Raw genomic sequence first — 56789 nt, forward strand, 5'->3', positions numbered from 1 at the left:
TGAAACCATTTAATGGAGTGGCAACTAAATATCTACAGAATTATATGAACTGGTTTATGGTCTTGGAACGCATAAAAGAGAATAACCAACGGCTCAAATCCTTTGCCTACTATGCCCTTGCTGGACAAAATGCATGGCAAATTTGGAAAACAACAACTGAATCAGTCATATAGTAGAATATAGCCAAAAAATATTAATTTCCTTACGTACCTAAATAACCATAAAGAAAAAGGGTGGTTGGATCAGGATGCGCTATATAAAATAGTTACTAACCTAGTCTCTAACGCTATAAAATACACCCCAGAGAATGGCTCTATTATCTGTAATGCGCATATTAAAAAAAATAATCTTTTTATAAATATCAAAAATACAGGAGAAGGACTTTCTATAGAACAACAACAATTGGTTTTTAAACGTTTTTACCAAACTCATGACTTTCAATCTGGCTCTGGTATTGGATTAGCTTTGGTCAATGAACTTGTAAAATTACATCAAGGTACTATCTCTGTAAACAGTAAGCCTAATGAGTGGACAAGTTTTAGTCTTGTCATCTCATTAGATAAAAATGCAATACAAAACGCCACAATTATAGAACAAAACACAGACAACATTACCTCTCATACTGCGTCTAAAAGTACTGACATTCTTACAAATGATTCCAAATTTAATCTCAAAAACAAAGAGCTTCCTATTTTATTAATCATTGAAGATAATAAAGACCTAAACATACTATTACAAGATATTTTTATTAATCAATATCATATTATTAGCTCTATAGATGGAAAAGAAGGATACGAAATGGCCATCAAGCATATTCCTGATATTATCATTTCTGATATTATGATGCCTAAAAAAGATGGGATAACGCTTACAAAAGAATTAAAAAATGATGAGCGCACTAGCCATATTCCAATCATTTTATTAACCGCAAAAGCTGGAGAAGAAAATGAATTATCAGGACTACAAACTGGTGCTGATGAGTATATGGTTAAGCCTTTTAATCAAAAAATACTAGTAACAAAAGTTGACAACTTATTAAATCTCAGAAAAAAACTACAACATAGGTATAGTCAGGAAGTATTCTTAACCCCCAAAGAGATTGCCGTAACTTCTATTGATGAAAACTTCTTAAACAAGGTGCAAGAAGTATTGGATAAGAAAATAACAGAACCCTCTTTTAATGTTGAAGATTTCAGTAAATCTTTAAGCATGAGCAGAATGCAATTACACAGAAAACTAAAAGCATTAACTGGATTAACCTCTTCAGAATTTATCAGATCTCAGCGCCTTAAACTAGCGGTTCAACTACTCAAAAGCTCTGACACAAATGTATCACAAGTTGGCTATGCCGTAGGTTTTAATGATCATTCATACTTTACTAAATGTTTCAAAAAAGCATATAAGTGTACCCCTTCTGAGTATGCTACAAAAAAATAGATACTCCCCTTTCACAATTCATCCCAAAACTCTCCTACAAACACCCCTAAAAACATAGGGAAATTACCCTTTTTCTACAATGTTACATAATTCATAGCCTTTGTTACATACTCCATAACGATCTCTCTAATCATATTCTAGTTTTACCATCGAATCAAAAAAAACAATGTCTGATTTATCCATTGAATTTATGGGCATGAGTAAAAACAAAAAATACACAGGCCACCTCAATGATCTCAACTCAACCAATATATATCTAAATATAAATAACCTAAAACCTGGTTTCTATACATTAAGAATCACATATAAAAACAAGATAATTAAAGAAGTGAAATTCAAAAAATAAGAAAAATTTATTAAAAAATTAGAGACACTACCATTTACCTTATTGATAATCCTCTCATTAACCTATAAAACAAAAAACAATGAGAACAATACCAATTTTAGCAATAATCATCACTTTTTTGACTTTACAGTCGATAAACGCACAAAATAAAGAAGCAAAAAAAACGGATAAAAAAACTGTAAAGAAAGACAACCTTTTGGATATGCAAACCAATGTGCTATCCAGCATTTTTGGAGAGAATATGGATGGAAAATCAAATGGGAAACCAATTAATTTTTTAGAACTATTAGAAAAAATGGATATCTCTTCTGAGCAAAAATTAGAATACAAAAACAGCTATTACCTACAAGCAAAAAAACTTACACAAAAACAAAAAGATTCTTTAGGTAAGACCATCGAAAAAAAAATACTGGAAGCTCAACCAGATCAATGAAAAACTAATAAAAGGGAGTGAAAATAAAAACGATGAAAACAACAAAAACACTTTGCATTCTTATAGTATTATTAAGCACCACAATAAGTAATGCACAGCTACTAAAGAGATTAGAAAAAAAAGCAGAAGAAGCCGCAAAACGTACTATTGAAAAGCGTATAGAGCAGGAAACAGAAAAAAATACTGATAAAGGCCTTGATGAAGTTTTTGAAAAGAAAAGAAAAAAGAATAAGAAGAAAAACAAACAGAAAAAGAGCAAGAAGAAAAACCAAACCATTATAGGAAGTTCAACACACTATGAAATCAATCGTGCTTCAGATTTTGAAGCAGGTAATATAATTATTTTTCAAGACCGTTTTACAAACGATACTCAAGGTGATTTCCCCGCTAAATGGGATACAAATGGTTCTGGCGAAATCGTACTCATTAACAGTAAAAAATGGTTACGTCTAGGAGGTAACTCCAAGTATGTTCCTACAACAACAGAAACATTACCTGAGAATTATACAATCGAGTTTGATCTTCTTACTCAAGGATTAGACAACAAAACCAGTTCTCAATCCTGGATTAAACTTTTACTAGAAGATCATACTGGTTTTAATCAATCAAAAAATTGGTGTATGGTAGAACTTTCTCCTTGTCAGTTTATCGGATCTCAAGGAGTTGTAGAAAAAGTAGTAAACGGACAACGCCAAATTCGCAATGCCATAGGAAAAGACTATCGTGCTCAAATAGATGGAAAATCCCACATCTCTATTGCAATCAACAAAACACGAATGCGTGTTTGGATGAATGAAAATAAAATAATAGATATTCCTAGATTAATACCAGAAGGAGCTAATGTATTTAAAATTCACACCAAAGGACTAAGAGATACTAACGGCAAAGACGAAGTATATATTACTGATTTCAAGATCACTAAAAGCGGTAAAGATAATCGAAGTAAACTGATTACCGAAGGACGATTATCTACCAACGCTATTCTTTTTAAAACTGGATCTTCAACCATCACTGGAGGAACAGAAACCATCATAAAGGAGGTTGCTACAGCCCTACAAGACGAATCAAATATGAAAATAAAGATTATAGGTCATACTGATACTGATGGAAATGCAGAAAGCAATAAAAAACTTTCTGAACAACGAGCAAAGGCGATTAAAATGATACTTGTAGAGCAATATGACATACGATTTAGCAGAATACAAATTGAAGGAAAAGGAGAAGCAAATCCCATTGCAGATAACATCTCTGTATCAGGAAAAGCAAAAAATAGAAGAGTAGAGTTTATTAAAATATAAAAAATTGATCCTAATCAAGAAATCATACCAACAATATTTGATTACTCTAATCTAACTTAGGTGTACCTATAAAACTACCGTACTACTTATCAAAATAAGTAACTGTTAACAAAATAACCTATGAAACATATCTTTTTTTTAATCGCAATACTAACACTATCATCGGTATTTGCTCAAAACAACAATTGCAGTAAATTTTATGCTAGTCAGGAAGGAAAAACATTGACGATACATCAATATGATAAACGAGAACACCTTGAAATCATTAGTCAATATAAGGTCACTAAAGTTGAGAATACTGGTGAGCAAAGCATCATTACTATCACAATGGATTTGACAGATGGCAGAAATAACAAACATATTATCTCTTCATCATTTAAAGCGCGTTGTTCTAATAATACTACTCGATTGGATCCAGAATCTTTTATAGCACCAGGAATACTTGATCAATATAGTGATATGCAATATAGCATTACTGGTGATGATATCTCTATCCCCAACACTCTCGAAATTAATCAAGAGCTACCAGATGCATCTGTACACATGTCTGTAAATGCTGGAATCATGAATATAAACATGACTACCACTATGCTAAACAGAAAAGTAATTGCCAAAGAACAAATTACTACTTCTGCAGGAACCTTTGATTGTTATGTAATTACATACACTAACCAATTAACGATGGGAATGACCAAAACACAACATTCTAAACAATGGATCGCAGAAGGTGTAGGAATGGTAAAAGAAGAAACACGCAAAGCAAATGGGAGACTGGTTACCAAAAGTGAACTAGTGGCCATCAATTAAAAAACTCCTCTTTTTCTATGAGTGTAAAACTTTAAACAATTAAAACTTTAAATAATTAAAATTTCACATTATGAAAACAAAAAAATTAAAACTACAGTACTTTTTTTTAGCAATTATTACATTACTAACATTTTCTTGCTCAGATGGAGAGGATGGCGCTGTTGGTCCAACTGGTCCACAAGGAGAACAAGGAGTTAATGGGCAAGATGGAACTAATGGGCAAAACGGAGTTGATGGACAGGATGGTAATGCTAATGTAGTTTCTGTTTTATTTGAAGATCAGACCATATCCAATGGAGATACTGTTTTTGATATTCCTGAACTGACACAAGAAATATTTGACACAGGTCTCGTTTATGCATATGTAACTGTCACTGGAAATGAATATTGGGAAACTTTACCGCTTAGTCTTGGTCAGGAAATAATATTAGAAATTGATAAAATTGAAGTTGGAAAAGCCACTTTACGTGCCACTTTTACTCAATCTAATCTAAGGCTTAGATTTATATTAGTTGCGAGCAGTGATACACATAGTATTAATTTTTCAAGTTTTCAGGATCTTAAAGAATATTACAACCTAGAAAAATAGCTTTAATTTAAAGTCCTAAAGATAAGGCATATCTTATCTTTAGGACTTTATTCTATTATCTTATAAAAGTTAGATAAGTATAACAAACGACCTTCTCAGTATGAACAAAAATCAACAATTAATCACCTTGTGGCTTGTAACTTTTTATTTCCCAGAAATGAGAATAAAAACTCCAATACTTACAAAAACAACAACCTGAAGCCATTTTAATACAAGTCCAATTTTTGAGTTTTGCTTAAGACGTTCAGAAATAGCTCCTGCCAGAACTGCTATCAATCCAAAAACAGTAAATGAAACTATTATAAAAAGCAATCCTAATACATAAAACTGAGTTATACTACTAATGGTTTTACTAAATAAAAAACCTGGGAAAAATGCGAGAAAAAATATAGATACTTTAGGGTTCAATACATTCATCACAAATCCTTGTTTAAATAATTGCCCTAGACTTTTTTTGGGTATACTATCATCTGTAAGATTTACTGCTGCTTTACTTCTCAACACTTTATACGCAAGAAAGAATAAATACAACGCTCCAAACAACTTAATAGCAAAAAAAAGCATATCACTTTGCTTGATAACAGCAGATACCCCAAAGGCAACCAGAGTAGTATGTATAATACATCCAGACATAAGGCCCGCTACAACAGCCAGCCCATATTTTTTGCCATGTACCACACTCTGCATCAATACAAATATATTATCAGGCCCAGGTGAGATAGCTAATGCCGATGTTGCCAAAACAAAAGTATAGAGGATTTCGTAATTCATCTCTATTTACGAAGTAATGCTTTATTAATATTTTTTATCAACCTAGGTCCTTCATAGATAAAGCCAGTATATATCTGTATCAAACTTGCTCCTGCTTCTATTTTTTCTACAGCATCTTTTGCACTATGAATCCCTCCTACTCCTATAATAGGAAAAGCCTTATTACTCTTTTCTGACAAGTATCGTATAACTTCTGTACTCTTATTTTTTATAGGCTGACCACTCAATCCACCATTTGCAATAGCTTTTATCCTTTCTTCAGAGGTTTTCAACCCATCTCTAGTCACAGAGGTATTACTAGCAATGACACCATCTAAGCTGGTTTCTGCCACCAGCTCTATAATTTCATCCAATTGATTGGGGTTTAAGTCTGGTGCGATTTTTAATACGATAGGCTTTTGTTTTTCAAATGAATTGTTTTGTTGTTGCACCGCCCGTATTAATTCAAGTAAATATTCTTTATCATTTAGCTTTGCATGACTCCCCACATTTGGACAACTTACATTAAGCACAAAATAATCTACATACGGGTGTAATGCATCAAAACATGTTATATAATCTTTGGTATAATTTTCTGGATCTGTATCAGTATTCTTTCCTATATTTCCACCGATAATCAATTTATTTTTATTCTTTTTAAGTTGGTGTATTACTGCCTGCAATCCTTCATTATTAAACCCCATTCTATTAATAATCCCTTGATCTTCTTTTAGTCTAAACAATCTTTTTTTAGGGTTTCCTTCTTGTCCTTTTGGGGTTACTGTTCCTATTTCTATAAAACCAAACCCAAAATTAGCTAACTCATTATACAATACCGCATTTTTATCAAATCCAGCCGCTAGTCCTACTGGATTCTTAAATTTTAATCCAAAAACCTCTCGTTCCAATTCAGTATTTTTTACCTGATATATACCTCTAAAAAGTGATGGTACTAATGGGATTCTGGATAAAAATTTGATCATTCTAAAAGTGAAATGATGTACTTTTTCTGGATCAAAAGAAAATAATATCGGTCGTAATAGAGGCTTATACATTAACTATAGTTTTACTTGCGCAAAAATAAGTCATACAAGGTTCTAATAAAAGTGTATTTTTGAATTCTTCAGATACTAAAATATTATTTGTAATGATTTCAAAACAACATATTATACAACGGTTCATCAGTTATGTAACTATTGATACTGAAAGTGACCCTAACAGCAATACCACTCCCAGTACAGAAAAACAATGGGATCTAGCCAATAAACTGGTAGAAGATTTAAAAGCTATTGGCCTAGAAGATGTTACTATTGATAAAAACGCATATATCATGGCTACATTACCTTCTAATGTAGCACATGAAGTACCTACTATTGGTTTTATTTCGCATTTTGATACGAGCCCAGATTTTACTGGAGCAAATGTAAACCCACAAGTTATAGAGAATTATGATGGGAAGGATATCATGCTTAATGCTTCAGAGAACATCGTTCTTTCTCCTGATTATTTTGAAGACCTAAAACAATACAAAGGACAAACACTTATCACTACAGATGGTACTACCTTACTAGGAGCTGATGATAAGGCAGGAATTACAGAGATTATTACTGCAATGGAGTATATGATACAGCACCCAGAGATTAAGCACGGAAAAATTAGAATTGGTTTCACCCCAGATGAAGAGATCGGTCGTGGGGCACATAAATTTGATGTAGCCACTTTTGGTGCTGATTGGGCATATACCATGGATGGTAGTCAGATCGGAGAACTTGAATACGAAAATTTTAATGCAGCAGGGGCTGTAGTTACCGTAAAAGGAAAAATTGTACATCCTGGGTATGCCAAAGGAAAAATGATAAACAGCATGTATATCGCTCAAGATTTCATTAATGGGTTACCTAGATTAGAAACTCCAGAACATACAACTGGTAGAGAAGGTTTTTTTCATCTACATACTATAAAAGGTGATGTAGAAGAAACTCAACTACAGTATATCATAAGAGATCATGACAAACAACTCTTTGAAGCTAGAAAAGAAACCATGAAAAAACTGGCCGACAAAATTAACGCAGAGCATGACAACGAAGTAATACAACTAGAAATCAAAGATCAATACTACAACATGCGAGAAAAGGTTGAGCCAGTGATGCATATTGTTGATATTGCAGAAGAAGCTATGAAATCTCTAGACATCACTCCTGTAATAAAACCTATTAGAGGAGGAACAGATGGCTCTCAATTAAGCTTTATGGGATTACCTTGTCCTAATATTTTTGCAGGAGGACATAATTTTCATGGTAGATATGAGTATGTCCCTGTAGAAAGCATGATAAAGGCAGTAGAAGTAATTGTAAAAGTTGCTGAACTTACGGCAAAGAAGTAATACAATTTATCGAGTATTCAGTACTTTAAACGATTTTGTTCAGTTTTATCATTTGATCCCACTATGACGATTTTATGATAGTAGTAGATTTATGTTATAAACTATTTAATCACTTAAAACATAAATCATGCAAATTACAGAAAAGATTACTGACACAACTATAGAAGTCACCTCGAAGGCAAGCGGTACTATTACCGATTCTCTTGGTGGCTTTTTTAATTCTATTCAAGAAGGTGTTGGACAGTATGGATTAAAAATTGTTGGTGGTGTTGTTGCTTTAATTATAGGTCTTTGGATTATAAAATTAGTCATGAGAGCTATCAAAAAAACGTTTGACAAGAGCAAAGTTGATCACACATTAAAACCGTTTCTTGTTACGCTGGTTAATTTTCTACTAAAAGTTCTCTTATTTATTTCCATTGCAGGGATTGTAGGTATTCCAACCGCTACTTTTGCTGCTTTATTAGCCGCAGTAGGATTAGCAATTGGCGGTGCTTTTAATGGCTCTTTGGGTCATATGGCTGCGGGAGTGATGCTTTTGGTGTTTCGTCCATTTAAGGTTGGTGACCTTATAGAAACTGGAGGAAAGTTGGGTTTTGTAAAAGAAATTTCTGTATTTGTTACGGTTCTAGAGACATTTCAGAACAAAACAGAAATCATTCCAAATGGAACAATCACAGCTGGAACAATCACCAACCTTACTACCATTGGTAACTTGAGAGTTGATATGCCTTTTGGTATTCAATATGGTGCTGATATAGAAAATGCCAAACAAATTGTAATGGAGGTGATGATATCTGATAAAAATGTACTACAAAAACCTGCGCCTCGCGTTGCTGTAAATAACCTAGGTGCAAACGGTATAGAGTTACTTGCCTTACCTTATTCTACTTGTGATGACTATTGGAACGTATATTGGGATACAAGACAAAAAATTGTAGAGGCTCTAGGTCAAGCTAACTACGATGCTCCCTTACCACAACGAATTGTTACTATGAAGAACTCATAATCAACACATTCTATTAACAAAAAAAAGCGCGATAAAATCATTTTAATTTTATCGCGCTTCTAAAATAAGTAGGCTAGTTATTACTTCTTTTCTACTGGTTGGTTTAATTTCTGACTCATCTCCAATGAAATTGCAGATCTATCATACGTTAATTTACCAGCTCCTGTTTCAATAATAATAGCGTTATTTTTTTCACTGAAATCGAAAATTTTTCCATGAAGACCACTTTTTGTTACTACACGGTCTCCTTTTTTTAAATCTTCAGCAAATTTTTTCTCCTTTTTTGCTTTTTGCATTTGTGGTCGTATCATAAAAAAATACATTACCACAAATATTAATATAAAAGGTAGAAACTGTTGAATTTGATCCATAAATTATTTGCTTACTGGTGTTCCACTTACAGGTTTAGCTTTGGGAGTTACCGAAGCTTTAATTTTAATAATTTCTTTTCCTGTTTCTGTGTTTGCAGTTATAGTTACCTGCTTCGTTTGCTGATTTGGCTTACCACTAGAGTTAAACTTAACTAGCATTTCTCCTTTTGCTCCTGGAGCAATTGGGTCTTTTGGCCATTGTGGAACAGTACATCCACAACTTCCTTTTGCACTTACAATTACTAAAGGTGCTTTACCTGTATTTGTAAATTCGAATTTGTGCTCTACTACATCTCCTTCATTAATTGTTCCAAAATCATGCTCAGTCTTAGCAAAACTCATTACAGGAAAATCTGTGTTTTTTGCATCACGACCTTCTGCCATTTCTACATTTTCTTCTTTAACTTTTTTTGCCGCATCTTCTTTACAAGACACGAATGTCATAGCAAAAATTCCGGCCAAAATTAAGATTCCTTTTTTCATTACTTAGGTTTTTAATTATTTGAGGGTTAAAAATACTATTTTTTTACATAAGTCCACGACCAACCTTATTTAGTTTGCCGTTTTCTTGATACTCTTTAGAGATTTTATCCAAAATCCCATTGATAAAAATACTACTTTTAGGCGTACTATATTCCTTTGCTATTTCTAAATATTCGTTAATTGTTACTTTTACTGGTATTGATGGGAACTTCACAAACTCACAAATTGCCATTTTTATAATCGCTTTATCCAATTCTGCGATTCTATCCTGATCCCAATTAGGAGTCTTACCATCAATCTCTTTAGCATACTCTTCCCCGTTCAATGCTGTTTTTCTAAAAATATCTCTAGCATATTTCTTATCTTCAATATCCTTATACAGCTTAGGCAATACCATGGATTCATCATAAGATGGCTTAATTTTTCTAAGCATTTTTATAATAGAAGTATTCACCAATGGTAAATCATCAATCCATGTCAATTTTTTATCCTCTATATATTCATAGAGCTTATCATTGGGTGCTACAATCTCCTTAAAAATATCGATTACAAAATCTTTGTCTTCTTTAAAAGTACTTTGTTTAGTATGCATATAATCTTTGTAGAGATCACTTTCTTTAATCTCTTTCCATAGTATAGCTACATATTCATCGTCTAACTGCCAACAGTTAATCTTTTTATTCTCGAGTTCTGTATCAAGTTGCTCATTTTTTTCTAGCAACATTAACAGCTCGTTATTAACAAATTTGGTATTAGGGTTTTTTTCTTCTGTGGTGGCTAGGTATTTTTTTTGACTCTTGCTCAAAAAATCTGCCTCATATTTTCTAATTTCTACCAGAAGTTGAAGATTTATAAGAAATAAATCATACATCTGATCAATACTAAAAAGAAGAAATTTCTCTTCTTTATCAAGATTACCACTTTGCGTCTGCTTCATAGAATAGAGGGACTGCATTACTTTTACTCGAATATGTCTTCTGGTTAACATAGAAAAATTACAAAGAACTTAATATTAAAAAAGGGTAAAAGTGTCTTATCACTTTTACCCTGCAAAAATACTATTATTTTTAATCTACCAACTCAAAATTCCTTTTTTTATAGATAGATTTTATTAAATATTTTTAGTACTGTTTTTAGTTTTATAAGAATGCTCAGAAAACACTATTAATTTTTATCAAACAGTACCTCTTTTCATTTTATAAAGTAATTTTACTCTAAACGAATTACTTTTCTTTTTTACGAGCAGCAATTCTATCCTCTGCTATACTAATTGCAGCTTCGTTGGTAGTAATGCTCATTGCTTTTGCCTTATTCAAAATATCAAGAGTAGTATCATAAATATTTTCAGTTTTAGACATAATCTGATCCCTACCGTATCCTGCTATTTCTGCATATACATTAATAATTCCTCCAGCATTGATTAAGAAATCAGGAGCGTATACAATATCTTTCTTTTGTAATAATGAACCATGAATGTTTTCATTTGCCAATTGATTATTTGCTGCTCCTGCAATGATCTTAACTTTTAATTTATCTATAGTTGCATTATTTACTGTAGCACCAAGAGCACAAGGAGCATAAATATCTGCTGTTTCTTCATACAGATCATTTCCTTTATAGATTTCTACTCCATACTTGGCACTAATTGCAGAAAGTCTCTCTTCATTAATATCACTTATTACTACATTGGCTCCTTCTTCTGATGTCAAACGCACTAGCTCTTCTCCTACATGCCCAATCCCTTGAACCAAAATTCGTTTTCCTTCTAAAGCATCGCTACCGTATGCAAAATTGGTAGCAGCTTTCATCCCCATATACACACCGTATGCAGTAACAGGAGAAGGGTTTCCTGCTCCTCCATTGGCTTCAGAAATACCAGTTACATAAGGAGTAACTTTTCGAACAGTATCCATATCAGAAGTTTCCATACCTACATCTTCTGCTGTATAATATTTACCTCCTAAGGTATCAACAAATTTACCAAAACGTGTCATCAGTTCTGGTGTCTTTAATTTCTTTGGATCTCCTATGATGACAGCTTTCCCTCCCCCAAGGTTTAATCCTGTAATTGCAGCTTTATAAGTCATTCCTCTTGATAACCTCAATACATCATTAAGTGCATCCCACTCAGTAGCATAGTCATACATCCTTGTTCCTCCTAATGCAGGTCCTAAAATTGTGTTATGTACACCAATTATTGCCTTCAATCCTGTATCTTTGTCCTGACAAAATACAACTTGCTCATGATCATCAAAAGAGAGTTGACCAAATACTGGAGCTTCTTTTTTAAGTTGATTTGCAGTAAACACTTCGGTTATCATGTTGTGATTTTTTTAAACGTTACAATTATATTATACTCAAAATAAGGATGCTAAAATAGTGTATTTTTACTAATATAAAATCAAAAGCTGTTAAATTTTACGAATTCACTAATAAATTCGTTTATAAATATTAATCTTTTATGCGTGCATTACGCCATTTAAACAAGTATTTTTTTAAATATAAATTTCGTCTTATTGTAGGGCTTGTAATTACCATAATTGCAAGGATATTTGCTACAATGGTTCCTACATTAGTTGGTGATTCTGTAGATGTGGTAGAGCAATACATTAATCATGAAATCACAGATATTGCTGAAGTAAAAAGCGGGCTTATTTTTAACATTTCTCTTATTGCAGGCGCTTTACTTATTTCAGCTTTTTTTACTTTTTTAATGCGTCAAACATTTATTGTTGTTTCTAGATTTATTGAATTTGATTTAAAAAACGAAGTGTTTCAGCATTATGAGAAATTGTCTCTTAATTTCTATAAAAAAAATAGAACAGGAGATCTTATGAATCGTATTAGTGAGGATGTATCCAAAGTTAGAATGTACGTAGGGCCAGCACTTATGTATAGTGTAAATACAATTACTCTTTTTGTAGTTGTGATTGGATATATGATTAGTATTGCTCCTGAACTTACTTTATACACAATAGCCCCCTTACCTGTTTTATCTATATCTATATACAAGTTAAGTGTTGCTATTCATAAACGTAGTACTATTGTTCAAGAATTTTTATCAAAACTAACCACTTTTACACAAGAGTCTTTTAGTGGTATAACTGTTATCAAAGCTTATGGTATAGAGCCTCAAACTCAGAAAAATTTTACTGAACTCTCTAATAGCAGTAAAGATAAAAACCTGGATTTGGCAAAAGTACAGGCTTTATTTTTTCCGTTGATGGTATTACTAATAGGCTTCAGTAATATTTTGGTTATTTATATCGGAGGGAAACAATTTATTGAAGGAACGATACAAGATCTAGGGGTAATTGTTGAATTCATTATTTTTGTCAATATGCTCACATGGCCTGTCGCTACTGTAGGCTGGGTAAGTTCTATTGTACAGCAAGCAGAAGCTTCTCAAGTAAGGATAAATGAATTTCTGAGCCAAGTACCAGAAATCACTAATAATGTAACTCAAAAATCACAAATAAAGGGCAATATTAGTTTTGATAATGTTTCTTTTACCTACGATGATACTAATATCACCGCATTGCAAAATATCTCTTTTGATATTAAAAACGGAGAAACTATTGGTATTGTAGGAAAAACTGGGGCTGGAAAATCAACAATATTAGACTTGATTGGTAGGTTATATGATGTTTCATCTGGAGAAATAAAAATTGATGGAACCCCTATCAAAAATCTAAATCTAATCGATCTAAGAAAACATATTGGTTATGTTCCTCAAGATGCTTTCTTGTTTAGTGACAGCATCAAAAACAATATAAAATTCGGTAACGAAACAGCTACTGACAACGAAGTCTATGAAGCCACAAAAAATGCGGTAGTTCATAAAAACATAATAGGCTTCAATAAAGGTTATGATACTATTTTAGGTGAACGAGGAATTACCTTATCTGGAGGGCAAAAACAACGTGTCTCTATCGCTCGTGCCATTATCAAAGATCCCGCAATACTTCTTTTTGATGATTGTTTATCTGCTGTAGATACAGAAACAGAAGAAGAAATACTGAATAACCTTCGTAAAATTTCTAAAAACAAGACAACTTTTATTGTAAGTCATAGAGTATCTACTACAAAAAATGCAAATAAAATTATTGTTTTGGAAGATGGCAAAATAACACAGCAAGGAACTCATAATCAACTAGTAAGCACTGACGGTTATTACAAAAAACTCTATTTAAAACAACTTAGTGAAAAAGAAATTTAAGTTTTTTTTGTCCGATTAACAATTTTTTTGGATTTTTGAAACCATCATAACATATTAATTAATTAATAAATACGGATTATGAGTGATAATGAATTGATGGACAAAGAGGAAATTTTCTCAAAAGTTTTACGTGCAGGTAGAAGAACATATTTCTTTGACGTAAGAGCTACAAAAGCAGGAGATTATTATTTGACGATAACTGAAAGTAAAAAGTTTACTAATGACGATGGATCTTTTCACTATAAGAAACATAAGATTTATCTATACAAGGAAGACTTTATGGGCTTTACAGAGATATTAAACGAGATGACTCACTTCATAGTTGAAGAAAAAGGCGAAGAAGTAATAAGCGAGAGACATCAAAAAGATTTTCAGAAATCATATGAAAGAGATGCAGTTGCAGACGACAATACTGAAGAAGTTACTGCCACTACAGAAAGCTTTACAGATGTAAGCTTTGATGATATCTAAAAACGCACAAAAAACTTAAGTTAAAGTTATCCAAACCGCCTCATTAACCGAGGCGGTTTTTTTATATTCACATTATATAGAAAATAATCAAAATCAAGATTTACAAAAACAAAACGCATGAAATATATCTTTACCTGTATTATTGCCCTATTAAGTCTTTTTTCTTTCTCACAAAACGATATCTCTTTAGAGTATTACCTTCCAAAAGGAATTAATTATAATCCAGAAATTCCTACTCCACAAAGTATTCTTGGCTATGTTCCTGGGAAATGGCATGCTACCCATGATAAACTTTTGAATTACATGAGAGCCCTTGCTAAAGCCTCTCCCAGAATAACAATACAAGAACGAGGAACAACCTTTGAAGATCGTCCTATAATTCTACTTACTATAACTTCTAAAAAAAACCATAACAACCTTAACATGATACAAAACAAACATGTTAAACTTACTCAAAAAGAAGCTAGTTCAGTTGATATAGAAAATCTGCCTGCAGTTGTATATCAGGGATTTTCTATTCACGGGAATGAGCCTAGTGGCTCTAATGCATCATTAGTTGCAGCATATTATCTTGCCGCAGCTCAAGGGCAAGAAATTAATAATCTTTTGGATAATGTGGTTATACTTTTTGACCCGTCATTAAATCCAGATGGTCTACAACGTTTTGCATATTGGGCCAATACAAATAAAAGTAAAAACATTAATCCTGACCCTCAAGATCGTGAATATAGTGAGGTGTGGCCAGGAGCCAGAACAAATCACTATTGGTTTGATATGAATCGTGATTGGTTACCTGTACAATTACCAGAATCAAAAGCTAGGATTCAAACTTTTCATCAATGGTACCCAAATATCCTTACTGATCATCATGAAATGGGCTCTAATAGTACTTTCTTTTTTCAACCAGGAATTCAGTCTAGGACTCATCCTCTAACTCCTAAGTTAAATCAAAAACTAACCAAAAAAATTGCTAATTACCACGCAGAGGCATTAGACAATATTGGCTCACTGTATTATACTGAGGAAAATTTTGATGATTTTTATTACGGCAAAGGCTCTACTTTTCCTGATATAAATGGTGGAATAGGAATTTTATTTGAGCAAGGTAGCTCTCGTGGTCATGCCCAACAAACAGAAAACGGAATACTTACTTTTCCTTTTACTATAAGAAACCAATTCACAACAGCACTCTCTACTCTAGAAGCTGCAAAATCAATACGTAAAGAGCTACTAGAATACAAACGTAGCTTTTATTCTAATGCAAGAAATGAACCCGCTAAAGATGCATATATTTTTGGTAACGAAAAAGATGCTGCATCCTCTTATCATATGGCTGAGATTCTTAAAAAACATCAAGTCAAGCTCTATGATCTACAGAAAGACGTATCTATAAAAGGTAATGTTTTTAAAAAAGGATATAGTTATGTTGTTCCCAAAAACCAACGACAAAAAAGATTATTAAAGGCTATCTTCGAAAAAAGAACTACTTTTCAAGACAGTTTATTTTATGACGTTTCTGCTTGGACTTTTCCTTTAGCTTTTAATCTAGATTATATCGATAACGCACCTACCTCTTATTTAGGCAATGAGATATCAGAACTCACTCATAAAAAAGGAAACACTATTATCAAAAGTAAGTATGCATACCTTATGCAATGGCATGAATATTACACGCCAAAAGCTTTATATAGCATTTTATCAAAAGGAATACGTGCTAAAGTGGGCATGAAACCTTTCTCTGTAGAAAATAATGAATATGATTATGGAACCATTATGATTCCTGTTCAGAACCAAAGGTTAAACAATGAAGAGTTACATAGATTATTACAGGAAGTAGCATTAGAAAACCATATTGATATCACAGGGGTATCTACAGGACTTACAAAAGGGATTGACTTAGGCAGCAATAAGTTTAAGGCGTTATCACTACCAAGAATAGGTTTAATTACAGGCAAAGGGATTACCTCTTATGACGCTGGAGAGGTTTGGCATCTTATGGACCAACGCTATGACATCCCTATTACTAAACTTACTACTGATACTTTTGACAAAATCGAACTATCAAAATACACTCATATTATATTACCAAATAGTTGGGGTCAAGCTTTTGACAAACAAGAAATAGAAAAGTTAAAAACATGGGTTTATAACGGAGGTACATTGATAGGCTATAGAAATGCTGCTCAGTTTTTTGCCACAAACGAATTTATGAAAATTGAATTTGTAACTCCAGAAAACACGGCAAAGAATATTATTTTTGAGCAAAAACAAGATTTCTATGGCGCACAAGTAATTGGAGGAGCTATTTTTGAAGCAAACATTGATCGATCTCACCCTATTAATTTTGGTTATAAAAACGATAAGATTTCATTATTCAGAAATACAAAGTTATTTATAAAACCTGATAAACAAAGTTATAACAACCCTATTACATATACCAAAAAACCATTATTGAGTGGTTATATAAGTCAAAAAAATTTAGATTTATTATCTGGCACAGTCCCTTTTAGACACCATAATATGGGAAAAGGGAACACTGTTTTATTTACAGACAATACTAATTTTAGAGCTTTCTGGTATGGTACAAACAAGCTACTTATGAACGCAATTTTTTTTAGTAATACAATGTAATTAGGCAGAATAGTCAACTACTTCTGAACAGGTTCACGAGCAAGTTGAAAAAAAAACAGTTTTCAGATCTCGAAGCAAACCTCGAGAATTAAACCCCACAATGTAGATTAAAGCTTATTTTAAAACACAAAAACTATGGCACGTACTCCTTCAAACATGTTACCTCTTGGTACTACTGCACCAGATTTCACTCTTATTGATAGTATTACTAATAAAATGATTAATCTGAATAGCATTAAGGGTGAAAAAGGAACTGTTATTATGTTTATTTGTAATCATTGCCCGTTTGTAATTCATGTAAATGAAGAAATCGTTCGCATTGCAAATGATTATAGAACTCAAGGGTTTGGTTTTGTTGCGATCAGTAGTAATGATATCAAAAAATACCCTCAGGATGCTCCTAAAGAAATGTGGAAAACTGCACAAAAAAACAACTATTCTTTTCCTTATTTATTTGATGAAACTCAAAATATTGCAAAAGCTTATGATGCTGCTTGCACTCCTGATTTTTATTTGTTTGATAATGAATCAAAACTTATTTACAGAGGACAACTTGATGATTCCAGGCCTGGAAATGGAATTCCCGTAAATGGTCGCGATCTTCGTCAAGCACTAGATGCGGTACTTCGTAATTCTAAAGTTTCTGAAAAACAAAAACCAAGTATTGGATGTAATATAAAATGGAAGGAATAGACAAGTAAAATTGTAAGTTTATAGAAAAACACAAAGGATGCTTTAGATAAAAAAAGCATCCTTTTATATATTTTTATTTATAGAACTAACGCAAAAGATTACTCTACTTTGGCATACACAAACTCTTCTTTAGAAAAAAGGTCTGTTAATGTGAGTACGTCTTCATTTACATTTTCTATTTGATATCTATAGATTTTATCATCCATAGGAAAAAAACAAATAAGCACATTATCTTCTATTCTAGTTTTTAAGCGATTTGCAAATTTACCGTTGTAAAAGTTAAATCGTATCGTACCTTCAAAAATTATAAAATCTTCTGTATTTTGTATAAAAAGCCATTTTCCTTGTAGAGATTCATACATATCTCTGTTATAAAACTTATTATCCAATAAAGCTTTCATTTTATTAGCATATTTTATATACTCTTCTTCAGTTTCGATATTATCAAGAGCTTCTCCTATTTGCTTTTTCTCTATTTCTTTATCGTCTCTAAAATAATGTTTTGATTCATATTTTGTGAAAGCATTAGAATAATCCAAAATTCTTTGTCCACTATCATTTGTGGCTTCTAGATATGGTCTTTGTCTATAATTGACATAAATCAGCTGATTATTCCAGAAATAAAATGTAGTTATTATGTCAGCTGTTCTAGTTCCAACTTTTCTTACTATTTTCTTAAGTCGTTCGTGTTCATAGTACCCATTAAGCTCAGCTCCATGGTCTGCCATTTTATCGAGAAATTCTTCTGGATCCAGATAAAAGGTTTCAAATTCAATATATCCATCTATCACTTCTATTTGATCTTTAATATCAACTAGAATCTCTTCTTTTTTTTGCCCTAAAGCACTGTAGGTTATACATAAAGTTAAAAAAATAATTAGTTCATGTTTCATATCTTGGGGTATGCAATTTTTGTTCAAAGTATAAATAAAAGAGGAGTTAAACACCTATTATCAGTATTTTAACAAAATATTTTTGTTAAAATAAACAGAAAAATTGTTAAAACAATCTAAATTTTATTAAAATAAATTCATTATCCTCTAATTCAATTATAAATATGTCAATTTACACCTATGATATTCCTCATTTTTTAACAAAAAAATAATTATTATATGACAACAAACAAACGTTATTTAGTAAATATCGTAATACACAAAATCCCCTGAGTTTTTATAAAATTCAAGGGATTTTGTGTATGTATACTATAAATTCTTCTGATACGAGAAATATAATTATTTTACTCCAACCAATTCTACATCAAAAACAAGTGTTGCGTTTGGAGGAATAACACCTCCTGCACCTCTTTCTCCATATCCTAAGTGTGGTGGAATTACAAATCTAGCTTTATCTCCAACTTGTAACAACGCAATCCCCTCATCCCATCCTGAGATTACTTGTCCCATTCCTAATGGGAAATCTATAGGCTGATTACGCTTATAAGAAGAGTCAAATACTGTTCCATCAGTCAAACTTCCTTTATAATGTACAGAAACAGTTTTTCCTTTTTCTGCATTATCTCCATCTCCTTTTTGAATGATTTTATAACGTAAACCGCTTTCAGTTTTATCAAATCCTGCTGCTAATTCTTCTAATAGTTCTTCAGACTTTTTCTTTGCTGCTACTTCTCTCTCTGCCTTAGCTCCATTAAAACCTCTAAAGCTTTCTACTGCATTAAAGCTTTCTGCTTCTGTTCCTACTCTCTCAATTTCTATTGAGTCAATTGTATCTCCTTGTTCTATCGTATTTACAATTTCTTGTCCTTCTACTACTTTACCAAACACAGTATGTTTTCCATCTAACCATGCAGTTTCTATATGAGTAATAAAGAATTGACTACCATTTGTCCCTGGTCCTGCGTTAGCCATAGATAATACTCCTGGTCCATCATGCTTTAGGTCTGAATGGATTTCATCATCAAACTGATATCCTGGACCTCCAGCTCCTGTTCCCTCTGGATCTCCCCCTTGAATCATAAAATCTTCTATCACTCTATGAAATTTTAATCCATTATAAAATGGTTTCCCTTGAGGAATAGCTTCATTTTCTAGGTTACCTTCGGCAAGCCCCACAAAGTTACCTACTGTTCCTGGTGTTTTTTTATATTCTAAGTTCACAAGGATACTCCCTTTTGTTGTATTAAATTTTGCGTATAATCCTTCTTGCATAGCAATATATGTTTTTAACGTTTTAGTTTTTAAAGTTGCAAAGATAAGTAATTGTTAATGGTTTACAGAACATATATATGTGATATAATGCAATACAATCTTTTATTACACATAGATCAATATACTTCTAAAAACATTTCTTTTCAAGAGTAAGATTTGCTATAAAAACAACATTAACTTTATAATCACAATGTAGAATAGGTATCACTAATTTACATGTTCAATACTGTCTTAGGAATTTTTAAAGAATTCTTGACAAAAAACCATCTAACAACCATATTGAGAAGACATAAGCAACTATGATCATAAAGATACTACTGGAATACCCCATATATTTTTCCACAAATAGACATACTACTTTTTAAATTTCGGGAATAAAAAAAAGGGAATTGTCTTTAAACAATTCCCTTTTTCTTAAATATTTAATCTGTAAAACTTTCTAATTTGCTACTTCACTAATAAACTTAATACGATATAAGCGAAGTTCTTCATCATCATAATCTCCATCAAACTCTTCTATTGCCGTATCTATTTTATCATTTTCTGCCTCTATAAAGTATTCATGAATTTCTTCTTGTTGATCTTCATCAAGGATTTCATCAATCCAATATGCTATATTGAGTTTTGTTCCGCTATATACAATTGCTTCCATTTCTTTAATAAAAGCTGTCATATCCATTCCTTTTGCCGCAGCAATATCATCTAATCGTAATTTGCGATCTACATTTTGTATAATATATAGTTTAAGACCACTATTGGCTCCTGTACTTTTTACTACAAAATCATCAGGTCGCATAATATCGTTTTCCTCAACATATTTTGCGATAAGATCAACAAAGGCTTTTCCATACTTTTTTGCCTTTCCTTCCCCTACTCCATGAACATTTGCAAGTTCTTCGATATTAACTGGATATTTCAGTGCCATATCATCGATAGAAGGGTCTTGAAACACAACAAATGGTGGAACTCCTAGCTTTTTAGCTACTGTTTTTCTCAAATTACGAAGGATCCCTGCCAGTTTATCATCACTACCCGCTTTGGCTCCTGATTTTGCAGCAGTTATTATAGAATCATCAGTCGTTTCATCATAGATATGATCTTCTGTCATCATAAAACTTATAGGGTTTTCTATAAAGTCTTTTCCTTCTGCTGTAATTCTAATCACACCATAGGTTTCTATGTCTTTACGCAAATATCCTGCTACCAACACCTGCCTTACAAGTGCCATCCAATACTTATCATCTTTTGTATTTCCACTTCCAAAAAAGGATTGTTGGTGGGTTCTATGAGAAATAATTAACGCATTATTTTTTCCGATAAGGATATTCACCAAGTCTTTAGACTTATAAATTTCTCCTGTTCTATTCACTACTTCAAGGATCAATTTAACCTCAGCTTTGGCTTCATGCTTTTTCTTTGGATTACGCACATTGTCATCCATATCTGCACCATCACCATTTATACCATCAAATTCTTCTCCGAAATAATGTAATATAAATTTACGTCTGGACATTGAAGTTTCTGCAAAAGCAACAATCTCTTGTAACAAAGCATGTCCTATTTCTTGTTCTGCAACGGGCTTACCGCTCATGAACTTTTCTAGTTTCTCTATATCTTTATATGCATAATATGCAAGGCAATGTCCTTCTCCTCCATCACGACCTGCACGACCTGTTTCTTGATAATAGCTCTCTATACTTTTAGGCATATCATGATGAATAACAAACCGTACATCTGGTTTATCAATCCCCATTCCAAAAGCAATTGTAGCAACTACTACATCAGTATCTTCCATCAAAAACATATCTTGATGTTTAGCTCTCGTCTTGGCATCAAGACCTGCATGATAAGGTACTGCTTTTACACCATTGACTTCTAATGTTTGCGCAAGCTCTTCTACTCGTTTCCTACTCAAACAGTATACGATTCCGCTCTTTCCACTATTCTGTTTTACAAATCGAATAATATCTGCATCTACATTTTTTGTTTTTGGTCGTATCTCATAAAATAAATTAGGTCTATTAAATGATGCCTTAAAAGTCTCGGCATTACTCATTCCTAAATTCTTAAGAATATCTTCTTGCACCTTTGGTGTTGCTGTAGCAGTAAGACCTATGATATGAATATCTTCTCCTATTCGTTTTATGATATTACGAAGATTTCTATACTCTGGTCTAAAATCATGTCCCCATTCACTAATACAATGGGCTTCATCTACCGCCAGAAAAGATATTTTCTGAGATTTTAAAAAATCAACATATTCTTCTTTAGTAAGTGACTCTGGTGCTACATATAGTAATTTTGTAACTCCGTTCACGATATCCTCTTTCACTCTCTTTACTTCAGACTTGTTAAGAGACGAATTAAGTACATGGGCAATACCTTCTACCGATGAGATACTTCGAATAGCATCCACTTGATTTTTCATCAAGGCAATTAAAGGTGAAACCACAATTGCTGTTCCTTCACACATTAATGCTGGTAGTTGATAACATAGGGATTTTCCTCCACCCGTAGGCATTATTACAAATGTATTTTGTTTTTTAAGAATACTTTGTATTACCTTTTCCTGTAGTCCTCTAAATTGACTAAACCCAAAGTGCTTCTTCAATGCACTTTGCAAGTCAGTTCCGTTCAAACTCATTAAATCATTTAACTTTTATATACCAATTAAATAAAGATTAACTAACACTAATCTACTTTCCCCAAATATAGATTAATGGAAATTTCATTATAATTTTAACTTGTCAAAGATAAACAAAGCATAAATTAATATGCTTTTTTTTATGACTATTTAAAATTAATAAGGTATTGTATACCTTTGCGTAAATTAAAGATAATAAAATCTTTAATTATAACATACAAATATTTTAAATTTTGAATACCCAAGATACTATAATCTCATATGCCCGAAAAACTATCGCCGAAGAAGCTCGTGCGATTGCTCATTTGGAAGAACTCATTGATACAGAGTTTTCTAACGCTATAGAAACCATACACAACTCAAAAGGAAGAGTTATTATTACTGGAATTGGCAAGAGTGCTATTATTGCTACCAAAATTGTAGCTACTATGAACTCTACAGGTACTCCTGCAGTATTCATGCATGCAGCAGATGCTATACATGGTGATTTAGGAAATATCCTCGAAGATGATGTTGTTATTTGTATTTCTAAAAGTGGTAACACTCCAGAAATAAAAGTATTAGTTCCTTTTATTAAGAATTTCAAAAACCCTTTAATAGGTATTACTGCTAATAAAGAATCATTCTTAGGTAAAGAAGCTGATTATGTTTTGCATGCGTATGTAGAAAAAGAGGCATGCCCCAACAATCTGGCTCCTACCACCAGTACTACTGCTCAACTTGTAATAGGTGATGCATTGGCAGTTTGCTTATTACATCTGCAAGGTTTTTCTAGTCGTGATTTTGCAAAATACCATCCAGGAGGAGCTCTTGGTAAAAAATTATATCTGAGAGTAAGCGATATTACCTCTCAAAATGAAAAACCAGAAGTATCTCCTGATTCTGATATAAATAGTGTTATTGTAGAAATAACAGAAAAAAGATTAGGTGCAACTGCCGTTACAAAAGATGGAAGTATTCTTGGTATTATAACAGACGGCGATTTACGTAGAATGCTTACTACCAATACTTCTTTTGCTGGATTGACTGCAAAAGATATTATGTCTTCAAATCCTAAGCGAATTGATAATGATGCTATGGCAGTAGATGCTTTGGATAGGTTAGAAGAAAACTCAATCACCCAATTACTTGCAGAAAAAGAAGGTAAGTATACAGGGTTAATACATATTCATGATCTAATGAGAGAAGGTATTTTATAATGGCTATAAACAAACAAAAAAACCCTCAATCTATGTCTTTTCTAGATCATCTAGAAGAGTTACGTTGGCACCTGATTAGAGCAACAGTAGCTATACTTATTGCTGGTATTGCTGCTTTTATTGCTAAAGAGTTTATTTTTGATGTGGTCATTTTTGGCCCCAAAAAGCCTGATTTCCCTACCTATAAAGGTTTATGTAATTTATCTAAAGCCCTAGGACTAGATGAAAGCTTATGTTTTAAAGAACTACCTTTTAGTGTACAAAGTAGAAAAGTTGCTGGGCAGTTTTCTGTTCATATATGGACATCCATAACCGCAGGATTTATCTTTGCTTTTCCTTATGTTATATATGAATTCTGGAAATTTATAGCCCCAGCAATGTATGACAATGAAAAAAAATACTCTAAAGGATTTATTATCATTTGCTCTTTTTTATTCTTTTTAGGTGTCCTTTTTGGGTATTATATAATTACTCCGTTATCGATTAATTTTTTAGGAGGATACCAAGTAAGTAAAGAAGTGCTCAATGAATTTGATATTGATAGCTATATTGCATTAGTGAGGGCATCGGTAATTGCCTGTGGATTAATATTTGAATTACCTATTATTATGTTCTTTCTTACTAAAGTAGGGTTAGTTACTCCTGAATTTTTAAGAAAATACAGAAAATTTGCTTTGGTAATTGTACTAATCCTTTCTGCCATCATTACACCACCAGATATTGCAAGTCAGGTTATTGTAGCTATCCCAGTATTAATTTTATATGAAGTAAGTATTTTTATTTCTAAAGCTGTCATAAAAAAACAAAATAAGAAACTACAAAAACAATCCAAATGAGTGATATGGTTGACGAATTCAATGCGTACAGAGAAAAAATGAATTCTCGTATTCTTGAAGATAATAATAAAGTGATTAAAAGAATTTTTAACTTAGACACCAATGCCTTTATGGAAGGTGCTTTAAATGTAAAGACCAAAGAATTATTAGGTTTGGTTGCTTCTGCTGTTTTACGATGTGATGATTGTGTACGCTATCACCTAGAAACCTGTCATAAAGAAGGTTTAACCAAAGAAGAGGTAGCAGAAGCCTTAAGTATAGCTACTCTTGTAGGAGGTACTATTGTTATCCCACATTTACGTCGTGCTTATGAATTTTGGGACGCTCTAGAAGCAAAAGCTTCTTAAGTTTAATTACGGTTAAAAAGAATAATGTAAATTTACTCGCTCATTGTAGCAACAACCCTTATATAAAAGAAGTCATTCTAATATGAAGTTAAAAGCAGATAATCTTATAAAGTCTTATAAAGGCAGAAAAGTAGTAAAAGGCATCTCTCTAGAAGTAAATCAAGGAGAAATTGTCGGACTATTAGGCCCTAATGGTGCTGGAAAAACAACTTCTTTTTATATGATTGTTGGTTTGGTAAAACCAAATGGCGGAAAAATCACTTTAGAAAACATTGATATCACAAAATACCCAATGTACAAACGTGCACAAAATGGTATAGGATATCTTGCACAAGAAGCTTCTGTTTTTAGAAAATTAAGTATTGAAGATAATATACTAAGTGTACTACAGCTTACCAAGCTATCAAAAAAAGAACAGCTTCACAAAATGGAAGCTCTGATAGAAGAGTTTGGGCTTGGACACATTCGTAAAAACCGTGGAGATCTATTAAGTGGAGGAGAACGACGACGTACCGAGATTGCCCGTGCACTAGCTACAGATCCTAATTTCATCCTTTTGGATGAACCTTTTGCAGGTGTAGACCCTGTAGCTGTAGAAGATATACAACGAATTGTTGCTCAATTAAAAAACAAAAACATTGGTATTTTGATTACCGATCATAATGTACAAGAAACACTGGCTATTACAGATAGAACGTATCTGATGTTTGAAGGAAGTATCCTTAAAGCTGGGATTCCTGAGGAACTAGCTGAAGATGAAATGGTACGTAAGGTCTATCTTGGGCAAAATTTTGAATTACGAAAAAAGAAGTTGAACTTTTAGGTATTAATTAAAAATAACATCTTTTATACCAAAGCGAGTTTATCTCGCTTTTTACATAACAACCCTTATCTCTGAAAGGTATTTTATCTATAATTTAGGAACACATTTTTCTATATCGAATATAATTTCTTTTATAGAAAATCCTTTCTTTTTTACCTCTACCTGAACCAATAATCCTTTTGAATTAATTGGATTTGATTGATCAAAAATAAAATTCCCTATTCCATAGTAAATAAAGCTTCCTTTATAAACTTCTATAGACTGTATGGTATGAGTATGATGTCCTATTATAATATCTGCTCCTGCATCAACTAATTCATAAGCATGTTGCTTTTGTAAGGTTTGTGGAACAACTGTATGTTCTGCCCCCCAATGTAATTGAATAATTACAATAGCGTTAGGGTCTTTTCTTTTTAGTTTTTTAATTTTTTCAGAAATAGCAACAAAAGAGTCTTCGCAAACACAAGGTTTATTCTCTAAAAAAGGCCAGTTTTCTGAAGGTACTTGAAGTGAGGATAGCACATATACTGGTCTAGGAGAAATGGTTATCAATTGAGCTTTACATGCTTCTTTAAAATTCTCTCCAAACCCTAAGGGTATTAGTCCGCTTTCTTGAATATTTTTTTTAGTATCAACCAATCCATTTCTTCCTTGATCCATACTGTGATTATTAGCCATGTTAAGATGTGTTATCTTATGATCTTTCAATCCTCGTAACCATTCTGGCTCTGCTCTAAAAATATATTTTTTATTAACTGGCTCCTTTATTTTTGTCGCTGGACATTCTAGATTAGCTATCACGATATCACTATGATCAAAAATAGAATCTATAGTTGAATGAAATAGATTATCGATACCTAAATGCTCTATACGTTCTCTAACCCCTCTATCCAAAAGTAAATCTCCAACAAAAACAATTTTTTTTGTTACTATTTCTTTTTTCGAAGAACTACACGAAGCAATAAGCAGACTAATTAAAAACAGTATATAAAATAATCTACAATGCATTTGAATTCTGTTTTTAATTAGTCTTCTATCAACACCCCGAACTATAAAATATTTTCTCATTAGATTTAGGAGCATTAATTGGTAGTATGATTTCTTTGATCCAACTTGGTACTTCTGGCGCCTGGCCATCCTCTAGCATTTTCTGCCACTCTTCATCTGTCAAACGGTTCCCTAGAGGGACATGAAACTCATGATATCCAAATACTGCACCTTTGGTTATATACAAATATCCTTCGATCTCAACAATAACATATATATCATTTACATTTCCTGTAGCTACATGTAAAACACCTTTATCTGGATTATTTTCCCCATTTGAAGTGTATACATCTGCAATAACCGCAACTGACTTATCAGGTCCTGTAACATTCTCCCAACTATCCGTACTTTTCCCTTCTAGAGTTACTAAATCTAATGTTAACCACTCAAATGTACTCCCTATCACTTCAATCTGCCTATATTCTTTTTCAGACAACACTTTCCCTTCCAGTTCTTTCTTACTGGCAGTTAGTAAGAACTCAGCATTTTCTATCATACCATTTGTTACTCTGGTAATTTTAGAATTCATTAAATTATGTTTCACCAAAACTTCTTTGGTTAGATTTGTCAATGCTATAACAGAGTTCCAATATTTAATATTAGGCTCTACATAACCGATAGTATAAGGACTTGGCGGGCCACCATCCCCACACTCGGCTGCCATGGGTTGTTCTGCATATAATATTGCATCATGTTTCAACTCTGCCCAAGATGCCAAAGAAGCATTTAAATCTTTTTTGGCCCATTGAGGGGTTTGCATAAAATAAGGATATTTCACATCTGGCTTTTGCAATTCCAAAAGGCTCTGAACCCATTTATTGTATACCGTTGCACTCCAATCTACCTCTTTCATTTTATTCTGCAAGCCAGCAAGGATTTGAGGATACTTATCCCATTTCTCTCCTTCATTCAATTCATTAATCAATATTTCATTGGCAGAAGAGCTCCCGAATGCAGCCATTACATCAAGTCCTTTGGGGTATGCTCGCTTTGTCACTTTACTCTCCACATCCACCAACGCTTGTAACACTTCATTATCAGACAAATACCTCTGTGGAATACAGTTAATTTTCTCACACCCTTGCCCTGAATTGATACGGTTTTGATCACTAGCTATTTTCTCTACATCCTTTCTAAAACCTTGTAATGCATCTTGATCTACAAGAAGGTCATTAAGGTTCAAATTATTTTTTTGAATTACCTCGATAAGATTCAAAAACGAAACATTATCTGGCAATCCAATAATAAAATTAATAGGCTCCATCAAAGCCATATATTTTATTAACGTTTTTTCTTCAAAATTTGGACTATTTGCTATTGTCGAAGCGCTCATTATAGCTCTTCGTAATTGCACATCATTATCCAAACAGAAAGATGCTGTTTGTAACCACATCATAGCTTTAAAATATCGCTTTAAACCATCTGTTCTTGTATAATGCCCTCTAGGCTTAAACAAGCTATAAAAGAAGCCTATATCTAAAAACTCCGAGAAACCATCTATTCCAGCTGTTATACTTTGTAATTCTTTATCATACAAAAGTGCATATTGTTCCGGTACCTCAACTTTTTTTTCACTCAAAATACTATAAGCTATCGCATAATATGTATAATTATATTGTGCTATCTCTTTTACTGATGTTTCTGTGGCTGTTTCCTGAATAGTTATCATATCAGTCATCATTGCTTCACATATTTGCGAGAGCAAAGAGATAAAATGATCCTCTTCTACTGTTCTTAAAACATATCCAAAATACATATGAAACAACTGCATATACATATCAGTAGTTACAAAATTCGGAAACTGCTGATAATCATTTTTTTCATATACATGAAATAACTGAATATTATCATTAGGAATAATAGCAAATCCATATTGTCCTAACATTGTTTTTAACTTCTGAGGAGTCTCTTCCATCTGAAAAAGATTAACAACATTACTCATGTTTGGTGATTTTCGATTTTCTATTTGTCGAAAATTCTGTTTCTTTAACTCAACTTCTCTCGCTTTTATTTTTTCTATAAACCTTTGTTCTTCATCTGTATAAGAAATAGGATCAACAACTCTTTCTCCTTCTTCTGCCCAATATCTTTCTTCCATTTTATCATCGTACCAACTGGTAGTGCTAAATATCCCTCTAAGATCTGCTTTCATAAAACAGTATCCTTGTCGTGCCGCAAAGACATTGCGAAGAATACGGAGATCAGAAAGACTAAGTCCTGAAATATTCATATTCAAATCAATAGCACTATTAAGTCTCTCTAAATCAAGCTCTCTAATCAAACCTACAGAATCCTCTGTCTCCTCATCTTCTTTTGCAATATTTGTAGTTTGACCTTCAACCTTTTTTCTTTTTGGTTTCTCATTCCCTCCACAACTCAATAAAACAGACAAAATCGTGAACATGATTATTTTTTTCATATGTTTTTTCTAAATATGTTTATTATTTTTCTAACAAAGTAAAAGCTGACATACTATCAATTTCCCGTTTTAAATACCTTGTAAACTCCAACCCAAATTTGCGCCATTTATATTCTGCCACCAGATATTTCCTGCTTTTCTCTCTTTCTACACTCCATATTCTAGGTTTTTTTTCTACTTTCTTAAATCTAAAATTAACTAAAGGTTGACCTAACCTAGACCCTAACCAAAGAGGACGGACTAGTCCTTTGTAATTTTTAAAAATAAAAAGCCTTTTAGCTTTTTTAGAATCGAAACGAGTAGTTTTCACTACTCCCACCATTGCATCTTCTATCCCATCATCATCTACATCTCCTGTCTGAAAATGGTATACTGGGTAAGACAACTCCCAAAAATCAGAAGTAATGTTTTGATTAACAGTTAAATTATACAACGAATCATGTTGTTTAAACAAAGAAAAAGAAGGCTTTGTTTCTTTGTTTAAAATATTTTGTCTTGAACAAGAGAAACAACTGATTACTAATAAAACATACCATAATATAATTGCGATATTTTTATATAAAATCATACTATTAAATTACTTTTTATTGGCAGAAAACACTGACATCAAAATATATAACAATATTACACAAGGTATTGCCATAAATTTTAAGGCGACAATCAATACAACAGTCAATAGTAAAAATATATATCGTATTTTATTTTTTGCGAATCCCCATGTTTTAAATTTTAAAGCAAATAATGGAATTTCTGCATTCAACAGGTAACAACTCAATAGAGTTAACCCTATTAAAAACCATTCATTGAGAATAATTGCTTGTATCCATAACTCTGGTTGAAACTTGAGTATAAGTGGTAAACTCATAATCAAAAGAGTATTTGCAGGTGTAGGCAAGCCAATGAATGATGTTGTTTGTCGTGTATCTATATTGAATTTAGCCAAACGATACGCAGAAGCCAAGGTAACCAACAAGCCTAATAAAGACAGATAAGACATATCAAAACTTGCCAAAACTTGTTCAGAGTTCCAAGAAGGAGGTGTTGCATAAAAAGGTTTTCCAAAAACCCGAGATAATAATTGGTACATTACAATACCTGGGGCAACACCGCTGGTTACCATATCTGCTAAAGAATCGAGTTGTAACCCCAACTCACTTTTCACATCTAGTACTCTAGCCACAAAACCATCAAAAAAATCAAACCCTATTCCAATCATTACAAACAATGCTGCAAGCTCTAAATGCCCTTGAACAGCAAAAATAACTGCAATACATCCACTAAAAAGGTTTAGTAATGTTATACCATTTGGAATTTGCTTTTTGATCCACATATATATTTGATTTTACGTAAAAATAATAAACTATTTGAGTCTATTGGTATAGTTTTCAAACTTAACAAAAAAGAAGTATTCAATTTTATTAATTGTAATCAAATAAGTTTAATTTCGTCCTTAGAACCAAGGAAGCTTTTTTATGAGAAATATTATACTATCTATCATTTCAGGACTTTTGCTCGCAATCGGCTGGCCAACATATGGCTTCCCTTTATTTTTATTCTTTGGTTTTATTCCTTTATTGATTGCAGAGTATAACATTCGCTCTGACAAATACAGTAAAACAAAAGTTTTCGGACTTGCTTTTCTCTCACTTTTTATATGGAATATTATTACTACATGGTGGATATATAATTCCACACCATTTGGAATGTGGTTTGCAGAAATTGTGAATAGTCTAGCAATGGCTCTTGTATTTTTGATCTATCATATCGTAGCCAAAAGGACTACTTTTACTATTAGTAGTATATTTTTGGTATGTATCTGGATGAGCTTTGAGTATCTACACTTACAATGGGAGTTTTCTTGGCCTTGGCTCAACTTAGGTAATGGCTTTGCTAATTTCACCTCATGGATACAATGGTACGAATATACAGGAACTTTTGGGGGTACGCTTTGGGTATGGGTTGTCAATATCAGTTTATATAAGAGTATTTTATTATTTATAGAGCACAGAGATAAAACCATCTTATATAGGGCGGCTATTCGTAATGGTTTATTTATCCTGCTCCCTATTTTTTTATCATTTATCATACTAAACACTTATCAAGAAAAGGGAAAAACGATAGAAGTGATTTTATTACAACCTAATATAAATCCTTATACAGAAAAGTATAACACCAATGATATTCGTATTGGTAACTTATTAGATTCTCTTACTAGAACAGTAATTACATCTGATACTGATTTTATTATCGCTCCAGAAACTGTATTTGCAGATAATAACAGACTGCACCTTTTTTCTAATTCTATTGCAAAAAAGACTGCTATCAAAATACTTAATCAATACCCAAATGCAAATTTTTTATCTGGTATCTCATTAATTGATGTTTTTAATGATCCTGCAAAAATTCATGGACAAACTAATACATACAAAGATGGAATATATTATGATGACTACAATTCTGCTTTTTTTGTAAGACCTGATAAGACTGATGAATTATACCACAAAAGTAAACTAGTTGTAGGAGTAGAAAATTTCCCGTATCAAAGTGTCTTAAAACCTATTCTTGGTGATGCTATGATTGATTTAGGGGGGACGGTAGCAAAAAAAACTACACAACAAGATCGAGAAGTTTTTTTCACAAAAGATAGTATTGGTGTAGCTCCTATGATTTGTTATGAAAGCATATATGGTGAATTTGCTACAGGTTATATAAGAAACAAGGCCAATTTTCTGGCTATCATAACCAATGACGCGTGGTGGGGCAATACGCAAGGACATCAACAACATGTATCCTATGCCAAGCTTAGAGCAATTGAAACAAGAAGAAGTGTTGCTAGAAGTGCCAATACAGGGATTTCTGCCATTATCAACCAAACTGGAAATATCATTACACAACTAGAGTATGAACAACAAGGGGCATTAAAAGGCACTCTTACTATTAATGATGAAATTACCTTTTATGTAAAGGCAGGAAACTATCTAGCTAGAGTTTCTATATTTATTGCTGTTTTTATATTTCTTTTTTCTGTCACCAGAAGAAAACAAACCCTTAACATTTCTAAAACAGAAGATTCAAATTAATTTGTCGTGGTTCTATAGGTTCTTTGCCTATTAGTAATTACCGAACAACTAATACGCAATCTAGTTACTCCTGATATTTGTAAAGGAGTATCTCCTGGCATACCACCATACTCTACAATATATCCTTGTGATGCATAAGCCCCCCCTAATGCTCCTCCTTGAATAGGCAAATCATTCCATGAGTTAGGGGTTCCTATTCCAGGTGCAGTAATATGAGCATAATCCTCTCCGCCACAACAGTTATTTGGCTCTCCCCCATTCCAAAATTCAAACTCCCCTGGCACCACAGTTCCTGTTTCATCTCCTACCCAAAACAACATCCCTGCTTCTGGTCCTGTAGTCCACCTCCATTGCCCTTCTGCTGCTTCATCATTTGCACCTATCCAACCATTTTCTGTAATCTGTGATCCTGCAAAAGCTGCTTCTCCTGCACTAGTCAGTGTGGTCAAATATCCTTGTAATCCAAAATAGGTTCTAGCTGCTGCTGCATCTCTAGCATCATCCCATCGAATACCTGCACTAGGTACAAATTCATAAAAATGACCTGTTTCTGGTAAGAAAAGTGCATTTCCTATAACCACAGAAAATTCTTTTAATTCTGGAGGGTTAGCTCCACTAGCAGAATATACAACAGCAAGAATAGCAGCTTCAAATTCTGCAAATGTAGCTGGGCCTGTAAGAAACAGTCTTCCTTCTGTAGCATTCCACGAATCTGTGATACTAGGATGAGATCCTGTTAAGGTTAATAAATCTTGACCATTGACATATCCTGTAGATATTTGTACTGATATTTCATCTACCGTAGTATCATCAGGATCCGTTATAGTTACAGATTGCACTATTTGTTTAGAATTTGATGCATTAGGACAAAAAGGCTGATCCCCACTAACCACAATTGAAGGAGGTTGATCTGGAGTAAATGCTGATGTTATTTGTACATTATCTACAAAAAACCTATCCGAACCATGATTCCAATCGGGCCCAATATTCTCAAAACGTATAGTAGTATTAGCTGACATATGAGCTGAAATATCTACGCTATAAAAACCAGATTGACTCCCGCCAAATGTTTCTAATGTTGTAAAAGTAATTCCATTACTAGATACTCTAATAGCTATTTCCTCTCCCGCTTCAAGACTAGAAGTTTGCCAATTAAACGATAAAGTAGCAGTGGCTGCTGCGGATAAATCTGCTCTTCGTTCTATATATTCGTCCCAAATATATCTAAGCCTAAGGCGATTTCCTGTTATTCTAATATAACCATTTCCAGCATTATTAGTATCGTTGACTTCATTCCAATTGGTAGCCCAATTTGATGTTCCATCATTATTAGCATATGAAACTGCCTGAAATTCATCTCTATACGTATCTTGGGCATAAGACAACATACAAAATAGAAAGATAAAGGTGCAAATAAGTAGGTTTCTCATATGTCAAATATAAAAATAAAGGGCAAAATAGACATACCGAAATATTTAAAACACTTCCTACCCAAAAATATTAGTAAATCTTTGTTTCTTTGTAGCCTAAAACAACAAGGTGAATTACGTATCGGTAGAACATATTGCCAAGGCATTTGGAGAACGCATTCTTTTTAAAGACATTTCTTTTGGAATCAATGAAGGGCAAAAAATTGGTTTCGTAGCCAAGAACGGAACTGGAAAAACTTCATTACTTAATATAGTTGCTGGAGATGAACAGCCTGACGAAGGGCAGGTGGTTTATCGCAAAAACATAAAAGTCTCTTTTTTACCTCAAGAGCCTAACTTAGACCCAAACCTTACTATTGAGCAAACTATTTTTGCTTCTGAAAATGATACGCTTAAAGTAATCAGCACGTATGAAAAAGCATTACAAAATCCTGATGATGCAGAAGCCTATCAACTTGCATTTGAACAGATGGATGCCATTAATGCTTGGGATTTTGAGACACAGTATAAACAAATCTTATTCAAGCTTAAGCTTGATGATTTGACAAAAAAGGTGCAAGATCTATCGGGTGGTCAAAAAAAACGACTAGCACTTGCTAATATTTTATTAAGCAAACCTGACCTGTTATATCTTGATGAACCTACAAACCATTTGGATTTGGAAATGATAGAATGGCTCGAAGAATATTTTGCTAAAGAAAATTTCACTTTGTTTATGGTTACTCATGATCGCTATTTTCTTGAAAATGTTTGTAATGAGATTGTAGAATTAGAGAATGGTCAACTTTATAGTTACAAAGGAAATTATGCATACTATCTAGATAATAAAGAATCTAGAGTTTCTAATGAGCAAATAGCAACTGATAAAGCAAAACAATTATATAAAAAAGAATTAGACTGGATGCGTCGTCAGCCCAAAGCACGTACTACCAAGTCTAAATCCAGAATCGATGATTTCTACGAAATCAAAGATCGAGCACATAAACGCCGTAATGATCACGAAGTACAATTAGAGATCAATATGGAACGTATGGGGAGCAAAATTTTAGAGCTTCATAATATCTCTAAGAAGTTTGATGACCTTATACTACTAGATAAATTTGATTATGTTTTCAAAAAAGGAGAACGTATTGGTATTATTGGTAAAAACGGAACGGGTAAATCTACTTTTTTAAACATGATTACAGGTGGCATTACTCCTGATCATGGAAAAATTGTTATTGGAGATACTATCAAATTTGGGTATTATACACAAAATGGTATTACCATCAAAGAAGGGCAAAAGGTTATTGATGTTATTCGAGAATTTGGTGATTATATCCCTTTAAAGAAAGGACGACAAATTTCTGCTCAACAATTATTAGAACGTTTTTTATTTGACCGTAAAAAACAGTATGATTTTGTAGAAAAATTAAGTGGTGGAGAACGCAAACGTTTATACCTATGTACTGTACTTATTCAAAACCCTAATTTTCTTATTCTAGATGAACCCACTAATGACCTTGATATTGTAACACTTAATGTTCTAGAAAATTTCTTATTAGATTTCCCTGGTTGTTTGATGGTGGTATCACATGATCGTTATTTTATGGATAAAATTGTAGATCATTTATTTGTTTTTAGAGGAAATGGGGTTATTCAAGATTTCCCTGGTAATTATACGGATTATCGTATATATGAGAACAGTAAAGAACCAACCGCAAAAATTTCTGAAACCACCGAGACCAAAAATAAAAATACATGGAAAAAAGATAATAAGGCTGCTTTATCTTATAATGAGCAAAAAGAGTATAATAAAATTGAACGTGAACTGAAAAAACTAGAATTGCTGAAAAAAGATATAGAAAACCTCTTTGTTGATGGTAGTTTGAATGAAGAAGAAATAAATTCTGAATCACAAAAACTTCAAGATATCATACAAAAGATCGAAGAAAACGAACTACGATGGTTTGAGCTTTCTGAAAAACTAGAGGAATAATACTGTTCTTATTAATTAACAAAAATCTTTTTTTGATTTTTATATAGTTTAAAATGCATTTCAAAATAAAAGCATACTTCAATTTTTTTTGTTCATCTACAAACCAACATGGTGTACATTCTCCTTTTGTATATAACTTGGTTTCCAAATGTTTTTATAATAAAAAACAGACTCCCGCATATGCAACTATAAAATCAATTCTTAAAAAATCAAAAACACCAACAACTATTACCTACAAAGTTGCAAAACTTTTAAATCGTACTCTTTCTTATTTTGAATCTAAAAGGGTATTAGTTTTGGCAAACTCTGCTGATAGTATATCACAAATACTATCTACAAATAATGAGATCTTGATTGACACAACCTTATCACCAAATAGTAATGAATATGATATGATTTATCTGGATATAGATTATTTTGAATCCCTTTCTGACCTGACTTCTCTACATTCAAAAACACATAATGACAGTATTGTTATAATCAATTCAATACATAATTCTAGGACTAGTTCTATCATTTGGGAAAAAATAAAAAAAGACCCTTATATTACTGTGACAATAGATACTTTTTTTCTTGGTTTTGTTTTTATAAGAAAAGAACAGGCTAAAGAAGATTTTATTATCAGAACGTAATAGATATCTTTTTTACCTCAGCTGCTTTCTAAAGAAAGAGTTATTTATAATAAAAAAAAACCTAAGAAATACTTTGTGAAAAGTATTTCTTAAGTTTACAACAGTTAGAAAACTATCTGTTTAATTTCACTCAATAGCTTACCTAAATAACCTTACAAATAAGCCTTTTCGCTTATGGTATTGTAGATCTTTTAAATCCAAAGGTTTTTTATCTGCAAGACATATATCTTCAATATATTCATCATATGTCATTCCTTTTTCTTCTAAAAAGCCTATAAAGTACTTCTCTGCTGTCTCCACACCTCTAGCCTGCTCTATAGATAGAATCTTACTATATAGTTTACTTATCTTTTCTATAGTGTTTCTTGGTGGTGCTTTTCTTCTAGCAAAGAAAGAAGCTATTTCTCCAGCATCATCCTGTTTTACTTCAAAATCAGTGATTACCCAATAGTATCTTCCATCTTTGGCTAAGTTTTTTACCAAAGCGTTGATATTTTGTTTTGACTGTAATCGTTCCCAAAGCCACTTAAATACAACTTTGGGCATATCTGGATGCCGTATCACATTATGAGGTTGGCCTATCAATTCATATTCTTCGTAACCACAGACTTCCATAAAATAGTCATTTGCATACTCTATAATTCCTTTGGAATCAGTTTTGCTCATGATCGTCTCTTTAGGATCCAAAATTACCTCTGCATTGATAGGTTCTGGACGTTTCAGTGCTTTCATATTTATAATTGTTAGTTAATTGATTAGGACAAAATTAAATTTTACGCAGAGCGCAAAGTATGACGAAAATCATAGTATTACTGGGAGACTATAAGAGGCTTGCTTTTTAACTTATTTTTAACCAAATTTCTCCCCTATACATACTGTTAAGCCGAATAAAAGAACTTTTTATCAGTATGGTGTAACATCTATTTGACTACTGCGTCATATAGTCTAAAATTGTATCTTACAATCTGTAAAAAAGACCATATGGGAAATGTTATAGAAATCAGAAGCATCATTAGAAATTTTCAACTAGGACAAGAAACAGTATATGTACTTAAAGGTATTGATCTTGATATCGCTCGTGGAGAATATTTGGCTATAATGGGACCCTCTGGTTCTGGAAAATCTACCTTAATGAATCTTCTAGGGTGCTTGGATACTCCTACATCTGGAACATACAATCTTAACAGTAATGATGTTAGTAAAATGACAGATAATGAACTAGCAGATATACGTAATAAAGAAATTGGTTTTGTTTTTCAAACATTTAACTTATTGCCTAGAACTACTGCTCTTGATAATGTAGCGTTACCTATGGTATATGCTGGTACTTCTAAAAAGGACAGAACAATAAGAGCCCAAGAAGTACTTACAGATGTTGGCCTTTCTGATCGAATGGATCACAAGCCAAATCAACTTTCAGGAGGACAACGACAACGAGTAGCTGTAGGTCGAGCATTAGTCAACAAACCTTCTATAATACTAGCTGATGAACCTACTGGAAATCTAGATTCAAAAACTTCTTTAGAAATTATGCAACTTTTTGATAAAATTCATGCTGCTGGTAATACTGTTATTCTGGTAACTCATGAGGAAGAGGTTGCCGAGCATGCCCATCGCGTTATTCGCTTACGAGATGGTATGATCGAGAGTGATGTACGAAATAGATAAAATAACTAATTATCTAATTTTATTGATAGTCTAAGGCTGATTAATACTTCTAGACAAAATAGTTATGATTGTAACAATGTTTAATACTATATCTGGTCTGATATAAGTTTTCTACCTATATCAAAATCTATTATTTTCCTTTCTTCAAACTACAAATAAGAACTGGTATTATAGTTTCATGGTTCCTTATAAAAATTGTATTTTGGTAATTCATTTTTTAAGCACAATTTATGAAACCATTACATATTCTGCTCCTTATTGCAGCTTATTTTGGGGTCCTTCTTCTCATTTCGTATTTCACAGGAAAAAACTCAGGCAATGATGCTTTTTTTAAAGCTAATCGACAATCTCCTTGGTATATTGTTGCTTTTGGAATGATTGGAGCTTCCCTAAGCGGTGTTACCTTTATCTCTGTTCCTGGATGGGTTGAGGCTTCACAATTCAGTTATATGCAAGTCGTTTTAGGATATGTTATCGGTTACATCGTAATAGGTACCGTATTACTTCCTCTTTATTATAAGCTTAACCTTACCTCTATTTATACGTATCTAGAGGAACGTTTTGGGCGTTATTCATATAAAACTGGTGCTTCTTTCTTTTTATTATCCAGAATAATAGGCGCAAGTTTCAGACTGTTTTTGGTGGCCAATGTATTGCAATCCATTTTATTTGATGCATTAGGAGTTCCTTTTTGGATCACCGTGATTATAACAATCTTATTAATTTGGTTATACACTTTTAAGTCTGGTATCAAAACTATTGTATGGACAGATACTTTACAGACTTTATTTATGTTGCTTGCTGTGGGGGTTGCTATATATTATGTCTCTGATGACCTGGGAATTCGTGAATCAGGTATCTTACAATATGTTACAGAGAGTGATTTTTCTAAAATGTTCTTTTTTGACGATGTAAAAAATGCTAATTATTTCTGGAAACAGTTTCTTTCTGGAGCATTCATTGCTATTGTTATGACAGGATTAGATCAAGATATGATGCAGAAAAACCTTACCTGTAGAAGCTTAAAAGATGCACAAAAAAACATGTTTTGGTTTACCATTGTACTTACTATTGTAAACTTTGTTTTTCTTAGCCTTGGACTATTACTTACTCAATATGCTTCTCAATATGGGATTGATGCGCACAAAGACGATCTTTTTCCTGTAATTGCCACACAAAGCGAGCTAGGTTTTGGAATTGCCATCTTTTTTGTCCTTGGTCTTATTGCAGCAGCTTATAGTAGTGCCGATAGCGCATTGACCTCATTGACAACTTCATTTAGCATCGATATTCTTAATATAGAAAAGAACTATAGGGTATCTGATCAGGTAAAAATCAGAAAGGTAACCCATATCCTATTCTCTATAGTATTGATTCTTGTAATATTGATTTTTAAATATATAATTCAAGATGAAAGTGTTATCAAAAAACTATTCAAGTTTGCAGGATTTACCTATGGCCCTTTATTAGGTTTATATGCTTTTGGGCTTTTTACCAAACTAAAAATCAAAGATAAACTCGTTCCTATCGTTTGTGTTGTTTCTGTAATTATTTCAATAATAATAAACCTTATGTCACAATTGTATGTCTATTTTTCTACAGAAAACACTTGGAAAGCTTCTGAAAAAATTGCTAGTGAGTTATACTATCAAGTAGGTTTTGAGATACTTATTATTAACGGAAGTCTTACGTTCTTGGGATTGTTATTTTTATCCTTTTTAGTACTGGTTCGTAGAAAGTAATACTAATGTACAAGCAATCTCAACCTCTATCTTTGCCTCTTTAAGTTTTTTGTAAAACTCAGGATTTTCTGTTCCTGGATTAAAAATAACTCTTCTTGGGTTTAATCTTATAATTGCATCATAGTATACCTGTTGCCTCTGGGGGTTCAGATACAAAGTTACAGTATCTATATCCTCTATATTTTCTAGGCTAGTTTCTATATGTACCCCAGCAACAACTCCTTTTCTTAGTCCTACTGCAGCAACATTGTGGTGATAACTTGTGAGCTTATGAATAGCTATATTAGAATATCTGTTTGTTTTTAAGGAAGCTCCTAAAACTAGTGTTTTTATACTCATACGTATTATTTGAATTCAAAAATAAACCTGATTAATTTATTAAGTAAATATAAAAAAGTTAAAAATATCTCGAAAAATGTTAAAAACAGAGAAAGTTTGTAACACAAAAAGTGGTAACACGTCTTACTTATAGAAAGAGATTATTTTTCATAAATTTAGTTAGTTAGTTAGTTAGTTAGTTATAATAATCAGATTTTATTCATAGTTGATGGTTAGTGGTACTATCTGATTATTATAAGAAAACCGCCTCTCAAACAGAGGCGGTTTTTATATAAATTTATATAATTCTAAATAAAAATGATCTAACTGAAATGGTTTTGAAATTACACCATTCATTCCCGAGGAAGTTATTTTTTCATTATTTTCATTAGGGTCAATTGCTGTAAGAGCAATTATAGGTACTCTCTTATTAAAATTTCTTATTTTTTTTGTTGCTTCATAACCATTCATCTTTGGCATATGAATATCCATTAAAATAATATCAAAGTCTCGTTTTTCTACTATATCAATAGCATCAAATCCATTGTCGATTACAATTACATTTGCTTTTTTGGCTTCTAGAATTCGCCTAGTAATCATCTGGTTGATATCATTATCATCCACTACTAAAATGGTTTTATTCTTTAAATCAGTATACATTCCGTCAATCTCTTTGGTTTGTACATACTCACTCCTTTCTTCATATTCTAGAGATAAAGAGAAAGAAAAATCAGCTCCTTCGTTTGGTTTACTTTTTACAACTACTTTACTTCCCATAGCTTGCAGTAAACGTTTTACAATAGCCAATCCTAGACCTGCTCCTTCATAATTACGATTGAGCTGTATTGATTCTTGATAAAAATCTTCAAAAATATGAGACTGCATCTGTTTAGAGATACCAACACCATCATCTTTTACACTTATATGTAAAATAACATATCCGTTTTCTTTTGATTCACAATCTGTGCATTTTACACTAAGCCAAACATTTCCATTCAACGTAAATTTCAAGGCATTGCTTACCAGATTTATTATTATCTGTGAAATTTTTACTGAGTCTCCCTTTAATTTTCTTGGGACTCTATGGTCTATTTCTATATGTACTTGATTATTATTTTCTTTTTGCAGGTACTCTAGCGTTTTCTGTATCCCTTCTATTACCTCTTCTATATTAAACTCTATAACATTAAGTTCAATAACATTTGCATCATATTTATTAATTTGAAGTATGTTATTTATCAAAGAAAATAAATGTTCCCCAGATGATTTTAAAGCACTAAGGTAACCTACTTGTTCTTCTTTTGGGTTTTCATTAATTAAAACATCTGTAATACCAGTAACTGCATATAATGGAGTTCGCAATTCATGACTTATCGTCGAAAAAAAGTTATTCTTTAATTGTGATGCGTATTCTGTTTTTTCTTTGGTATCCAGAAGTTCTTTATTTTTTGTTTGCAAACTAGTATTCAATCGTAATCGTTTTTTATTGGATCGATATAACAGAACTACTACACTAATTGTAATAGCAAATAGAGTAAGTAATGCTAAAGTGAATAATTTTATTTTTTTAAGCGATTCTTGCTGACTTTTATTTAATTCTGTGGTAAGAACCAAACTACTCTCTTTTTCAAACAAATCTCGTTCTAGTTTATTTTGTTCTTTTAATAAGCTTTGTTGGTTTTCAAAGTTTTTTTCCAAATATGTAATCTGGTTTGTCATGGCACCTATTGCATTCTTAGGCTGGTTCAATGAATCATATAAAACTGTTCGGTGTTTTTCTATCTTGATTAATTCTTTATACACTTTATGTTTTAAAGCAATTGCTTCTGCTTCTCTCAAACTTTCTAGTGCATTTTCATATTCTTTTTTATCAGAATAAATAGTTGCTAATAAGATATAGGAATTAATGATTATATCTGGCTGTTGCTCTGTATTAGGCTGATACAGTCTTATTGTTTCTTGCAAGTAAAAGAAAGCTTCTGCAAAATCCTCGATAGAACACTTAATCAGCGCTATATTATAAGTTGGCCATAATGCTTTATACTCATCGGTAAGCTTCAAGGCTAAATCTCTGGATTTAAAAAAATTCTTTTCTGCTTCTTTATATTCTTCCTTTGCATAATATAGCTCAGCTACATTATTGTAATGATAAATTAGATATGATTGATGCCCTGCTTGCAATAATGCTTCTTTTGATAAGAGATAATTCTTTTCTGCTTTTTCAAAATCACCAATAGCAAAAAAAATATTTCCAATACAATTATAAGCCTCTCCTACAATAGAATCACTAGCATTTTTTTTACCATATTCAAGCGCAAAAATAAGTTGTTTATATGCCTTGGTATATTCTCCTTTATTAGAAATAATAAAGGATTCAGAGATTAATTTATTAATACTATCCTTACTTATTTTCTGTGATTGAGCATTACAAATTAGACTACTTATAATACACCCAATAACACATATCGCCCTTTTCATAACTCAATTTTTAGCTAATTATAGATTTAGCAATTCACAAAAATTTCCTTCAAAATAATAACTGCGACACACCTAAACTAAACTACGTTTTTAAGAGCAACACAATCTATCATGTCTTTGATTTGTTTAATCCATAAAATCAATTACGCTACTAAAAATAACAAATTAACTTGTATTTTTCACACATAAGACTATTAAAAAAAACATCTCAGTAAAATACTATCAATTAATTCTTTACAATAAAAAAAACATTAATCAATCAATCTTAAAAGTAAAAATTAGTGTAAAAAGTAAAAACTAGATGTAACAAATTTTATCATTCATCGTCTTACTCTTATACACAAGTAATCACTGTGTAATTTTATGAAATACCATGACTATGTATTATGCAATACATAGTACAATTCATAACATACATCAACTAAAAAACGAACATATGAAATCAATCAATCAAAAAATTATTTTATTTCTTTTTTCTTTTTGCTGTCTCTTATCTACAGCACAACCCAACAATGAGACTATTACTGGTACCATTCAAGGAACTGTCATTGATAAAAACTTACAACAACCTATTCCTTATGCAACAGTTGCCATACACAATGGCACGGGTAAAATTATTAGTGGAGGTATCAGTACAGAGGATGGAAATTTTATAATCCCTGATGTTCCCAAAGGGCATTATACTATAAAAATACAATTCATAGGTTATAAAACATATTCTCAACCTATAGAAATTTCTAAACAAAATAAAGACCTTAATCTAGGTACAATATCTCTAGAAGAAGAAGCTGAAGCTTTGGATGATGTAATGATAGTAGCAGAGCGAACAACCATAGAGCAAAAAATTGATCGTAAAGTAATCAATATTGGAAAAGATCTAACAACAACAGGAGGAACTGCATCTGAAATCATGAACAATATTCCTTCTGTAAATGTAGATCAGGATGGTAATATTGCTTTGAGAGGAAATCAAAATGTACGTATTCTTATTGATGGTAAACCCACAAATATTGATGCTACACAATTATTAAAACAAATACCATCTACATCTATAAAAAAGATAGAATTAATTACCAATCCGTCTGCCAAATATAATCCCGAAGGAATGAGTGGTATCATCAATATTATTCTACACAAGAATAGCACTATTGGATTCAATGGTACTATCAACCTTGGACTTAATTTTGACAAAAATGCTAGATTCAACAGCTCTGTTGATTTAAACTACAAAACTGGGAGATTTAATTTTTATGGTAATTATGGTAACAATATCAATAAAAACCGAAATGGTGGTTTTGTAAATAGAACAGATGAAAATTATAGAACTGATTTTATTTTTTTAGATAATAATAAATCTCATCTGTTTAAAGTAGGTCTAGATTATTTTATAAATGATCACAATACAATATCGGTGTATACAAATCAAAATTTGTTTGATGGGTTGACTACTGGTAAAACAGATATCACTTTTGCAGAGAATGATCCAAATAATGTAACACAAAACTTAGTAAGTAATAGCGATAACCTAGGTTCTACTTATAATTTTGACTACAAACATGATTTCAAAAAAGAAGGCCATAATATAGAGTTAGAAATTGATTATAATGTATTTGAAAACGACAAAGATGATGGTTTTGGTTTTATAGGTAATACCAGTTTATTACCAAACTACAACGATCTAATCAATAACGATAGAAAAAATACAACAGTAAACTTGGATTATATCAATCCTTTATCAGAAACCACCAAACTAGAGTTAGGGTATGAAATTCGATTAAGAAGAACAGATAATGAATATCAATCAACTCTTTTTCAAAACTCGACATATAGCTACGATAGAAACATACATTCTTTTTATGCTACCTATGGTCAGAAATTTGAAAAATGGGGATATCAATTCGGTGCACGAATAGAAAACTATGAGGTTGAAGCTATTTTTAATGGAGAAAAAATATTTGAAGATGATATTTTTACTGTATATCCATCTGGATACCTGAGTTATACTCCTGGTGAAAAAAATAGTTACCAGTTGAGTTACAGCAGAAGAATAGATCGTCCTGGACTGAATCAAATAAATCCTATTAGAGAATGGAGTACTCCTAGAATTATCTCATTAGGAAAACCATCATTGAATCCTCAGTTTACGAACTCTATTGAAGCAAATTATACACGAAAATTAGGAAAAGGGTCTATAACTAGCGGTATCTTTTATAGAATAATTAATGATGAAATTAGCCAAGTACTTATAGAAAATCCAGATGTTGAAGAAGGGCAAATATTAACTTTTGATAATTTTAAAAATAACTCTTCGTATGGTCTAGAAGTATCAGCAAATTACAAAACAACCAATTGGTGGAGTGTAAATGCTAGTTTTGATCTCTATGCACAAACTCAAAAGGGAGTGGTAGAAAATACGAATAAAGAGGTTGATGCTTTTATTTATAATTTTAGAGTTAATAATAGTTTTAAAGCAACCAAAAATTTAACCTTTCAGGTATTTGGTTTCTATCGTGGAGAACAAGAAGGAATTTTATTCAAAACAAAACCATTTTATTTTATCAATACTGGTGCCAGATATAGCTTTATGAAAGGCAAAGGAACAGCTAGTATTAATTTTAATGATGTTTTCAATACAATGCGCTTTAGGTTTAATAGTGATAGTCCATACCCTCAAAACGGACAATTCAAGGGAGAAACACAAACTATTTTCTTAGGATTATCATATCGATTTGGAAGTGGAAAAAATAGACAGGTATCTCGAAAAAGAAGAGATAATAATGAAAAATCAGGTGGAGGTCTTTTGTAAATAACACATTACTAAACAAGGTGTTAATAATTCAACAAAACCACCTTTTAATTGTTAATTTTAATATAGAATTATCAAAAAACCCATTAAAGTTAAATAATTCTAAAAAAATGATCAAATCTGTAACACTTTAGAATTTCCGGCGTTTAATATAGTATAGTCATTGGTTATGATTTATTTGAATTAGCCTTTAAAAAATTAATAACCGAGTTATTAGATAAAAAAACGCGAAGCTTGATTGCTTCGCGTTTTTGATTTTTTATAGACACGACAATATCACCATTTTATAATAGCACTACCCCAAGTGAAACCACTTCCGAAAGCTGCTAGCACTACCAAATTACCTTCTTTGATTTTACCTTCTTCCCAAGCTTCTGTAAGTGCAATAGGAATAGAAGCTGCTGTAGTATTACCATATTTCTGTATATTATTAAAAACTTGATCGTCTGATAATTTAAATTGCTTTTGTACAAACTGAGATATTCTCAGGTTTGCCTGATGAGGAATCAGCATGTTTATATCTTCTGCTGTCAAGTTATTAGCTTGTAAACCTTCATTAATTACCTCAGAAAAACGTACTACAGCATTTTTAAAAACAAATTGACCATTCATATATGGATAATAAGGTATATTCTCCTGTGGATTTTCTGCAATAATCTCTGGCACCCAATGTGCTGTACTAGGCCCTTCTAATGATAATTCTTTTGCATGTGCTCCTTCACTATGCAAATGAGTAGACAACACACCAAACCCCTCTCTCTCACTTCTTGTCATTACAGCTGCCCCTGCTCCATCACCAAAAATTACAGAAACTCCTCTTCCACGAGTGGTCATATCCAAGCCTCCACTATGATTTTCACTACCGATTACTAAAACATTTTTATACATTCCTGTTTTTATAAATTGGTCTGCAACAGATATTGCATATACAAAACCACTACATTGATTACGTATATCCAATGCAGGAATAGTTCTCATATTCATCATCTCTTGAACCTGAACTCCACCTCCAGGAAAATACATATCTGGACTTAAGGTTGCAAAAATGATCAAATCAATATCATCTGTGGCAAGATTAGCTCTTTCTAAAGCTATTTTGGCAGCTTTTACCCCCATTACAGAAGTACTATTGCCATCACCATTTTTGATATGTCGTCTTTGTTGTATACCAGTGCGTTCTTGAATCCATTCATCATTGGTATCCATCTTTTTAGAAAGATCATCATTGGTAACAATATTTTCTGGGACATAATATCCCAATCCCGATATTCTTGAAGTATACATAGAGTTAATTTGTATCTGTTGTGTATTATACTATTATTTGGTAACTAAAAAATTGATACCAATATATGTATTCTTAACATTTTGATAAAAGAAACCATGACTATATTATATGCACGCATAACAAACACACTGATACTTAATGACTTTATTCAAATACAAAATTATACTTTTCTATTTTTATGTCATAACTGCAGAAAAGGTGTAAAAACGAGAAAGATGCACCAACCACAGTGCATCTTTCTTACAACCTAACCAATAAATAAACAAACCTAACCAGCCATACGACTGATTATGGTATTTTTAATCCTTCAATTACTATACTATAATAGCAGATTAGGATATATAAATAACTAAATGAATAGACTTAATCATTTTTTTACATTTTTATAATAGTACTTAAAATCCTGACGGCGACAGAAAAAATCCATCACCTCATCAGGATTCTTATTATTTACAATCTATAGAGGGTAATATTTCTCATAGCAAAGTTTTTCCCGTTTTATACGCCTTCATGTATCTTATCAACAATAAAACACATAAAACACTGATTGCAAATAACTCATAATGACCATTCTCTTGTTTAAGTACAATTTTTATATCACACTACAACGTATCGTACTTGAAAAAAATAAATCATTTGGCAACTTAGTCTGAGAAGAAAACAAATAATTACAACTCTTATAAAAAAAATATCTTAATGCCAGTTTGGCAGATACACCGTATTGGTATTTTTTTTGAGTAGAACATCATCACAAAGATGATAATCAAATTAAAAAAGTATAAAAATGGCAACAGGAAATATTAATGTATCAGTAGAGAATATTTTTCCTTTAATTAAAAAATTCTTGTATTCTGATCACGAGATTTTTTTACGTGAACTTATTTCGAATGCAACAGATGCAACTCTAAAGCTAAAACATTTAGCTAATATTGGTGAAGCCAAAATAGAATATGGCAATCCAGTTATTGAAGTAAAAATAGATAAAGACAAAAAGCAATTGCATATTATTGATCAGGGACTCGGTATGACTACAGAGGAAGTTGAAAAATATATCAATGAAGTTGCTTTTTCTGGTGCCGAAGAATTTCTTGAAAAATATAAAGACAGTGCCAAAGATTCTGGAATCATTGGACATTTTGGTCTTGGATTCTACTCTGCATTTATGGTAGCTAGTAAAGTAGAAATTATTACTAAGTCTTATAAAGATGAGCCCGCAGCGCATTGGGTTTGTGATGGGTCACCAACATATAGTCTAGAGACTCATGATAAAACAGAAAGAGGTACCGAAATTATTTTACACATAGGTGAAGATGACACAGAATTTCTGGAAGAAGCTAGAATAAGTGAGTTATTGGTAAAATACAACAAGTTTATGCCAGTATCAATCAAATTTGGTACTAAAACTGAAACTTTACCAAAACCAGAAGATGCAAAAGAAGAAGACCCTGCTCCTACTCAAGAAGTAGATAACATCATTAATAATCCTAATCCTGCTTGGACAAAACAACCTGCCGATCTTAAAGATGAAAATTATAAAAGCTTCTATCGTGAGTTGTACCCAATGCAATTTGAGGAGCCATTATTTAATATACACCTTAATGTAGACTATCCTTTTAACCTTACTGGAATTTTATATTTTCCAAAACTAGGGCAGGATATGAATATGCAAAAGGATAAAATTCAATTATACCAAAATCAAGTATTTGTTACAGATAATGTAGAAGGTATCGTACCAGAATTCCTTACAATGCTTCGTGGTGTAATTGACTCCCCAGATATTCCACTTAATGTATCTCGTTCTTACTTGCAGGCAGATGGTAATGTAAAAAAGATATCTAGTTATATTACTAAAAAAGTTGCTGATAAACTAAACTCTATGTTTAAAAACAGTAGAGAAGATTTTGAGCAAAAATGGAATGACATTAAAATTGTGATTGAGTATGGAATGCTTTCTGAAGATAAGTTTTTTGAAAAAGCTGACAAATTTGCTCTTTATCCAACAGTAGATGGTTCGTACTTTACTTTTGAAGAATTACAGGCAAAAATCAAAGATACTCAAACCGACAAAGACGATAAACTGGTAATCTTATATGCTTCTGATAAAGATGAGCAACATTCATATATCTCTGCTGCAAAAGAAAAAGGATACGAAGTATTATTACTAGACTCTCCTATTGTATCACATTTGATTCAAAAACTAGAAACTAGCAAAGAAAAAATTTCTTTTGCACGTGTAGATGGAGATCATATTGATAACCTCATCAAAAAAGATGAAGAAACTGTATCTAAATTATCTGACGAGGAAAAAGAAACCCTTAAAACGGATCTTGAGAAAATAATTCCTACAGATAAGTATACTGTACAGCTAGAAGCTATGGATAGTGATTCATCTCCATTTATGATCACTCAGCCAGAATTTATGCGCCGTATGAAAGAAATGCAACAGACCGGTGGCGGCGGAATGAACATGTTTGGTAATATGCCAGAAATGCACAATCTAATTGTAAATACAAACCATGAATTGATCGGTCAAATCAAAGACACCAAGACCGAAAAGAAGAAAGAACGTTTGATCAAACAATCACTAGATCTTGCTAGACTTTCTCAAAACCTATTAAAAGGAGAAGAATTAACAAACTTTATCAAACGTAGTTATGACATGATAAAGTAGTCATTAGAGACTGTTAATACTTATAAATATAAAACCGCTTCATTGTTACGATTGAAGCGGTTTTTTTGTATCACACTTTTGTTATGTAACTCAAAACTTTTACATTCGTACAGCTAGCTTCTATATTGTATTATAATGAAGAACATATATTATTTTTTTCTACTTGCATTCCTACTAGGCTCTAACCTATTTGGTCAAAATTGCGTTTCGGGATATGTTGATATTAAAAACCCCAAGAATTGGGAACGCCAAGTTTATCTAAGTCAGCTCCACCCCAAAGAAAATTCAAATACATTTTACGATACACAAATTGCATCATCACCCATTGCGGCAGATGGTTATTTTACTTTTGATCAAAACTTATTTACTACAAAAGAACATATTTATAAATTACATATTAAGCCTTTATCCCCAAAAGAAAAAGACACACTATCTAAAAAAGTAAAAAACTTTGAATTGTTTATTCTATCAAAAAATGATACTATACATTTTGATAAAAGCGAACAATTATTTACTAAACAGACTAGTAACAACAAAGCAAATCATGAATGGCAAAAACTAAAAAATTTTGAAGCACGATACGAAAATCTAACATCAGATTTTGATACCAAAAAATATCTTTTGGAAACAAAAGGCTATGTAAAAGATTCACTGCAAATCCTTTTGGTAAAACTCATTGGTATCAAAAGGTTAGACGACCAAGGTCTTTTAGAAAAAGATGCACAAGCAAATCCAACATATTATCTAAGTTTGATAAAAGAATTAAAATCAAGTGATCTTGACCCTTCTACCTATGTTTATCTAGAAAATAAACTACAAACAATCACTCAAAAAACCACCAACAAAAAATATACAATCAGTTTATGGGCTAATGCCTTTGCAATTTTTATTATCTGTATACTACTTCTGATCATTATAAAATTCTTAAGAAATCAGAAAAAACAGAAACCAATACCACTAAGTAAACAAGAAAAGGTTATAAAAAACCTTATTATATCGGGCAAAAGCAATAAAGAAATTGCGAATGAACTTTTTATAAGCTTAAGTACTGTAAAAACACATATATCAAACATTTACAGCAAACTAAATATTTCTAGCAGACAAGACTTATTACTCAAAAAATAGAAATCATACCAGTACTAGTACCTTATTCAGCTTGATATCACGGTAATTTCCACCTATTTCATTAGTTATTTGCTTCAAAAAAACAATGAAGCAAATCATATCTTTTATATTTTTATTCATCTCATATCTGGGATATACACAATCTGCTTATACAATATCGGGAACTGTTTTTAATCAAAATAATATTTCAATAGAAACTGGGGAAATTTATTTACTTGATAAAAATTCAACTCTCTTAAAACATACTGTAATCAAAAATGGGAAATTCAGCTTCGACAAACTACAATCAAATCAATATATAATACATATTACCTCTCTTGGTTATATTGATCAGTATAAAAAAATTAACATTAGCCAAAACAGTACTTTCATTTTCAATCTCAAAACAAGTTCAGTCAAACTAGATGAAGTAACTATTAAAACTCATAAGAGTTCTATAACAATGTCTAATGGTTCTATAAAAATCGATGTAGAAAACTCCATTTTTGAATCCCTACCATCAACAGTAGATATTTTATCAAAATTACCAGAGATTCAAATAAGTCCAGATCAGGAATCTATTACTATTATAGGAAAAGAAAATCCTTTACTCTATATAGATAATCAAAAAATAACTCTAGATCAACTCAAATCATTATCTGTAGAGGACATAAAAAGCATAGAATTAATACATACTCCTTCTGCAAAATATGAAGCAGAAGGAAGAAGTCTTATTCTAATAACGAGAAAACACGACCTCATAGATGGTTATAAAATTCAATTATCAGAAATAGCATCCTTCAAAAGAAAATTCAATAACTACTTGGCAATACATTCAAACTATACAAGAAACAAACTAGAGTTACGCACAAATTTCAATTATAACCAATTAGGTTTTTGGGAAGCTGCCGATTCAGATCTCAAAATTTTAAATCCCCCTATTACAACCCAATCTCAAGTAAATGCAATTGGTTTAAGACCTCAATTCATTATAGGAGGTGGAGTTTATTATCAAATACATAAAAATGACTATGTATCGGGACAAGTAAATATCAGAACTCATACCGACAGAATTCCTATAAATACAAATACTATATTCAAGCAAGGAACAACAGAAAACCATATCACCACTATTGGATTACATCGTGAAAAAAGAAATCACATTAATGCTAATTTTAATTTTAATAAAGAAATCACCAAAACATCTTCTCTTTTTTTTGGGCTTCAATACTCTAACTACATAAGGCATTATCCAAAAAGTCAAATTTTTAATGACACAAACGAATCAGGTTTTGAATTCTCTCAAAACAGAAATCAAAAATATGAAATCGAGGTATTCTCTGGTAGAATTGATATAGAAAAAGAAATAGGAGCTAATTCAAAAATTGAGATTGGTGGTACTTTCTCAGAAGCTAATGCATATGCCTATTCAAATTTTGAGTTTCCAAATCCTGCAAAAAACAGTCTTTCAGAATATGACTATCAAGAATCTATATATGGATCATATGCCCAACTATCGGGTCATATACATACATTCAAATATATAACAGGCGTAAGATCAGAAGCTACAATTGTTACAGGTAGTTTTAGAAATGATACTTATCCTGTAATAGACAGGAAACAACTACGTATTTTTCCAAAAATACAATTCAACATACCCATTGACAATACAAAAAACATCTCTTTAAATTATAATACAGCTATAAATAGACCTGGATATCTTAATGCAAGTTCTATTAGCACTTATATAAATCCTCATTCTGAATTTTCAAGAAATATAAACCTTAAATCTTCTATTATAGAAGATTTATCTGCTACATTTCAATCTAAAAAATATACTTGCGCTTTTAATTACTCCCATAAAAAAAATCCTATTTTCTATGATGTAACTTATGATACAATAAATAATAGAGTTATATCCTCTCCACAAAATTTTGAAGAGGAATCAGGATATCAAATGAAAATAAGCAATACTGCCACATATAAGTTTTGGCATACTACGAATTCCTTATCACTCATTTATAATAAGATCAAAACTCCAAACACTAGTATTCATGACTCCAAACCTTATCTATATTATTATTCTAATAATGATTTTAAGCTCATGCCAAAAACAACTTTATCTCTTAATTTCTGGGGACTTACACGACAATATCAAGGAGTTTTTGAAAAAAACCCCATGTTTATATTAAATCTATCTTTTTCAAAGACATTCTTCGATACTCTAAAATTTACTATAAATGCTAATGATATTTTCAGAAATATGGATTACAAAAACAAGTATACCTCTAATCAAATTACAATTCAAGATAGCTTTTATATAAATAGAAAAGAAATTGCATTTACTATTAAGTACTCCTTTGATAAGGGCAAAAAATCTTCTTTTAAAAACAAGGACATTGATGATAACCTGAATAGAATGTAATTCATAAAAATCGATACAATTATTATTTTTTATACTACTATAGTTTTAAAATATGACAAAATATTTATTTAGTTAGGAGCCCTAACTATATTTACAATGCAATATCGCATTAACATAAATTTTTATACAAATGAGTAAATCTATTTTTTATCACGCAGGCTGTCCAGTATGTATCAGCGTAGAACATGACATCGTTAATCTTGTAGGGTCTAGTAATGTTGATATCATTCATTTAGGAGAAGATCCTTCACAAATACAAGCAGCAGAAAAACATGGAGTAAAATCAGTACCTGCACTCCTAACTCCAAATGGAAACGTATTACACTTGAACTTTGGTGCTTCTATAGATGACGTAAAGGGATAATTACTCACCAAAAATGAGTCAGCAAAAAACGGTTAACTCATTTTTTTAACTATCAAAAAAATGGAATTAGCAGTTTGGGACACATACCTACAACGTGATAATGGAACAATAATGCATTTTGATATTCTTGCTCCAGAACACATAACAGATAAAAATATCATTCATCAGTTTGGAGAAGATTATTTGAAATCCAAGTATTTTACTACAAAAGGTATTTCTTTAAGTAAATGTAGATTTTGTCATATAACACGTGGATCTACAGAAATGATCCAAGACATCGAAAACAAAGGATATTCAATAATAGAAATGGAAAATTGTAAATAATCAAATGATGAATAATTAGGTTCAATAACTTTACTAATGAGAAAACATGGTTTTCTCATTAGCTACATATATGGGTGACAGTATTTTTAACATGCCATTCCAGCATAAGGATATCAATTGCAAAATTGTAATTGTCCTAAAACGCGTTTCTGAAGTTTTTAAAACTTTATTATGGGAACATGCCAAAAAACAGCCTAAGTCTATATAAATACAGATTATGATTTTTTGTGCCTATCACAAAGAAAATCTATGTACAGTGAGTTATTTAGCAAAAGAATTTAATATTACCAAACCTACTATAAGTGATGCTGTCAAGGTTCTGGAAAAAAAAGAAATGATATTCAAAGATAACACCTCATCAGATCATAGAAGTTACTATATAAGCTTACCTTCTTAAGGTAATAAAGAGTGTTATTCAAACAGAGAATTTTGCAAACCTAATCAAAGAGCAACTTATAAATTTTACGATCAAAGAACAAGAATCGTTAGTACACACCATAAACACCTTGATCTATCAGCTCTATAGAGCTGGTATTATATAAGTGCAAAGAACTTGTTATGTTTGTAAATTCTACAAAAGAAGCAAAAACAATCATTATTGTAATTATATACAAACAGACCTTAAAGACATTGACATCAGGTTAGGCTGCCCTGAATTTGAGGAAAAATAATAGTCTTATAAAAAATATTGTTTAGTGATCATATCTTAAATTTCACTTTTTATTTGCTTAACTATACTTCTGTTACAGTTTTCCCAAAAATTGTTTTCCGAATACTGCTTTTAGTAATTTTACTCTCAATATAACACAAATGTAATACTCATGAAAAATTTATGGATTTTGATCCTATCAATCACTATTTTAAGCTGTAACAAAAACAAAAAAGAAGAAAATAAAAGTGTTGATCATAATGCAAATGACAAAACCGAAACAATTCCTGTAGAATCAGATGGAGGAATTGGTGATGGTGCATTATCAATTATTGATCATCACTTAAAAAGCATCGAACAAGCACACCAAAAAGATAATTTCCTAAAACATAAAGCTGTGCGCTTTTCTATTGATATCTTTTTTGGAGGCAAACAACATCTTACTGGTGATATCACAATGCTCACCAATGCTACAAAAATAAAAATTGACAAAAAAGATGGTAGTCAATTACTGTACACCAAAGAAAAAGTCTTTTTATCACCTAAAGAGGCTGTAGACAAGCAATCTCGTTTTGATATGTTCACATGGACCTATTTTTTAGGGCTTCCTTATAAATTAAATGATCCAGGAACTCAATGGGAGCTTGAAAAAATGCGTCCTTTAAAAGGAGTTGAGCTTCAAACTGCTCGACTTACCTTTGATAAAGGTATTGGTGATTCTTCTGATGATTGGTATGTTATTTATTCTGACCCAAAAGATCATCTTCTCAAAGCTGCAGCTTATATTGTTACTTATGGTAGTGATGGAGATATTTCTAAAGCCCAAGAGGATCCACATGCAATATATTATAAAGATTTTAAAACAATAGATGATATCCCGTTTGCTACCAAGTGGGAGTTTTACACTTGGAGAGAAGATAAAGGGGGAATAACCGATAAATTAGGAGAAGCCTCAATCACCAATATAACTTTTTTAGATGAAGAAGGTTCTTTATTTGATATCCCCGAAAATGCTAAAGAAATAAAACAGTAATACCAGTTATAACTATAAAATCCCTCCATATATCTACTGGAGGGATTTTACCATTAACACTTTGTTATACAAATAATAACAAATTAAAATACCATATTAATTCTGCACAATATCATTGAGGTCAAATACATGCTGATTTGGAGCAGATTTTGAACTACCACATGGACTAATACGCCTCCAGCTTCTAGAAGTTCTTTCGTATAAATCCCCTCTATATGTCACACGGTTACCAGTACGGTAAGTTTGAGAAGAAGAATAAGGGGCTACACCATCACAGATATCATTACCTCCACCTCCATCACTAGGGTACATAATTTTTATTCCTGCAATATCTCCAGAAGAAAGCCCATTTCTTTGTGCATTGTAGGTAGATCCATTTTTTCTTACAATAGTAGGTTGATTGTTTGCAGAAAAAGCATAAGAACCATATAGCATGATTGAGTTAAAATCTAATGCATTTGTATATTCTGCACCATCAGCTCCTTGTTGGGTATACGTTTGAAAATTAAATGATCTTCCTGATTGTATATTCTGAAAATTGATAGTTATATATTGATCTCTATCTTTTCTACTTTGCTCATTCCATAAACCTACGGCATGACCAATTTCATGAATAGTACTACCTGTAGAACATCCATTAGCCAGATTAATAGTTTGTCTACCTCCTGTACGACCTACAGAAGAAGAACATCCACTACCAACTTGAAAATAAATGTAAGCAGATTGATTCGTTCTTCTTACAAATTTAAGACTGGTATTTGCTTCCCAATGTGCAATTGCATCAGTAACTCTAGCTTGATTAGGCAAACTACTCTGTATCGTATAATACACTGTATTATTTGGCCAACGCCTTCCTGTGCGTCCTACACTCTTACTCTCATTAAGAATAGGGTCATTTTTTGCAATAATAATATCACCATCTATAACATACTCATTATCGAATTCCTGAGCAATTACAGATTCTCCGTTGAGATTAATAGTGACTATTTTTCCTGTTTGTTCAGGGTATGCTTCCTCTGCAAAAAGCCTTTTTTCTACTACCGTTTGATTTTCGAGTTGATCTTGAGGGTTTTCTAACTGATCATTTTCGCAAGAAAAGAAAGTAGTGCATGTAATAACTAAGCATATGGCGTGCCGATAGGCTAGCGCTATATGATCTGTTGACTGATCTGGGATTTGGTGATAAGGGGGAATTCGAGAGGTTTGCTATACCCTTAACAAGAAAGAAAATCGTTAGGATGTCACTTTAGCATTTTTTTATGGTAGCAGATTACCTCAAAAAACGATATTTCAAAGTAGTTTTCATGCTTTTTATGAGGATTTGGTTGGTTTTTGGTCTTTTTCCTTCATTTTGGGCAATGGTATAGTAGGGTTCTTTTTAGAACCTGTTTTAAGTATTGTA

At 31.9% G+C, this 56789-nt stretch carries 47 protein-coding genes; 28 read left to right on the forward strand and 19 right to left on the reverse strand.

Annotation, left to right across the window (positions count from 1 at the left end):
• Window positions 1-237 precede the first annotated feature (237 nt).
• The 5 genes from CVD18_RS05900 (at window position 238) to CVD18_RS05930 (ending at window position 4910) form a co-directional block, all read left to right on the forward strand.
• Window positions 238-1437, forward strand: coding sequence for an ATP-binding protein (locus CVD18_RS05900; protein WP_103864524.1), 1200 nt, complete (start codon window positions 238-240; stop codon window positions 1435-1437).
• 425 nt (window positions 1438-1862) lie between these two features.
• Window positions 1863-2216, forward strand: coding sequence for a hypothetical protein (locus tag CVD18_RS05910; RefSeq protein ID WP_103864526.1), 354 nt, complete (start codon window positions 1863-1865; stop codon window positions 2214-2216).
• Window positions 2217-2248: 32 nt separating this feature from the next.
• Window positions 2249-3514: an OmpA family protein gene (locus CVD18_RS22325; protein ID WP_146052717.1), complete on the forward strand. Its 1266-nt coding sequence runs from the start codon at window positions 2249-2251 to the stop codon at window positions 3512-3514.
• A 120-nt stretch (window positions 3515-3634) separates the two neighbouring features.
• Entirely contained in the window at window positions 3635-4321 is a 687-nt protein-coding gene (locus CVD18_RS05925) for a hypothetical protein (RefSeq protein WP_103864529.1), read from the forward strand.
• 70 nt (window positions 4322-4391) lie between these two features.
• On the forward strand, window positions 4392-4910 hold the full coding sequence (locus CVD18_RS05930; protein WP_103864530.1) for a collagen-like protein: 519 nt from the start codon (window positions 4392-4394) through the stop codon (window positions 4908-4910).
• A gap of 144 nt (window positions 4911-5054) precedes the next feature.
• Here CVD18_RS05930 and CVD18_RS05935 read toward each other — a convergent pair whose 3' ends face one another.
• On the reverse strand, window positions 5055-5681 hold the full coding sequence (locus tag CVD18_RS05935; RefSeq protein ID WP_103864531.1) for a LysE family translocator: 627 nt from the start codon (window positions 5679-5681) through the stop codon (window positions 5055-5057).
• A gap of 2 nt (window positions 5682-5683) precedes the next feature.
• The gene (locus CVD18_RS05940) at window positions 5684-6715 is read right to left on the reverse strand and encodes a quinone-dependent dihydroorotate dehydrogenase (protein WP_103864532.1); all 1032 of its coding nucleotides are present in this window, start codon (window positions 6713-6715) and stop codon (window positions 5684-5686) included.
• Window positions 6716-6807: 92 nt separating this feature from the next.
• Here CVD18_RS05940 and pepT point away from each other — a divergent pair, with 92 nt between their 5' ends.
• Together pepT and CVD18_RS05950 are read left to right on the forward strand one after the other, a co-directional pair.
• On the forward strand, window positions 6808-8043 hold the full coding sequence (gene pepT / locus CVD18_RS05945; RefSeq protein WP_103864533.1) for a peptidase T: 1236 nt from the start codon (window positions 6808-6810) through the stop codon (window positions 8041-8043).
• A gap of 127 nt (window positions 8044-8170) precedes the next feature.
• Window positions 8171-9052 carry a mechanosensitive ion channel family protein gene (locus CVD18_RS05950; RefSeq protein WP_103864534.1) on the forward strand — a complete coding sequence of 294 codons (882 nt, stop codon included), beginning with the start codon at window positions 8171-8173 and terminating at the stop codon, window positions 9050-9052.
• 80 nt (window positions 9053-9132) lie between these two features.
• Here the strand turns inward: CVD18_RS05950 and yajC are convergent, their stop codons facing one another.
• The 4 genes from yajC to CVD18_RS05970 form a co-directional block, all read right to left on the reverse strand.
• Window positions 9133-9423: a preprotein translocase subunit YajC gene (yajC, locus tag CVD18_RS05955; protein WP_103864535.1), complete on the reverse strand. Its 291-nt coding sequence runs from the start codon at window positions 9421-9423 to the stop codon at window positions 9133-9135.
• Window positions 9424-9426: 3 nt separating this feature from the next.
• Window positions 9427-9906, reverse strand: coding sequence for a DUF1573 domain-containing protein (locus tag CVD18_RS05960; protein ID WP_103864536.1), 480 nt, complete (start codon window positions 9904-9906; stop codon window positions 9427-9429).
• 43 nt (window positions 9907-9949) lie between these two features.
• Complete coding sequence (nusB, locus tag CVD18_RS05965) at window positions 9950-10894, reverse strand: transcription antitermination factor NusB (protein ID WP_199185041.1); 945 nt, start codon at window positions 10892-10894, stop codon at window positions 9950-9952.
• A gap of 235 nt (window positions 10895-11129) precedes the next feature.
• A complete protein-coding gene (locus tag CVD18_RS05970) occupies window positions 11130-12227 on the reverse strand; it encodes a Glu/Leu/Phe/Val dehydrogenase (RefSeq protein WP_103864537.1) in 1098 nt (365 codons plus the stop codon).
• Window positions 12228-12367: 140 nt separating this feature from the next.
• On the opposite strand from CVD18_RS05970, the gene CVD18_RS05975 reads away from it, so the two are divergent.
• The 4 genes from CVD18_RS05975 to CVD18_RS05990 all read left to right on the forward strand — a co-directional run bounded on the left by CVD18_RS05975 (window position 12368) and on the right by CVD18_RS05990 (window position 17920).
• On the forward strand, window positions 12368-14125 hold the full coding sequence (locus CVD18_RS05975) for an ABC transporter ATP-binding protein (RefSeq protein ID WP_103864538.1): 1758 nt from the start codon (window positions 12368-12370) through the stop codon (window positions 14123-14125).
• Window positions 14126-14203: 78 nt separating this feature from the next.
• Window positions 14204-14596 carry a PUR family DNA/RNA-binding protein gene (locus CVD18_RS05980; RefSeq protein ID WP_103864539.1) on the forward strand — a complete coding sequence of 131 codons (393 nt, stop codon included), beginning with the start codon at window positions 14204-14206 and terminating at the stop codon, window positions 14594-14596.
• Between the two features lie 117 nt (window positions 14597-14713).
• Complete coding sequence (locus tag CVD18_RS05985; RefSeq protein WP_103864540.1) at window positions 14714-17227, forward strand: M14 family zinc carboxypeptidase; 2514 nt, start codon at window positions 14714-14716, stop codon at window positions 17225-17227.
• Window positions 17228-17362: 135 nt separating this feature from the next.
• Complete coding sequence (locus CVD18_RS05990) at window positions 17363-17920, forward strand: thioredoxin family protein (protein ID WP_103864541.1); 558 nt, start codon at window positions 17363-17365, stop codon at window positions 17918-17920.
• A 98-nt stretch (window positions 17921-18018) separates the two neighbouring features.
• Here CVD18_RS05990 and CVD18_RS05995 read toward each other — a convergent pair whose 3' ends face one another.
• From CVD18_RS05995 to recQ, 3 genes are all read right to left on the reverse strand, one after another.
• Entirely contained in the window at window positions 18019-18813 is a 795-nt protein-coding gene (locus tag CVD18_RS05995; protein ID WP_103864542.1) for a hypothetical protein, read from the reverse strand.
• A 339-nt stretch (window positions 18814-19152) separates the two neighbouring features.
• Window positions 19153-20085, reverse strand: coding sequence for a peptidylprolyl isomerase (locus CVD18_RS06000; protein WP_103864543.1), 933 nt, complete (start codon window positions 20083-20085; stop codon window positions 19153-19155).
• Window positions 20086-20524: 439 nt separating this feature from the next.
• Window positions 20525-22729: a DNA helicase RecQ gene (gene recQ / locus CVD18_RS06005; protein ID WP_103864544.1), complete on the reverse strand. Its 2205-nt coding sequence runs from the start codon at window positions 22727-22729 to the stop codon at window positions 20525-20527.
• Between the two features lie 233 nt (window positions 22730-22962).
• Between recQ and CVD18_RS06010 the strand changes: the two genes are divergently transcribed.
• The 4 genes from CVD18_RS06010 (at window position 22963) to lptB (ending at window position 25934) form a co-directional block, all read left to right on the forward strand.
• On the forward strand, window positions 22963-23928 hold the full coding sequence (locus tag CVD18_RS06010) for an SIS domain-containing protein (protein WP_103864545.1): 966 nt from the start codon (window positions 22963-22965) through the stop codon (window positions 23926-23928).
• Between the two features lie 32 nt (window positions 23929-23960).
• A complete protein-coding gene (gene tatC / locus CVD18_RS06015; protein ID WP_369858585.1) occupies window positions 23961-24764 on the forward strand; it encodes a twin-arginine translocase subunit TatC in 804 nt (267 codons plus the stop codon).
• Complete coding sequence (locus CVD18_RS06020) at window positions 24761-25111, forward strand: carboxymuconolactone decarboxylase family protein (RefSeq protein ID WP_103864547.1); 351 nt, start codon at window positions 24761-24763, stop codon at window positions 25109-25111. Before tatC ends, CVD18_RS06020 begins: the two co-directional genes overlap by 4 nt.
• Before the next feature lie 82 nt (window positions 25112-25193).
• Window positions 25194-25934, forward strand: a complete 741-nt coding sequence (gene lptB, locus CVD18_RS06025) for an LPS export ABC transporter ATP-binding protein (RefSeq protein ID WP_103864548.1) — start codon at window positions 25194-25196, stop codon at window positions 25932-25934.
• An 87-nt stretch (window positions 25935-26021) separates the two neighbouring features.
• On the opposite strand, the gene CVD18_RS06030 is transcribed toward lptB, so the two are convergent.
• From CVD18_RS06030 to CVD18_RS06045, 4 genes are read right to left on the reverse strand one after another with little or no spacing between them, the layout of a single operon-like run.
• Window positions 26022-26942: a CapA family protein gene (locus CVD18_RS06030; RefSeq protein ID WP_158250399.1), complete on the reverse strand. Its 921-nt coding sequence runs from the start codon at window positions 26940-26942 to the stop codon at window positions 26022-26024.
• Between the two features lie 28 nt (window positions 26943-26970).
• Window positions 26971-29400, reverse strand: coding sequence for a DUF3160 domain-containing protein (locus CVD18_RS06035; protein ID WP_103864550.1), 2430 nt, complete (start codon window positions 29398-29400; stop codon window positions 26971-26973).
• 22 nt (window positions 29401-29422) lie between these two features.
• Complete coding sequence (locus tag CVD18_RS06040; RefSeq protein WP_199185042.1) at window positions 29423-29968, reverse strand: hypothetical protein; 546 nt, start codon at window positions 29966-29968, stop codon at window positions 29423-29425.
• A 9-nt stretch (window positions 29969-29977) separates the two neighbouring features.
• On the reverse strand, window positions 29978-30730 hold the full coding sequence (locus CVD18_RS06045) for a phosphatidylcholine/phosphatidylserine synthase (RefSeq protein WP_103864551.1): 753 nt from the start codon (window positions 30728-30730) through the stop codon (window positions 29978-29980).
• Between the two features lie 142 nt (window positions 30731-30872).
• Between CVD18_RS06045 and lnt the strand changes: the two genes are divergently transcribed.
• Window positions 30873-32480, forward strand: a complete 1608-nt coding sequence (gene lnt / locus CVD18_RS06050) for an apolipoprotein N-acyltransferase (protein WP_103864552.1) — start codon at window positions 30873-30875, stop codon at window positions 32478-32480.
• Here the strand turns inward: lnt and CVD18_RS06055 are convergent.
• A complete protein-coding gene (locus tag CVD18_RS06055) occupies window positions 32477-33910 on the reverse strand; it encodes a hypothetical protein (RefSeq protein ID WP_146052718.1) in 1434 nt (477 codons plus the stop codon). The genes lnt and CVD18_RS06055 overlap by 4 nt on opposite strands.
• Before the next feature lie 109 nt (window positions 33911-34019).
• On the opposite strand from CVD18_RS06055, the gene CVD18_RS06060 reads away from it, so the two are divergent.
• Together CVD18_RS06060 and CVD18_RS22950 are read left to right on the forward strand one after the other, a co-directional pair.
• Complete coding sequence (locus CVD18_RS06060) at window positions 34020-35888, forward strand: ABC-F family ATP-binding cassette domain-containing protein (RefSeq protein WP_103864554.1); 1869 nt, start codon at window positions 34020-34022, stop codon at window positions 35886-35888.
• Between the two features lie 53 nt (window positions 35889-35941).
• A complete protein-coding gene (locus CVD18_RS22950; protein WP_199185043.1) occupies window positions 35942-36520 on the forward strand; it encodes a hypothetical protein in 579 nt (192 codons plus the stop codon).
• 138 nt (window positions 36521-36658) lie between these two features.
• On the opposite strand, the gene CVD18_RS06070 is transcribed toward CVD18_RS22950, so the two are convergent.
• Complete coding sequence (locus tag CVD18_RS06070; RefSeq protein WP_103864555.1) at window positions 36659-37252, reverse strand: PAS domain-containing protein; 594 nt, start codon at window positions 37250-37252, stop codon at window positions 36659-36661.
• Between the two features lie 249 nt (window positions 37253-37501).
• Between CVD18_RS06070 and CVD18_RS06075 the strand changes: the two genes are divergently transcribed.
• Together CVD18_RS06075 and CVD18_RS06080 are read left to right on the forward strand one after the other, a co-directional pair.
• Window positions 37502-38188 (forward strand): ABC transporter ATP-binding protein, encoded by a 687-nt coding sequence (locus CVD18_RS06075; protein ID WP_103864556.1) that lies wholly within the window; start codon window positions 37502-37504, stop codon window positions 38186-38188.
• 230 nt (window positions 38189-38418) lie between these two features.
• Window positions 38419-39930: a sodium:solute symporter gene (locus tag CVD18_RS06080; RefSeq protein ID WP_103864557.1), complete on the forward strand. Its 1512-nt coding sequence runs from the start codon at window positions 38419-38421 to the stop codon at window positions 39928-39930.
• On the opposite strand, the gene CVD18_RS06085 is transcribed toward CVD18_RS06080, so the two are convergent.
• Together CVD18_RS06085 and CVD18_RS06090 are read right to left on the reverse strand one after the other, a co-directional pair.
• On the reverse strand, window positions 39907-40269 hold the full coding sequence (locus tag CVD18_RS06085) for a CoA-binding protein (RefSeq protein ID WP_103864558.1): 363 nt from the start codon (window positions 40267-40269) through the stop codon (window positions 39907-39909). The genes CVD18_RS06080 and CVD18_RS06085 overlap by 24 nt on opposite strands.
• Before the next feature lie 267 nt (window positions 40270-40536).
• A complete protein-coding gene (locus CVD18_RS06090) occupies window positions 40537-42726 on the reverse strand; it encodes a response regulator (RefSeq protein ID WP_103864559.1) in 2190 nt (729 codons plus the stop codon).
• A gap of 436 nt (window positions 42727-43162) precedes the next feature.
• On the opposite strand from CVD18_RS06090, the gene CVD18_RS06095 reads away from it, so the two are divergent.
• Window positions 43163-45532 (forward strand): TonB-dependent receptor domain-containing protein, encoded by a 2370-nt coding sequence (locus tag CVD18_RS06095; protein ID WP_103864570.1) that lies wholly within the window; start codon window positions 43163-43165, stop codon window positions 45530-45532.
• 276 nt (window positions 45533-45808) lie between these two features.
• Here the strand turns inward: CVD18_RS06095 and CVD18_RS06100 are convergent, their stop codons facing one another.
• Window positions 45809-46816, reverse strand: a complete 1008-nt coding sequence (locus tag CVD18_RS06100; RefSeq protein ID WP_103864560.1) for a 3-oxoacyl-ACP synthase III family protein — start codon at window positions 46814-46816, stop codon at window positions 45809-45811.
• Between the two features lie 785 nt (window positions 46817-47601).
• On the opposite strand from CVD18_RS06100, the gene htpG reads away from it, so the two are divergent.
• The 7 genes from htpG (at window position 47602) to CVD18_RS06135 (ending at window position 55387) form a co-directional block, all read left to right on the forward strand.
• Window positions 47602-49488, forward strand: a complete 1887-nt coding sequence (htpG, locus tag CVD18_RS06105; protein WP_103864561.1) for a molecular chaperone HtpG — start codon at window positions 47602-47604, stop codon at window positions 49486-49488.
• Between the two features lie 135 nt (window positions 49489-49623).
• Window positions 49624-50613 (forward strand): response regulator transcription factor, encoded by a 990-nt coding sequence (locus CVD18_RS23450; RefSeq protein ID WP_103864562.1) that lies wholly within the window; start codon window positions 49624-49626, stop codon window positions 50611-50613.
• 85 nt (window positions 50614-50698) lie between these two features.
• Window positions 50699-53017: an outer membrane beta-barrel family protein gene (locus CVD18_RS06115; protein ID WP_103864563.1), complete on the forward strand. Its 2319-nt coding sequence runs from the start codon at window positions 50699-50701 to the stop codon at window positions 53015-53017.
• 130 nt (window positions 53018-53147) lie between these two features.
• A complete protein-coding gene (locus CVD18_RS06120; RefSeq protein WP_103864564.1) occupies window positions 53148-53381 on the forward strand; it encodes a thioredoxin family protein in 234 nt (77 codons plus the stop codon).
• A gap of 60 nt (window positions 53382-53441) precedes the next feature.
• Complete coding sequence (locus tag CVD18_RS06125) at window positions 53442-53705, forward strand: DUF2024 family protein (RefSeq protein ID WP_103864565.1); 264 nt, start codon at window positions 53442-53444, stop codon at window positions 53703-53705.
• A gap of 256 nt (window positions 53706-53961) precedes the next feature.
• Window positions 53962-54102 (forward strand): helix-turn-helix domain-containing protein, encoded by a 141-nt coding sequence (locus CVD18_RS23105; protein WP_233194486.1) that lies wholly within the window; start codon window positions 53962-53964, stop codon window positions 54100-54102.
• A 424-nt stretch (window positions 54103-54526) separates the two neighbouring features.
• A complete protein-coding gene (locus tag CVD18_RS06135; RefSeq protein WP_103864566.1) occupies window positions 54527-55387 on the forward strand; it encodes a DUF6503 family protein in 861 nt (286 codons plus the stop codon).
• Window positions 55388-55483: 96 nt separating this feature from the next.
• Here CVD18_RS06135 and CVD18_RS06140 read toward each other — a convergent pair whose 3' ends face one another.
• Window positions 55484-56581: a M12 family metallopeptidase gene (locus CVD18_RS06140; protein ID WP_369858586.1), complete on the reverse strand. Its 1098-nt coding sequence runs from the start codon at window positions 56579-56581 to the stop codon at window positions 55484-55486.
• Window positions 56582-56789: the final 208 nt, after the last annotated feature.

Origin of the sequence: Aquimarina sp. I32.4, from assembly GCF_002924285.1 — a bacterium.
GTDB lineage: Bacteria > Bacteroidota > Bacteroidia > Flavobacteriales > Flavobacteriaceae > Aquimarina.

Excerpts from the sequence above, each read along its gene's own strand:
- CVD18_RS06030 (WP_158250399.1), bottom strand. The coding sequence starts at position 26,942 with ATGCATTGTAGATTATTTTATATACTGTTTTTAATTAGTCTGCTTATT.
- lnt (WP_103864552.1), top strand. The coding sequence starts at position 30,873 with ATGAGAAATATTATACTATCTATCATTTCAGGACTTTTGCTCGCAATC.
- CVD18_RS06100 (WP_103864560.1), bottom strand. The coding sequence starts at position 46,816 with ATGTATACTTCAAGAATATCGGGATTGGGATATTATGTCCCAGAAAAT.
- CVD18_RS06035 (WP_103864550.1), bottom strand. The coding sequence starts at position 29,400 with ATGAAAAAAATAATCATGTTCACGATTTTGTCTGTTTTATTGAGTTGT.
- CVD18_RS06075 (WP_103864556.1), top strand. The coding sequence starts at position 37,502 with ATGGGAAATGTTATAGAAATCAGAAGCATCATTAGAAATTTTCAACTA.
- CVD18_RS06115 (WP_103864563.1), top strand. The coding sequence starts at position 50,699 with ATGAAGCAAATCATATCTTTTATATTTTTATTCATCTCATATCTGGGA.
- CVD18_RS06080 (WP_103864557.1), top strand. The coding sequence starts at position 38,419 with ATGAAACCATTACATATTCTGCTCCTTATTGCAGCTTATTTTGGGGTC.
- CVD18_RS05985 (WP_103864540.1), top strand. The coding sequence starts at position 14,714 with ATGAAATATATCTTTACCTGTATTATTGCCCTATTAAGTCTTTTTTCT.
- recQ (WP_103864544.1), bottom strand. The coding sequence starts at position 22,729 with ATGAGTTTGAACGGAACTGACTTGCAAAGTGCATTGAAGAAGCACTTT.
- CVD18_RS05975 (WP_103864538.1), top strand. The coding sequence starts at position 12,368 with ATGCGTGCATTACGCCATTTAAACAAGTATTTTTTTAAATATAAATTT.
- htpG (WP_103864561.1), top strand. The coding sequence starts at position 47,602 with ATGGCAACAGGAAATATTAATGTATCAGTAGAGAATATTTTTCCTTTA.
- pepT (WP_103864533.1), top strand. The coding sequence starts at position 6,808 with ATGATTTCAAAACAACATATTATACAACGGTTCATCAGTTATGTAACT.
- CVD18_RS05990 (WP_103864541.1), top strand. The coding sequence starts at position 17,363 with ATGGCACGTACTCCTTCAAACATGTTACCTCTTGGTACTACTGCACCA.
- CVD18_RS06045 (WP_103864551.1), bottom strand. The coding sequence starts at position 30,730 with ATGTGGATCAAAAAGCAAATTCCAAATGGTATAACATTACTAAACCTT.
- CVD18_RS23450 (WP_103864562.1), top strand. The coding sequence starts at position 49,624 with ATGAAGAACATATATTATTTTTTTCTACTTGCATTCCTACTAGGCTCT.
- CVD18_RS06135 (WP_103864566.1), top strand. The coding sequence starts at position 54,527 with ATGAAAAATTTATGGATTTTGATCCTATCAATCACTATTTTAAGCTGT.
- CVD18_RS05995 (WP_103864542.1), bottom strand. The coding sequence starts at position 18,813 with ATGAAACATGAACTAATTATTTTTTTAACTTTATGTATAACCTACAGT.
- yajC (WP_103864535.1), bottom strand. The coding sequence starts at position 9,423 with ATGGATCAAATTCAACAGTTTCTACCTTTTATATTAATATTTGTGGTA.
- CVD18_RS05970 (WP_103864537.1), bottom strand. The coding sequence starts at position 12,227 with ATGATAACCGAAGTGTTTACTGCAAATCAACTTAAAAAAGAAGCTCCA.
- CVD18_RS06020 (WP_103864547.1), top strand. The coding sequence starts at position 24,761 with ATGAGTGATATGGTTGACGAATTCAATGCGTACAGAGAAAAAATGAAT.
- CVD18_RS22325 (WP_146052717.1), top strand. The coding sequence starts at position 2,249 with ATGAAAACAACAAAAACACTTTGCATTCTTATAGTATTATTAAGCACC.
- CVD18_RS05925 (WP_103864529.1), top strand. The coding sequence starts at position 3,635 with ATGAAACATATCTTTTTTTTAATCGCAATACTAACACTATCATCGGTA.
- CVD18_RS06120 (WP_103864564.1), top strand. The coding sequence starts at position 53,148 with ATGAGTAAATCTATTTTTTATCACGCAGGCTGTCCAGTATGTATCAGC.
- CVD18_RS05960 (WP_103864536.1), bottom strand. The coding sequence starts at position 9,906 with ATGAAAAAAGGAATCTTAATTTTGGCCGGAATTTTTGCTATGACATTC.
- CVD18_RS06040 (WP_199185042.1), bottom strand. The coding sequence starts at position 29,968 with ATGATTTTATATAAAAATATCGCAATTATATTATGGTATGTTTTATTA.
- CVD18_RS05940 (WP_103864532.1), bottom strand. The coding sequence starts at position 6,715 with ATGTATAAGCCTCTATTACGACCGATATTATTTTCTTTTGATCCAGAA.
- CVD18_RS06000 (WP_103864543.1), bottom strand. The coding sequence starts at position 20,085 with ATGCAAGAAGGATTATACGCAAAATTTAATACAACAAAAGGGAGTATC.
- CVD18_RS06070 (WP_103864555.1), bottom strand. The coding sequence starts at position 37,252 with ATGAAAGCACTGAAACGTCCAGAACCTATCAATGCAGAGGTAATTTTG.
- lptB (WP_103864548.1), top strand. The coding sequence starts at position 25,194 with ATGAAGTTAAAAGCAGATAATCTTATAAAGTCTTATAAAGGCAGAAAA.
- nusB (WP_199185041.1), bottom strand. The coding sequence starts at position 10,894 with ATGTTAACCAGAAGACATATTCGAGTAAAAGTAATGCAGTCCCTCTAT.
- CVD18_RS06085 (WP_103864558.1), bottom strand. The coding sequence starts at position 40,269 with ATGAGTATAAAAACACTAGTTTTAGGAGCTTCCTTAAAAACAAACAGA.
- CVD18_RS22950 (WP_199185043.1), top strand. The coding sequence starts at position 35,942 with ATGCATTTCAAAATAAAAGCATACTTCAATTTTTTTTGTTCATCTACA.
- CVD18_RS05935 (WP_103864531.1), bottom strand. The coding sequence starts at position 5,681 with ATGAATTACGAAATCCTCTATACTTTTGTTTTGGCAACATCGGCATTA.
- CVD18_RS05980 (WP_103864539.1), top strand. The coding sequence starts at position 14,204 with ATGAGTGATAATGAATTGATGGACAAAGAGGAAATTTTCTCAAAAGTT.
- CVD18_RS06125 (WP_103864565.1), top strand. The coding sequence starts at position 53,442 with ATGGAATTAGCAGTTTGGGACACATACCTACAACGTGATAATGGAACA.
- CVD18_RS06095 (WP_103864570.1), top strand. The coding sequence starts at position 43,163 with ATGAAATCAATCAATCAAAAAATTATTTTATTTCTTTTTTCTTTTTGC.
- CVD18_RS06090 (WP_103864559.1), bottom strand. The coding sequence starts at position 42,726 with ATGAAAAGGGCGATATGTGTTATTGGGTGTATTATAAGTAGTCTAATT.
- CVD18_RS06055 (WP_146052718.1), bottom strand. The coding sequence starts at position 33,910 with ATGAGAAACCTACTTATTTGCACCTTTATCTTTCTATTTTGTATGTTG.
- CVD18_RS05930 (WP_103864530.1), top strand. The coding sequence starts at position 4,392 with ATGAAAACAAAAAAATTAAAACTACAGTACTTTTTTTTAGCAATTATT.
- CVD18_RS05950 (WP_103864534.1), top strand. The coding sequence starts at position 8,171 with ATGCAAATTACAGAAAAGATTACTGACACAACTATAGAAGTCACCTCG.
- tatC (WP_369858585.1), top strand. The coding sequence starts at position 23,961 with ATGTCTTTTCTAGATCATCTAGAAGAGTTACGTTGGCACCTGATTAGA.
- CVD18_RS05910 (WP_103864526.1), top strand. The coding sequence starts at position 1,863 with ATGAGAACAATACCAATTTTAGCAATAATCATCACTTTTTTGACTTTA.